At 61.1% G+C, this 56,790-nt stretch carries 52 protein-coding genes; 13 read left to right on the top strand and 39 right to left on the bottom strand.

What is annotated here, in order from left to right; translation table 11 throughout:
* Positions 1-40: 40 nt before the first annotated feature.
* The 14 genes from AC0JZ8_RS08890 to AC0JZ8_RS08825 all read right to left on the bottom strand — a co-directional run bounded on the left by AC0JZ8_RS08890 (position 41) and on the right by AC0JZ8_RS08825 (position 15,780).
* Positions 41-1,096 (bottom strand): sugar phosphate isomerase/epimerase family protein, encoded by a 1,056-nt coding sequence (locus tag AC0JZ8_RS08890; RefSeq protein WP_471892314.1) that lies wholly within the window; start codon positions 1,094-1,096, stop codon positions 41-43.
* A gap of 229 nt (positions 1,097-1,325) precedes the next feature.
* Positions 1,326-2,291 (bottom strand): substrate-binding domain-containing protein, encoded by a 966-nt coding sequence (locus tag AC0JZ8_RS08885; RefSeq protein WP_471892313.1) that lies wholly within the window; start codon positions 2,289-2,291, stop codon positions 1,326-1,328.
* 234 nt (positions 2,292-2,525) lie between these two features.
* Positions 2,526-3,524: an ABC transporter permease gene (locus tag AC0JZ8_RS08880; RefSeq protein WP_062461179.1), complete on the bottom strand. Its 999-nt coding sequence runs from the start codon at positions 3,522-3,524 to the stop codon at positions 2,526-2,528.
* Positions 3,521-5,050 carry a sugar ABC transporter ATP-binding protein gene (locus AC0JZ8_RS08875; protein WP_471892312.1) on the bottom strand — a complete coding sequence of 510 codons (1,530 nt, stop codon included), beginning with the start codon at positions 5,048-5,050 and terminating at the stop codon, positions 3,521-3,523. Before AC0JZ8_RS08875 ends, AC0JZ8_RS08880 begins: the two co-directional genes overlap by 4 nt.
* Before the next feature lie 191 nt (positions 5,051-5,241).
* Positions 5,242-6,333: a pyrroloquinoline quinone biosynthesis protein PqqE gene (gene pqqE / locus AC0JZ8_RS08870; RefSeq protein WP_471893343.1), complete on the bottom strand. Its 1,092-nt coding sequence runs from the start codon at positions 6,331-6,333 to the stop codon at positions 5,242-5,244.
* Positions 6,334-6,407: 74 nt separating this feature from the next.
* Positions 6,408-6,707: a pyrroloquinoline quinone biosynthesis peptide chaperone PqqD gene (gene pqqD, locus AC0JZ8_RS08865; protein WP_062461184.1), complete on the bottom strand. Its 300-nt coding sequence runs from the start codon at positions 6,705-6,707 to the stop codon at positions 6,408-6,410.
* A complete protein-coding gene (pqqC, locus tag AC0JZ8_RS08860) occupies positions 6,704-7,528 on the bottom strand; it encodes a pyrroloquinoline-quinone synthase PqqC (RefSeq protein WP_471892311.1) in 825 nt (274 codons plus the stop codon). The genes pqqD and pqqC overlap by 4 nt, the downstream gene beginning before the upstream one ends.
* Entirely contained in the window at positions 7,500-8,432 is a 933-nt protein-coding gene (gene pqqB / locus AC0JZ8_RS08855; RefSeq protein WP_471892310.1) for a pyrroloquinoline quinone biosynthesis protein PqqB, read from the bottom strand. Before pqqB ends, pqqC begins: the two co-directional genes overlap by 29 nt.
* Before the next feature lie 2 nt (positions 8,433-8,434).
* Entirely contained in the window at positions 8,435-8,530 is a 96-nt protein-coding gene (gene pqqA / locus AC0JZ8_RS08850) for a pyrroloquinoline quinone precursor peptide PqqA (RefSeq protein ID WP_062461193.1), read from the bottom strand.
* Positions 8,531-8,745: 215 nt separating this feature from the next.
* Entirely contained in the window at positions 8,746-10,056 is a 1,311-nt protein-coding gene (xylA, locus tag AC0JZ8_RS08845; RefSeq protein WP_062461195.1) for a xylose isomerase, read from the bottom strand.
* A gap of 132 nt (positions 10,057-10,188) precedes the next feature.
* A complete protein-coding gene (xylB, locus tag AC0JZ8_RS08840; protein WP_471893342.1) occupies positions 10,189-11,643 on the bottom strand; it encodes a xylulokinase in 1,455 nt (484 codons plus the stop codon).
* A gap of 98 nt (positions 11,644-11,741) precedes the next feature.
* The gene (locus AC0JZ8_RS08835) at positions 11,742-12,767 is read right to left on the bottom strand and encodes a LacI family DNA-binding transcriptional regulator (RefSeq protein ID WP_471892309.1); all 1,026 of its coding nucleotides are present in this window, start codon (positions 12,765-12,767) and stop codon (positions 11,742-11,744) included.
* A 156-nt stretch (positions 12,768-12,923) separates the two neighbouring features.
* Positions 12,924-14,537 carry a DHA2 family efflux MFS transporter permease subunit gene (locus AC0JZ8_RS08830; RefSeq protein WP_430254972.1) on the bottom strand — a complete coding sequence of 538 codons (1,614 nt, stop codon included), beginning with the start codon at positions 14,535-14,537 and terminating at the stop codon, positions 12,924-12,926.
* A 43-nt stretch (positions 14,538-14,580) separates the two neighbouring features.
* Complete coding sequence (locus AC0JZ8_RS08825) at positions 14,581-15,780, bottom strand: HlyD family secretion protein (RefSeq protein WP_471892308.1); 1,200 nt, start codon at positions 15,778-15,780, stop codon at positions 14,581-14,583.
* A gap of 134 nt (positions 15,781-15,914) precedes the next feature.
* Between AC0JZ8_RS08825 and AC0JZ8_RS08820 the strand changes: the two genes are divergently transcribed.
* Together AC0JZ8_RS08820 and AC0JZ8_RS08815 are read left to right on the top strand one after the other, a co-directional pair.
* Complete coding sequence (locus AC0JZ8_RS08820) at positions 15,915-16,619, top strand: TetR/AcrR family transcriptional regulator (RefSeq protein WP_062461212.1); 705 nt, start codon at positions 15,915-15,917, stop codon at positions 16,617-16,619.
* Between the two features lie 98 nt (positions 16,620-16,717).
* The gene (locus AC0JZ8_RS08815; RefSeq protein WP_062461215.1) at positions 16,718-17,479 is read left to right on the top strand and encodes a TerC family protein; all 762 of its coding nucleotides are present in this window, start codon (positions 16,718-16,720) and stop codon (positions 17,477-17,479) included.
* Between the two features lie 81 nt (positions 17,480-17,560).
* On the opposite strand, the gene AC0JZ8_RS08810 is transcribed toward AC0JZ8_RS08815, so the two are convergent.
* Positions 17,561-18,103 (bottom strand): glutathione peroxidase, encoded by a 543-nt coding sequence (locus tag AC0JZ8_RS08810; RefSeq protein WP_092659694.1) that lies wholly within the window; start codon positions 18,101-18,103, stop codon positions 17,561-17,563.
* Positions 18,104-18,343: 240 nt separating this feature from the next.
* Here AC0JZ8_RS08810 and AC0JZ8_RS08805 point away from each other — a divergent pair, with 240 nt between their 5' ends.
* From AC0JZ8_RS08805 to lysS, 3 genes are all read left to right on the top strand, one after another.
* A complete protein-coding gene (locus AC0JZ8_RS08805; RefSeq protein WP_471892307.1) occupies positions 18,344-20,116 on the top strand; it encodes an SLC13 family permease in 1,773 nt (590 codons plus the stop codon).
* A 177-nt stretch (positions 20,117-20,293) separates the two neighbouring features.
* The gene (gene gltX, locus AC0JZ8_RS08800; protein ID WP_471892306.1) at positions 20,294-21,751 is read left to right on the top strand and encodes a glutamate--tRNA ligase; all 1,458 of its coding nucleotides are present in this window, start codon (positions 20,294-20,296) and stop codon (positions 21,749-21,751) included.
* A gap of 206 nt (positions 21,752-21,957) precedes the next feature.
* Complete coding sequence (gene lysS, locus AC0JZ8_RS08795) at positions 21,958-23,457, top strand: lysine--tRNA ligase (RefSeq protein WP_471892305.1); 1,500 nt, start codon at positions 21,958-21,960, stop codon at positions 23,455-23,457.
* Between the two features lie 442 nt (positions 23,458-23,899).
* On the opposite strand, the gene AC0JZ8_RS08790 is transcribed toward lysS, so the two are convergent.
* The 3 genes from AC0JZ8_RS08790 to tal all read right to left on the bottom strand — a co-directional run bounded on the left by AC0JZ8_RS08790 (position 23,900) and on the right by tal (position 28,421).
* Entirely contained in the window at positions 23,900-25,348 is a 1,449-nt protein-coding gene (locus AC0JZ8_RS08790) for a hypothetical protein (protein ID WP_471892304.1), read from the bottom strand.
* 248 nt (positions 25,349-25,596) lie between these two features.
* Positions 25,597-27,303: a methyl-accepting chemotaxis protein gene (locus tag AC0JZ8_RS08785; protein WP_471892303.1), complete on the bottom strand. Its 1,707-nt coding sequence runs from the start codon at positions 27,301-27,303 to the stop codon at positions 25,597-25,599.
* 152 nt (positions 27,304-27,455) lie between these two features.
* Positions 27,456-28,421, bottom strand: a complete 966-nt coding sequence (gene tal / locus AC0JZ8_RS08780; protein ID WP_113111915.1) for a transaldolase — start codon at positions 28,419-28,421, stop codon at positions 27,456-27,458.
* A gap of 173 nt (positions 28,422-28,594) precedes the next feature.
* Between tal and AC0JZ8_RS08775 the strand changes: the two genes are divergently transcribed.
* Positions 28,595-29,578 (top strand): sugar-binding transcriptional regulator, encoded by a 984-nt coding sequence (locus AC0JZ8_RS08775; protein WP_092659685.1) that lies wholly within the window; start codon positions 28,595-28,597, stop codon positions 29,576-29,578.
* 304 nt (positions 29,579-29,882) lie between these two features.
* Here AC0JZ8_RS08775 and AC0JZ8_RS08770 read toward each other — a convergent pair whose 3' ends face one another.
* The 4 genes from AC0JZ8_RS08770 to AC0JZ8_RS08755 form a co-directional block, all read right to left on the bottom strand.
* Entirely contained in the window at positions 29,883-30,041 is a 159-nt protein-coding gene (locus AC0JZ8_RS08770; RefSeq protein ID WP_471893341.1) for a ribbon-helix-helix domain-containing protein, read from the bottom strand.
* A gap of 90 nt (positions 30,042-30,131) precedes the next feature.
* Positions 30,132-30,740: a dual specificity protein phosphatase family protein gene (locus AC0JZ8_RS08765; RefSeq protein WP_244476232.1), complete on the bottom strand. Its 609-nt coding sequence runs from the start codon at positions 30,738-30,740 to the stop codon at positions 30,132-30,134.
* A gap of 94 nt (positions 30,741-30,834) precedes the next feature.
* Positions 30,835-31,731, bottom strand: a complete 897-nt coding sequence (locus AC0JZ8_RS08760) for a methylated-DNA--[protein]-cysteine S-methyltransferase (protein ID WP_471892302.1) — start codon at positions 31,729-31,731, stop codon at positions 30,835-30,837.
* A 66-nt stretch (positions 31,732-31,797) separates the two neighbouring features.
* Positions 31,798-32,295: a DUF2244 domain-containing protein gene (locus tag AC0JZ8_RS08755; protein ID WP_113167014.1), complete on the bottom strand. Its 498-nt coding sequence runs from the start codon at positions 32,293-32,295 to the stop codon at positions 31,798-31,800.
* Positions 32,296-32,316: 21 nt separating this feature from the next.
* On the opposite strand from AC0JZ8_RS08755, the gene nth reads away from it, so the two are divergent.
* Positions 32,317-33,087, top strand: coding sequence for an endonuclease III (gene nth / locus AC0JZ8_RS08750; protein WP_471892301.1), 771 nt, complete (start codon positions 32,317-32,319; stop codon positions 33,085-33,087).
* Here nth and AC0JZ8_RS08745 read toward each other — a convergent pair.
* Complete coding sequence (locus tag AC0JZ8_RS08745; RefSeq protein WP_471892300.1) at positions 33,069-33,797, bottom strand: sulfate transporter family protein; 729 nt, start codon at positions 33,795-33,797, stop codon at positions 33,069-33,071. The genes nth and AC0JZ8_RS08745 overlap by 19 nt on opposite strands.
* Positions 33,798-33,938: 141 nt before the next feature.
* Between AC0JZ8_RS08745 and AC0JZ8_RS08740 the strand changes: the two genes are divergently transcribed.
* The gene (locus tag AC0JZ8_RS08740) at positions 33,939-34,589 is read left to right on the top strand and encodes an NAD(P)H-binding protein (RefSeq protein WP_471892299.1); all 651 of its coding nucleotides are present in this window, start codon (positions 33,939-33,941) and stop codon (positions 34,587-34,589) included.
* Positions 34,590-34,597: 8 nt separating this feature from the next.
* Here AC0JZ8_RS08740 and AC0JZ8_RS08735 read toward each other — a convergent pair whose 3' ends face one another.
* The 12 genes from AC0JZ8_RS08735 to AC0JZ8_RS08680 form a co-directional block, all read right to left on the bottom strand.
* Positions 34,598-36,190, bottom strand: a complete 1,593-nt coding sequence (locus tag AC0JZ8_RS08735) for an FGGY-family carbohydrate kinase (RefSeq protein ID WP_471892298.1) — start codon at positions 36,188-36,190, stop codon at positions 34,598-34,600.
* Between the two features lie 73 nt (positions 36,191-36,263).
* The gene (locus AC0JZ8_RS08730) at positions 36,264-36,974 is read right to left on the bottom strand and encodes an HAD-IA family hydrolase (RefSeq protein ID WP_174196854.1); all 711 of its coding nucleotides are present in this window, start codon (positions 36,972-36,974) and stop codon (positions 36,264-36,266) included.
* Between the two features lie 19 nt (positions 36,975-36,993).
* Complete coding sequence (locus AC0JZ8_RS08725) at positions 36,994-38,478, bottom strand: mannitol dehydrogenase family protein (RefSeq protein WP_113167283.1); 1,485 nt, start codon at positions 38,476-38,478, stop codon at positions 36,994-36,996.
* Positions 38,479-38,523: 45 nt separating this feature from the next.
* Positions 38,524-39,528: an ABC transporter ATP-binding protein gene (locus AC0JZ8_RS08720; protein WP_062461262.1), complete on the bottom strand. Its 1,005-nt coding sequence runs from the start codon at positions 39,526-39,528 to the stop codon at positions 38,524-38,526.
* 11 nt (positions 39,529-39,539) lie between these two features.
* Complete coding sequence (locus AC0JZ8_RS08715) at positions 39,540-40,364, bottom strand: carbohydrate ABC transporter permease (protein WP_062461266.1); 825 nt, start codon at positions 40,362-40,364, stop codon at positions 39,540-39,542.
* An 11-nt stretch (positions 40,365-40,375) separates the two neighbouring features.
* Complete coding sequence (locus tag AC0JZ8_RS08710; protein ID WP_062461269.1) at positions 40,376-41,248, bottom strand: carbohydrate ABC transporter permease; 873 nt, start codon at positions 41,246-41,248, stop codon at positions 40,376-40,378.
* A gap of 177 nt (positions 41,249-41,425) precedes the next feature.
* Positions 41,426-42,742 (bottom strand): ABC transporter substrate-binding protein, encoded by a 1,317-nt coding sequence (locus AC0JZ8_RS08705; RefSeq protein ID WP_113111925.1) that lies wholly within the window; start codon positions 42,740-42,742, stop codon positions 41,426-41,428.
* A gap of 153 nt (positions 42,743-42,895) precedes the next feature.
* Positions 42,896-43,849 carry a sugar-binding transcriptional regulator gene (locus AC0JZ8_RS08700; protein WP_471892297.1) on the bottom strand — a complete coding sequence of 318 codons (954 nt, stop codon included), beginning with the start codon at positions 43,847-43,849 and terminating at the stop codon, positions 42,896-42,898.
* A gap of 77 nt (positions 43,850-43,926) precedes the next feature.
* A complete protein-coding gene (locus AC0JZ8_RS08695; protein ID WP_471892296.1) occupies positions 43,927-44,502 on the bottom strand; it encodes a Fic/DOC family protein in 576 nt (191 codons plus the stop codon).
* A gap of 12 nt (positions 44,503-44,514) precedes the next feature.
* Entirely contained in the window at positions 44,515-44,733 is a 219-nt protein-coding gene (locus AC0JZ8_RS08690) for a hypothetical protein (protein ID WP_113111927.1), read from the bottom strand.
* A 99-nt stretch (positions 44,734-44,832) separates the two neighbouring features.
* Entirely contained in the window at positions 44,833-46,680 is a 1,848-nt protein-coding gene (locus AC0JZ8_RS08685; protein WP_471892295.1) for an ABC transporter ATP-binding protein, read from the bottom strand.
* Positions 46,681-46,756: 76 nt separating this feature from the next.
* Complete coding sequence (locus tag AC0JZ8_RS08680) at positions 46,757-47,920, bottom strand: M20 aminoacylase family protein (protein WP_113111928.1); 1,164 nt, start codon at positions 47,918-47,920, stop codon at positions 46,757-46,759.
* A 321-nt stretch (positions 47,921-48,241) separates the two neighbouring features.
* Between AC0JZ8_RS08680 and AC0JZ8_RS08675 the strand changes: the two genes are divergently transcribed.
* The 3 genes from AC0JZ8_RS08675 (at position 48,242) to AC0JZ8_RS08665 (ending at position 52,051) form a co-directional block, all read left to right on the top strand.
* Positions 48,242-49,951, top strand: a complete 1,710-nt coding sequence (locus AC0JZ8_RS08675; protein ID WP_092660974.1) for a peptide ABC transporter substrate-binding protein — start codon at positions 48,242-48,244, stop codon at positions 49,949-49,951.
* 170 nt (positions 49,952-50,121) lie between these two features.
* Positions 50,122-51,132 (top strand): ABC transporter permease, encoded by a 1,011-nt coding sequence (locus AC0JZ8_RS08670; protein ID WP_471892294.1) that lies wholly within the window; start codon positions 50,122-50,124, stop codon positions 51,130-51,132.
* On the top strand, positions 51,125-52,051 hold the full coding sequence (locus tag AC0JZ8_RS08665) for an ABC transporter permease (RefSeq protein WP_471892293.1): 927 nt from the start codon (positions 51,125-51,127) through the stop codon (positions 52,049-52,051). Before AC0JZ8_RS08670 ends, AC0JZ8_RS08665 begins: the two co-directional genes overlap by 8 nt.
* A gap of 414 nt (positions 52,052-52,465) precedes the next feature.
* Here the strand turns inward: AC0JZ8_RS08665 and AC0JZ8_RS08660 are convergent, their stop codons facing one another.
* Positions 52,466-53,407 (bottom strand): HWE histidine kinase domain-containing protein, encoded by a 942-nt coding sequence (locus AC0JZ8_RS08660; protein ID WP_244474087.1) that lies wholly within the window; start codon positions 53,405-53,407, stop codon positions 52,466-52,468.
* Between the two features lie 381 nt (positions 53,408-53,788).
* Entirely contained in the window at positions 53,789-54,583 is a 795-nt protein-coding gene (locus AC0JZ8_RS08655) for a response regulator (protein ID WP_062461304.1), read from the bottom strand.
* Positions 54,584-54,751: 168 nt separating this feature from the next.
* Between AC0JZ8_RS08655 and AC0JZ8_RS08650 the strand changes: the two genes are divergently transcribed.
* Together AC0JZ8_RS08650 and AC0JZ8_RS08645 are read left to right on the top strand one after the other, a co-directional pair.
* Positions 54,752-54,934: a NepR family anti-sigma factor gene (locus tag AC0JZ8_RS08650; RefSeq protein WP_062461941.1), complete on the top strand. Its 183-nt coding sequence runs from the start codon at positions 54,752-54,754 to the stop codon at positions 54,932-54,934.
* On the top strand, positions 54,931-55,497 hold the full coding sequence (locus AC0JZ8_RS08645; protein ID WP_062461307.1) for an RNA polymerase sigma factor: 567 nt from the start codon (positions 54,931-54,933) through the stop codon (positions 55,495-55,497). The genes AC0JZ8_RS08650 and AC0JZ8_RS08645 overlap by 4 nt, the downstream gene beginning before the upstream one ends.
* A gap of 237 nt (positions 55,498-55,734) precedes the next feature.
* Here the strand turns inward: AC0JZ8_RS08645 and AC0JZ8_RS08640 are convergent, their stop codons facing one another.
* Entirely contained in the window at positions 55,735-56,184 is a 450-nt protein-coding gene (locus AC0JZ8_RS08640) for a hypothetical protein (protein ID WP_062461309.1), read from the bottom strand.
* 2 nt (positions 56,185-56,186) lie between these two features.
* Complete coding sequence (locus AC0JZ8_RS08635) at positions 56,187-56,537, bottom strand: ElaB/YgaM/YqjD family protein (RefSeq protein ID WP_062461311.1); 351 nt, start codon at positions 56,535-56,537, stop codon at positions 56,187-56,189.
* Positions 56,538-56,790: the final 253 nt, after the last annotated feature.

Raw genomic sequence — 56,790 nt, 5'->3', positions numbered from 1 at the left:
GTTAAGCCCTCCCCCTTGTGGGGAGGGTGGGGAGGGGTTTCTATGAAAGCCCCAGCATCCGCCGGTTGGCCGCGTCGTCCGTTCCACCCGCCGCAAAGTCGTCGAACGCATGTTCCGTCACGCGGATGATGTGGTGTTTCACGAATTCCGCGCCCTCGCGGGCTCCGTCTTCCGGGTGCTTCAGCGCGCATTCCCATTCGACCACGGCCCAGCCGTCGAAATCGTTGGCTGCCATCTTGGAGAAGATCGCCCCGAAATCCACCTGGCCGTCACCCGGCGAACGGAACCGTCCGGCCCGGTTCACCCAGCTCTGGAAGCCGCCATAGACGCCTTGGCGCCCGGTCGGATTGAACTCCGCATCCTTGACATGGAACATCTTGATCCGGTCTTTGTAGATGTCGATGTTGTCGAGATAATCCAGGCATTGCAGCACGTAATGCGAGGGGTCGTAGAGCATGTTGGCGCGCGGATGGTTCTTTACCCGCTCTAGAAACATCTCGAACGTGACGCCGTCATGCAGGTCCTCGCCGGGGTGGATTTCGTAGCAGACGTCGACGCCGTTTTCGTCCGCATGGTCGAGGATCGGCGTCCAGCGGCGGGCAAGCTCGTCGAAGGCGGTCTCGACCAGACCGGCCGGGCGCTGCGGCCAGGGATAGATGTAGGGCCAGGCGAGCGCGCCGGAAAAGGTGGCATGCGCCGTGATGCCGAGATGCTTCGAGGCTGTGATCGCCATCTTCACCTGCTCGACCGCCCATTCCTGACGTGCCTTCGGATTGCCGCGCACTTCCGGCGCCGCGAAGCCGTCGAAGGCGTCATCGTAGGCCGGATGCACGGCGACCAGCTGGCCCTGCAGATGGGTGGACAATTCGGTCACTTCGACACCGTTCTGGCGGGCGACACCGGCGAACTCGTCGCAGTAATCCTTCGACGAGGCAGCTTGTCTGAGGTCGATCAGCTGGCTCGCCCAGGTCGGCACCTGCACACCGAGATAACCCTTGTCGGCCGCCCATTTGGTGATGCCGTCCCAGCTGTCGAACGGCGCCTTGTCTCCGGCAAACTGACCGAGAAAAATGCCCGGACCCTTGATCGTCTTCATGGTGTTTCCTTTCCGATATGCCGCCCTCGATGTCGGGCTCGGTGCGTTCCGCAAACTCTCCGGCATTCCTGTGCTTGTCACAGGAATCCAGTGACCCGATTTCCGTCGGGTCAGTGAAACTTTCTTCAGCCCAGCGACTTGGGCTGGCTTAAATCCCTGGCACGAGCACAGGGATGACGCGAGGAAAGAGGGCGTCTTGCGACAAACGCCCTCTCTCGCCTTGTCGATCTCAGAACGGCGAGTCGGCGAAGTAGAAGTTCTGCGCATTCTCCTTCGTCACCAGCGTGGCGTCGAGGATATAGTTGCCGCTGACCGGGACCTGATCGTAGAAGTTGGCCGCCGTCAGCTGCATGGCCGTTGCCACCATCGCCGGCGGATAGAGCACGTCGACCGGCATCATCTTGTCGCCGTCCATGACGCGCTTGATCATGTCCTTGGAGCCGGCACCACCAACGACATACTGAATGTCGGTGCGCTTCGCCTGCTCGATCGCCTCCAGCACGCCGACGGCCATGTCGTCGTCCTGGCACCAGACCACATCGATCTTCTGATGCTTGGTCAGAAAATCCTGCATCACCTTGAAGGCGTCGTCGCGGCTCCAGTTGCCGTATTGGCGCTCAAGAACCTTCACCTTGGAACCGGCGATCCCCTTGTCGAAACCGTCCTGGCGCTGCTGGTCGATCGGGATCGGCAGGCCGCGGATCACGACGACCTGCGCTTCCGGCGTCTTCTCGGCGATAAACTTTCCGGCTACTTCGCCAAGCGCCGGGTTGTTGCCGGCCACGTAGAGATTGCGGATCGTGTTGTCGTTGACCGATGGTGCACGGTCGACCAGCGCCACGAACTTGCCGTCGTCCTTCACCTGCTGGATCGCGGTGACCAGCTGATCCGGATCGCTCGGCAGGATGACGAGCGCATCGATGCCCTGCACCGCCAGATCCTGCACCGCGTTTGCCTGGCTCGCCGGATCCGCCGAGGTCTTCACGATGACATTGAGGCCCTTGTGCTCGGCCATCAGAAGTTTCGCGACGCGTTCGGCATGGAACACCACGCCCGCCGTCCAGCCATGGTCGGCTGCCGGAATGGACACGCCGATCGTGACCTTCTTCGCCTCCTGTGCAAGCCCGAGACTTGGTGCGGCGGCAACCGACGCTGCAAGACCTGCAACGCCGAGACCGAATGTTCTTCTATGCATGTTCTCTCTCCCAGAGTTTAAGGGGTCATCCTCCCGAAACCGGACCCGCCCCAGAGGCCCGGCCAAACCATTGGTCTCCGCGACCCGAAACCCCTCCCCGCCCTGCCCACAAGGGGGCGGGCTCAACCCGGCAGCTATCGCCAACACTCGATCGAGGCAGGCGATTGCGTCAAGTCTTCTCCCCCCCTTGTGGGGGAGATGGCCGGCAGGCCGGAGGGGTCCCGTAACAACCTCTTACTTTCGCATCAGCGACCTCTGCACCAGCATGGCGATGATGATGATCGCGCCCTGGATCGCTCCGATCAGATATTCCGACACGAAGTTCGACAGGATCATGATGTTGCCGACGATTTCCAGAATGAAGGCACCGCAGATCGTGCCCCAGATGCGACCCACCCCGCCCCGAAGTGCCGTCCCGCCGACGACGACGGCGGTGATCGCCTGCAGCTCCCACAGGATGCCTGTCGTCGCGGACGTCGATCCCAGCCGCGGCACGTAGATCATGACAGCAACAGCCACGCAGAGCCCCTGCACCACATAGGCGATGGTACGCACCTTGTTGACCGAGATGCCCGAATAGCGCGCCACTTCCTCGTTCGACCCGACGGCGATCACGTGCCGGCCGTAGCGGGTGCGGTAGAGCACGAAGGCCGCGAGTGCCGCCGTCACGAAGATCACGATGATCGGGATCGGCACGCCGAACACGTCGCCGAAATAGACCGGCCGGTATAGCTGCTGCAGCTGCCGGTCCTTGAGCGTGATCGCGCCGCCCTGGGAAAGCCAGGTCGTCAGGCCGCGATAGATGCCCATCGTGCCGAGCGTCGCGATAAACGGCTCGATCCGCCCGAGCGTGGTGATCAGGCCGTTCGCCAGCCCGCAGGCAGCCCCCAGAACCAGCGCCACCGCCATGCCGGCCATCAGCATCAGCATCGGATCGGCAATCACGCCGGAATTCATGAACAGGATCATCAGGCTCGCGACAAAGGCAACCATCGCCCCGACCGAGAGATCCAGCCCTCCCGCCGAAATCACATAGGTCGCCCCAAGCGCGATCACCGCGATAAAGGCGCTGCGGGTGATGACGTTGGTGAGGTTGGCGAGCGACACAAAATTCGGGTTGGCGAAATAGCCGAGCACCAGAAGCAGCGCCAGCGCAACAAACGGCGCGATGGCCGCCATGTCCCAGTCGCGCGAAGTCTTCGGCGCCTTCGTCTCGGTTACGACCGCACTCATGCCGCCTCCCCCGCGCCGACATTGACACCGGTTGCAAGCTGGACGATCTCGTTTTCCGTCATGTGGTCTCCCTGAACTTCGCCGACGATCCGGCCGCCGCGCATCACCAGAATGCGGTCGCAGATGCCGATCAGCTCCGGCATTTCGGAAGAGACGACGATGATCGAGCGCCCTTCCGCAGCCAGAGCGGCGATGAATTTGTAGATCTGTTCCTTGTTGCCGATATCGATGCCGCGCGTCGGCTCGTCGATGATGACAACCTGCGGATCGAGCAGCATCATCTTGGCAAGCAGCAGCTTCTGCTGGTTGCCGCCGGAAAGCTGTCCCGCGAGGATCGTCTTCGTGCCGGTGCGAATGTCGAAATCCTCGATCGCCTTGTCGAGCGCCTGCGCTTCCCGCTTGCGATCGATCTGCAGGCCGCGGATGAACTTGCCGAGCGAGGCGAGCGTCAGGTTTACGGTGAGGTCCTTGGTCAAGAGCAAGCCCTTGCCCTTGCGATCCTCGGAGAGATAGGCGACGCCCGCCTTGAGGCTCGAATGTACGTCGGTAAACTGAACCGGCCGGCCCCGCAGCGTCACCTTGCCCTTGGCCGGTCGAAGCCCGACAAGCCCTTCCATGAGCTCCGTGCGACCGGCGCCGATCAGTCCGGCAAAGCCGAGGATTTCGCCCTTGTGCAGGGTGAAACCGGCATTGCGGGCATAGCCCGGCACGTCGAAGCCTTTAACCTCGAGCACCGTTTCGGGCGCGATGGCCGCCTGCCGGTCCGGATAGAGCTTTGCCACGTCGCGACCCACCATCAGCCGCGCCATGTCGGCCGGTTCCAGCTCGCTTGTCGGGTGCGAAGCGACCAGCCGCCCGTCGCGCAGCACCGTCACGCGGTCGGCGATCTCCTTTACCTCCGGCAGCCGGTGCGAGATGTAGAGCACGCCGACGCCCTTGGCGCGGATATCGGTGATGACCTTCAGCAGGGCTTCGGTTTCATGCGGGGTCAGCGACGCCGTGGGTTCGTCGAAGATGACGATGCGATGCGGCACCAGCAGGACCCGCGCGATCTGCACCAGCTGGCGCTGCGCGATCGAAAGTCGCGAGACGATGGTCTCGGGATCGATGTCGGCGCCCAGATCGCGGATCGCCTCTGCGGCGCCCGCGTTCATCGCCCGGTCGTCCAGCGCGATGCCCTTTCGAACCTCGCGTCCGAGATAGATGTTCTGCGCCACCGTCAGATCCGGTGCGAGAAGGATTTCCTGGTGCACCAGCACGATGCCATGCTTTTCCGCATCGACCGGCCCCGAAAAGCTGACGACCTGCCCGTCGATCGCAAGTTCGCCGCTTGTCGGCTGATGGTTGCCGGCAAGGATCTTCATCAAGGTGGATTTGCCGGCGCCGTTCTCGCCGATGATGGCGTGGACCTCTCCGGCACGAACAGTGAGCGCGATATCCTTGAGGACTTCGACAATGCCGAACGTCTTTGAAAGGCCGCGTGCGTCGAGCAGAGGCGCAGCCGTGTGCGCGGGCGCATCAACCATGCACCGGCCTCAAAATCAGAAGCGTCGTGAAGCAGCCGCAACGCGGCACGCCCACAACACCTGCCTCCTCGCAAGTGGTGTGATGCACTGAAATTCCTCCCTGAATTTCAGGCTATCGAAGAATTTGAGGTACGTAAAGCAGTTTCAGCTCATGAGCTTCGTTCACATTCGCGACACCACCGGAAGTGGCGTTAGCGGCCGCGATAGACGAATTCAGGGGGCTCGGCGCGGCTGTCGATTTCCGCCTGCTCGACCAGAAGGCCCCGCAGCGGCGACAGGATGCAGACCGGGTCGGTGGTGGCGGCATCGCCGGCGAGAGCCATCGCCTGGCAGCGGCAACCGCCGAAATCGACGCCCTTGCGATCGCAGGACCGGCAGAGGTCCGGCATCCAGCTATCGCCCCTGTAGGCGTTGAAGGCCTGGCTGTCATACCAGATGTCGGTCAGCGACATGTCGCGCACAGTCTCGAAGTTGAGCGACGGAATGCTTTCGGCCGCATGGCAGGGCAGAACCTTGCCCGATGGTGTCACATTGAGGCCCGTCCGTCCCCAGCCGCCCATGCAGGCCTTCGGAAAGGTCGAATGGTGATCGGCCGGCACGTAATCGATGACGATGATGCCTTCCAGCCGCTTGCGCGCTTCCTCAACAAAGGCGTTGGCGTGAAGCACCTGTTCCTTGGTCGGCATCAGCGCCTTGCGGTTCTTCTCGGCCCAGCCGTGAAACTGCACGGTGGCGATCTCGATGCGGCGCGCACCGAGTTCGACGGCAAGATCCAGCATGGCGCCCAGCTCGTCCATGTTCTGCTTGTGGCAGACGGCGTTGACGGTGAGCGGAATGCCGGCCGCATGCGTCCACTCGGCCACCGCGATCTTGCGATCGTAACCGCCTCTGTAACCACCCACCTTGTCCGCCAGAACAGGCGTCGCGCCCTGGATCGAAAGCTGCAGATGGTCGAGCCCGGCTGCGGACAGCTCGGCGATGCGCTTCTCGTTGAGGCCGATGCCCGACGTGATCAGGTTGGTATAAAGCCCGGCCTTGGCGGCAGCCGCCGTCAGCTCCACCAGATCGCGCCGCGACGCCGGTTCGCCGCCCGAGAGATGCAGGTGCAGCACGCCAAGCGCTGCTGCTTCCTGAAACACCCGGATCCATTCCTGCGTGGAAAGCTCGGTGCTGATGCCTTCCAGCTCCAGCGGATTGGAGCAATAGGGGCAGGCCAGCGGACAGCGATGCGTCAGCTCCGCGAGCATGGCGATCGGTGCCGGGATGCGGATACGACCCGTCACGCCGTCCCGGTCGGTCCATTCGCTCGTTCTGTCGGTAGTCTTGGCACTTGTCCGCGCAATGCTGACATGCTCATTCACGATTTCAACTCCAGCATGCGCCGCTTGGAAAACTCGTCGACGAAGGCAATCACGTCGACCAGGATCTGCTCCTTGGGCGCTTCGAATTTTACGGAGAATTCCTGCGCGATCGCGTCCAGATCACGCACACCGTCGAGCGCGTTGACGATCATCACGGCGATCTCATCGAGCGCCAGCGCCCGTTCCGGCGCAAGCAGCACCGTCTGGCCGCGCACCGGGTCCTCCCGAAGCCGCACGCCGCGGGCAAGTTTGGCGACCGTCTGCGCGGTCACGGTGACTGCGGAAGGTTCGCTCATCCCGCCGCTCCCCGCGCAGGTTCTCTCAGAGCCGGCTGATCGAGAGCGCCAATCACGCCCTCCTTGCCGTCCCATCCACCCGGCGGCAGAAGTGCCGGCGATACATAAGCGCTCTGCAACGCATCAAGCTGCGCCCACAAAACGTCCGTCTTGAAGGTCAGCGCAGCCGCGGCCGCATCCTGCTTTTCCAACGTGTCCGCATGGTCGAGAACGTAGTTGAGCCCGAAGGCGACATCGACCGGCGCCTCATCGAGCCGCTTGCGGAAATAGGAGAGCGCGTCCTCATTGGCAAACGCGTAATGCTCGAGCAGTCCGGCAATGCGGCTCTTGTGGATCGTCGGCGCAAAAAGCTCGGTCAGCGAAGCGGCAACCGCATCGAGCATCGGCATGTCGCGCACGAAACGCACATAGGCGTCGCAGGCAAACCGCGTGCCCGGCAGAACGCCCCGGGTTGATTCGACGTAATCCGGATCAAGCCCGACCGCTTCGGCAAGCTTCAGCCAGCGCCGGATACCGCCGCCCTCTTCCCGGCCGCCGTCATGATCCTCGATCCGCTTGCGCCAGGCCCGCCGGATCGAGATGTCCTCGCAGCGAGACATGAAAGCGGCATCCTTCAGCGGAATGCGGCTCTGGTAGTAGAAGCGGTTGATCACCCAGGCGCGCACCTGCGTCATCGAGCAACCGCCACCATGCAGCATGCCGTGAAACGGATGCTTGTCGTGATAGCGCGCAGCACCGATGGCGCGCAGCCGGGCTTCAAAATCGGTTCTGTTCAGGGCAAGCTTCAGGGCGTCAGGCAAGTTCGATCTCCATGCCGTCATGGCCGACTTCGAAGCCGGCATCTGTGACCGCGTCCCGCTCCGGGCCTTGGCGCCAGATCGGGTTCGTATTGTTGATATGGACATAGACCATGCGGCCTATGCCAAGTTTCGACAGCGCTTCGAGGCTGCCGCCCCCGGCGTCGTCGCCAGTAATCGGCATGTGCCCCATGCGCTGCCCGGTCTTGATGCCGGTACCGACGCGGATCATCTCGTCATCGGTAAACACGGTGCCGTCGAAGAACACGAGGTCGGCGCCGCGGATGCGGTCGCAAAGCCAGTCCGGCAGCGTCGCACAGCCCGGAATATAGTAGGCTCGCTTGCCGTTTGCCACGAACTCGACGCCGATTGTCTGCTCGCCTTCGAGACCAAGCTCGGGCTCGCCCTCCTCGAGAAACAACGCGACCTTGCCGGGCACAGCGAAGATGCGCGTCTCAAGCCCGTCGAGCGGTGAGAAATCTTCGTCGAGACGGATCGTCTTGCGCGCCACGAAATCCGGATCGAGCACCCGAAACACGGGGCTGGCGTCGAGCACCGAGCCAATCGCGGCGGTCGAGAAAAGCGAAAACGCTTGCTTCTCGCGGATCGTCAGGAGACCGCCGATATGGTCCACATCGGCATTGGTGATGACGACGCTTGCGATCGGGCTGTGGCGGAGTGCTCTGGGATGAAGCTGCGGCGTCTGCTGGATTTGCTGGCGAATATCCGGCGAGGCGTTGAAGATCGCCCAGGTCTCTCCGTCAACACTGACGGCCAGCGACGACTGCGTCTGCGGCTGAAGTCCCGAAGACGGATCGCGGGCGGCGGCGCAGTTGGAACAATTGCAGTTCCACTGCGGTAATCCGCCGCCGGCTGCAGAGCCGAGCACCAGAAACCGGAGACCGGTCGTGGGTCCCGTGCTCTTCATGATTAAAACAGAACCGGCTCGCTGCCGTCTGCAGGTGCGTAACGGTTGATTTCCATGCCGCAGCTTACTTCGACAAACTTAGGTGCAGTCCACTTCATGTCATTCTCCTTCGTGTCGTTGGAGGCCTTTGCCGACCGCTTTCGCGACCGAGGCCTCGGCAGAACTCACGTTTGAAAGGGTCGCAGGATGATCCCGTTCGCCAAGCCTTAACATAAGCACGGGATCAAACGTTTCCAGCCCCGAAATGTTGCGCTGAAGGTCAGCATTTCGGGGCCGTTCACAGCTTTGTCACAGCACGATGGGGTAGCGTTGATCAGACGTAGCGGTTTATCACGTTTTCGAGATATTCCTGGCGTCCGGACTTCGGCTCGGGATTGATCCCTTCCTTCTCGACGCGGGCGGCTATTTCGTCGAGCTTGTACTCGCCGCGCAGCATCTTTTGCGCCTCCGGGCTGTCCCACTTTTCGTAGCGCGCATCGAGCGGCGTCTTCAGTGCGCCGTCATCGATCATCTTCGCCGCAGCCTTCAGGCCACGGGCGCAGCAATCCATACCGCCGATATGACCGATCAGCAGATCTGCCGGATCGAGCGACTGGCGGCGCAGCTTGGAATCGAAGTTGGTGCCGCCGTTCTTGAACCCGCCGCCGGCGAGCACGTGGTAATAGGCCAGCGCCATTTCCGGCACGTTGTTCGGGAACTGGTCCGTATCCCAGCCCGACTGGTAGTCGTTGCGGTTCATGTCGATCGAGCCGAAAATGCCGAACGTGTTCGCCATGGCGATTTCGTGCTCGAAGGAATGGCCGGCAAGAACCGCGTGGCCCTGCTCGATATTGACCTTCACCTCCTTGTCTAGCCCGTGTTTCTGCAGGAAGGCATACACGGTGGAAACGTCGTAGTCGTACTGATGCTTGGTCGGCTCCTGCGGCTTCGGCTCGATCAGGATCGTGCCCTCAAAGCCGATCTTGTACTTGTATTCGACGACGAGGTTGAGGAAGCGGCCCATCTGGTCGAGTTCGCGGGTGAAGTCGGTGTTGAGGATCGTCTCATAACCCTCGCGACCGCCCCACAGGACATAGTTCGCACCGCCGAGACGCTTGGTGGCGTCCAGGCAGGTTTTGACGGTCGCCGCCGAAAAGGCAAACACATCAGGATCGGGATTGGTGGCAGCGCCGGACATATAGCGGCGATGCGAAAACAGGTTCGCCGTGCCCCACAGAAGCTTGACGCCGGTGTCGGCCTGCTTCTTTTCGAAGTAGTCGACGATCTCGTTGAGGTTCTTCGTGTTTTCCGCAAAGTTTGCGCCTTCAGGACGCACATCCGCGTCGTGGAAGCAGTAGTAAGGCGAACCGAGCAGATCGAAGAATTCGAACGCGACATCCGCCTTCAGCTTGGCCGCCTGCATGCTGTCGTCGAACCACGGACGCTCGAATGTCTGGCCGCCGAAGGGATCGCCGCCCGGCCATGTGAACGTGTGCCAATAGGCAACGGCAAACCGCAGATGCTCTTCCATCCGCTTGCCGCCAACCATCTCGTCCGGGTTGTAGTGCCGGAATGCCAGCGGATTGGTGCTGTCAGGACCTTCGTACTTGATCTTGGTGATATCGCCGAAAAAGCCTGTGCTCATGGTGGTTTCCTCCTTGGTAGAAACTTGGTTCTGGTAAGTGCGTCAAGGTGAGGTACGTACCTCACTGTAGCCGGTAAAGCGTGGTTCGAGTTGCCCGACTTGGGGGAGGAGATGTCTCCTCCCCTTTGCCGGTTAGTTCAGCAAGCCGCGAATTGCTGGATAGGCAGCCCGGTAGCGCTGGTATGCAGCCTCATAGGCATCGTGAAGCCCAGCCTCCGGCTCGATCACCGCTTCCGTTTTGGGAGCGGAGCAAACTGCAACCGGATCGGCACCGGTCGCCGCGATCAGTCCGAGCCGGGCCGCGCCGAAGGCCGCACCGAAATCGCCGTCGGCCGGAATATCCACGGGAACGCCGAGCGAAGTGGCAATCGACGACAGCCAGTAACGCGAGCGCGAACCGCCGCCGATTGCAGTGACGCGGGAGATCGAGGTTCCCGCCGATTTCAGCGCTTCGAGATTGTCGCGGATCGCAAAGGTCACGCCTTCCAGCACCGCCTGGGTCAGCACCGCACGGCTGCTCTCATGTTCGAGCCCGAGAAAGGCACCGCGAATGACGGCATCGTTATGCGGCGTGCGCTCGCCGGAAAGGTAGGGCAAGAAGGTGACGCCGGTCGGGGCCTTTAGGCCTTCGCCGAGTTCGGCGACCAGATCGGCGGCAGGCTTGCCGGACACTTTCGAATGCCAGTTGAGCGCATCCGTCGCCGACAGGATGACGCCCATCTGGTGCCAGGTCTTCGGCAGCGCGTGGCAGAACGCATGCACGGCACTTTCCGGCTTCGGCAGATAGGAGGCGTTGGCGGCAAACAGCACGCCGGATGTGCCAAGCGAGACGAACGCATGCCCTTCGGCGACGGTGCCCATGCCGCAGGCAGACGCCGCATTGTCGCCGGCACCGCCGGCAACGACGACATCGCCGGCAATTCCCCATTTCGACTTCAGCTCGCCCCGCAGGCGCCCGGCTTCCTCGGTGCCCTCGACCAGCGTCGGCATCTGATCCTCGGTAAGATCGGTCGCCGCCAGGAGTTCCGATGACCACTTGCGCGCGCCCGTATCGAGCCAGGACGTGCCGGCCGAATCGGACATTTCGGAAATGTGCTCACCCGTCAGCCACAGCCGCAGGTAATCCTTGGGCAGCAGAACCTTGGCGACCTTCGCAAAAATCTCGGGCTCGTTGTTCTTCACCCAGGCAAGCTTCGGCGCAGTAAAGCCCGGAAACACGATATTGCCGGTGATGGCACGGAACCGCGGATCCGCATCGAGCGCCGCTGCCTCCTTAAAGGAGCGGGTGTCGTTCCAGAGAATGCAGGGCCGCAGCACCTTGTCGTCGGCATCAAGCAGCGTCGCGCCATGCATCTGGCCGGAAAGGCCGATGCCCTTGACTGCGGCAAGCTCCTTGGGAAACTTCGCCTTCAGCCCGTCGATCGCCTCTTCGCAGGCGCGGATCCAGTGAGCCGGCTCCTGTTCCGACCAACCCGAATGCGGGCGCGATACGTCGAGCGACCCGTTCCCCGAGCCGATGATCGCCTGATCGCCGTCGATCAGCATCGCCTTGACGCCGGAAGTGCCCAGATCGAGACCGAGATACATGCTTGCCTTCTCCTGTTGCTGCCGCGTTTCGGCAGATCTTTGTTTCGCCACGCGTCGTGTCCGAGCTGCTTAACACGTTCCGGAGCGCGATTTGCCCGTCAGGGCAGGTTATCCTTCAAGAATATGTCGATACGAATGCGCTCCTGCGCGGCGATCACGGGAAGCCCGTCCGCCTTCGCCTTCAGCACCCTTATGGCGCTGCGCACTTCATGGCCCGCATCCTGGTTCAGCACCGCATCGACGACACCGTCGGCAAGCGCTACCCGCGTCGATCGCGTCAGCTCATGCGCGATAATCACAGGTCTGCGTGCTTCCGGCAGGCTGCGCACAGCCTTGAGGATCCCGCGATTGCCGGCGCCGAGGCTGTAGAGCCCGATCACATCCGGATAGCGGCGAAACAGGCCCGTCACCAATTCCTCGGCAATTGCAGGATCGTCGCGCGCTTCGATCACGGGAAGGATGGCAAGTCGCGGAAAATCCTCCGAGAGCACGGACAGAAACACCTCCAGCCGCTCGCGGTGATCGCGCACCAGCATGGATCCGGCAACCATCGCCACCCGCCCGTCGCGACCGCTGAGAAACCTTCCGAGGAGATTGGCAGCGGTGCGCCCGGCCGCGTGGTTGTCGATCCCGGCAAAATGGTGCCGCTGCGAGCCCGGCAGGTCCGACACCAGCGTCACGACGGCAATGCCCGCCTCCCGCAACCGTGCGACTGCTGCCTGCACGTCGCTGCTTTCGACCGCCACGAACGCGACACCGTCAGGCCTGTCGGCAAGCACGCCGTCCAGCATGGTCGACAAGGCCTGCCCGTCGAAAGGCGGCACGTCGACGACGCGGATACGGGTTCGTTCGGCGCCGGAGCGACCAACCGCCTGCTCCACCTCTTCGCGCAAGCCGATCATAAACGAGTTGTCGTTCTCAGGCAGCACGAAGGTGAAGGCGTAAGTCCGTCCCTTGGCAAGGTTCGCAGCCGCCACGTCCCGCACGTAGCCGAGGACGGCGATCGCCTCCTCGACCTTCTCCTGGGTGATGCGCCGCACGCCCGGCCGACCGTTCAGCACACGGTCGACGGTCGCCAGGCTGACGCCGGCGCTACGCGCGATATCGTGTACGGTTGGCTTCATGCGGTCCTCCGCCGATCTTCGTAACGGAGAATTTGAGGTACGTAAATCAAATTTATTCGAACAACGCGCTGGATGAATCGCAAAGGGGCCGCCGCGGTTTGCGACGACCCCTCTGCAGGCGGTGGTTCTTAGAAATCTTCAGCGCGAAGTCCGCGATCAGTGGCCGCTGCCACCCCCACCGCCCTGGGGTGCTGGCTTTTCGATGGCGGCAACGCCGAGGATCATCATCGCAAACAGCACGGTCAGGATCAGGAAAACGTCCGAGAACGACATCACCACGGCCTGCTTGGTCACCAGCTGCACCATCTGCCGGATCGCGCCGGTCGCGCCATCTAGACCGTAGGTGTTCAGATTGGACGCCATCGAGTCGAGCTGGTCGGAAGCGATCCGGTTGCCCCAGTCGAGATGCTCGCGCAGCCGCTCGTAATGCACGTCCTGGCGGTTGGACAAAAGCGTGCTGATGATCGCAAGCCCCACCGCGCCACCAAGGTTGCGGGTCAGGTTGAACAGGCCGGACGCCCCCCGGATGCGGGCCGGAGACAAAGTGCCAAGCGCGATATTATTGATCGGCACCATGCACATCATCAGGCCAAAACCGCGCAGGATCTGCGGGATCAGAAGCTCGTAGAAGTCCCAATCGGCGGTGATGCCGGTCATGATATAGGTGCCGGAGGCAAAGCTGATGAAACCGATCACCATCATCGCTCTCAGGTCCATCTTGGTCGACAGCTTGCCTGCGATCGGCGCCGTGACGAACATGGCAAGACCCGAGACGAACATCGTCTCGCCGATCATCTGGCTGTCGTAACCGCGGATGCGGCTGAGATAGACCGGGTAGATATAGGTGAGCCCGTAGAGCCCGATACCCATCACGAAGGAGAAGATCGAGCCGAACGCGAAGTTCCGGTTCGTAAACGCCGTCAGGTCCACGACGGGAAATTCCGAGGTAAAGGCGCGATAGAAGAAGACCAGGCAGCCAAGCCCCGATGCGATGGCACCGATGACGATCATATGGTCGTTGAACCAATCGTTGGAATTGCCCTCTTCCAGCACATACTCAAGACCGCCGAGGAACACGCCCATCGCGGCAAGACCCCACCAGTCAAACTTCTTGAACAGCGACAGTTCCGGCTTGTCGAAGTCGATGAACCGCCAAGTCAGGATCGTCACGAAGATGCCGGGAATGATGTTGACCAGAAACAGCCAGTGCCACGAAAACGCATTCGAGAGATAGCCGCCGACCGTCGGCCCGATGGTTGGCGCAAGCGTCGCGATCAGCCCGATGATTGGGGAGACGAACGCCCGCTTCGACGGCGGGAAAATGGTGAAGGCTGCCGCAAACACAGACGGAATCATGCCGCCGCCGATAAAACCCTGGATCGCGCGGTAGACGATCATCTGGTCGATATTGGATGCCGTCGCCGCAAGCGCGCTCGCAGCCGTAAAGCCGGCAGCCGAGAACGCAAACAGATAGCGCGTCGAGACGATACGCGCCAAGGTGCCAGAAAGCGGGATCATGATGACTTCGGCGATCAGATACGACGTCTGCACCCAGCCGATCTCGTCGGAACCTGCCGAAAGGCCCGCCTGGATTTCAGACAGCGAGGCAGACACGATCTGGATGTCGAGGATCGACATGAACATGCCGACGACCATCGCGAAAAACGCGATCAGCCGGCCGGTCGGCATCTTCTCGTCCACTTTTGGCGCAGCCGATGCCGGCGCAGCAGACGATATCGATCCTGCAGTTGTCGTTGCGCTCCCAGCCATGGGACCACCTCCGCCCCGATGGGGCTGTTAGGCCAAAGCCCAGTTACGTCTTGGGTGCGGTGCGGATGTCCACGTCGACGACAACGCTCAGACCCGCCCTGAGACGACCGCTGTCGAGCGCATCCTGCGGCAGGGCGATCCTGACCGGAACGCGCTGGATGATCTTGGTAAAGTTGCCCGTCGCGTTTTCCGGCGGCAGCAGCGAGAATACCGAGCCGGAAGCCGGCGCAAGCGATTCTACCGTCCCGATGATCGGCTCCTCGCTATAGGCATCTACATGCACTTCCACCTTGGAGCCGATCTCCAGATGCTGGATCTGCGTTTCCTTGAAATTGGCGTCGATATAGAGCTGGCGCGTCGGCACCAGCGCCATCAGCCGCTGTCCCGGCGAAACGAGATCGCCTTCCTGCACCGAGCGATTGCCGACAATCCCGTCATAGGGCGCCTTCAGAACGGTAAAGGACAAGTCGCGGGCCGCTTTGTCGCGCTGCAGTTCCAGCGTCCGGACCTGGCCTTCGGCTTCCTTGCGCTGCGCTTCAAGAATGGTGATGTTGGCTTCTGCCGACTTGATCGACGCATCGCCGCCGACAAGGTTGGCCTTGGCCTGATCGAGCGCAATCGTGGCGCTGTCGAGATCGGCGGTCGTGCCGACCGACTTGGCGGCAAGCTCGGTCTGGCGCTTGAGCGTGATCTCGGCACCGCGGACCGCTGCCTGCAGTGCAACCTTGGAGGCCTGCGCCTGGGCAAGGGTTGCCTGCGCACCTTCGACCTGTGCGTCGATGCGGGTCAGCGACAGCTTGCCGGTTTCGATGGCGGCATTGGCCTGATCAAGCGCGTTCTGGTAATCGCCATTGTCGAGCGTCGCCAGCACATCGCCGGCCTTGACCTGCTGGTTGGCGGCGACATTCACTTTCGAAACGAAAGCCGTGACCTTTGGGGAAATCGTGGCAATATCGCCTTCGATATAGGCATCGTCCGTCGACACCATGAACCGGCCCGTCGTCCACCACTGATATCCATACCAGCCGCCACCGGCGAGCAGCGCCAGCACGATGATCGGCAGGATAAGGCCACGCTTGCCCTTCTTTGCCGGTGCGTCGGCCTTGGCTTCGGGCGATGGCGTTGCAACAGGTGCCGCAGGTTTCTCGGCAGCCGGCGACGCGTCGTCGCGCGCCGTGTCATGGGCATTCACATCTTCGTTTTTTACGGTGCGCAGCGCGCCGGCATTCTTGGAGGCCGTCATTGTCGTAACCATCTTTGAAAAGCGAAAACCGATCGAACCGATCAGTTCGGAGCGTTGACATAAAGCCTTCGATCACACATATCAAGACCACATCGAACCAATCGGTTCGAAAAAAACCGGAATGCTGAATTATAATGCCGAAACCGTTAAAGAGATCCGCGCCGCGAGACACGTCCCCCCGCACTGCAGGGCGTTTTGCTGCGGGCGAGGATCCAGCCAAGCGCAGCCAGATTATGGAAGGCGCGACGCGGGTTTTCATGAAGCTTGGTTTCGAAGCCGCAAGCATGAACGACATCACGCGCGAGGCCGGCGTTTCGAAGGGAACGATCTACGTCTACTTCCAGAACAAGGAAGATTTGTTCGTCGCCATGGTGGAACAGGAGCGCGCCGCCTTCCTCGCCACTGTTCGGTCCGTTCTGTCGACCAACGGCAATGTGGAAAAGAGCCTCTACGATTTTGGCGTCTCGTTCCTCAGCCACATGACGGAAGAGAAAATCATCACCGCGATGCGCACCGTGCTTGGCGTCCGCGAGCGTATGCCGGACCTGTGTCGGCGCTTTTTCCGCGGACCCGAAAATCTGCGCACCGTGATGCGCGACTTTCTCGCCCTCCACGTCGAGGCCGGCAGGCTGAATATCGACGATATCGAGCTTGCCGCAGGCCAGTATATCGACCTCGTCAGCGGCGGCTATTTCAAGGTTCGTCTGTTCGGGTCCATGGAAGACGCCCCGTCAGACGAGGAAATCCACCGGACCATCCAAGGTGCAGTCCGCGTTTTCATGGCGGCCTATGGTTGTCATAACAAACCCGTGATCGATAATGGGGCTGATTCCGCCTGATTCTGGTCGGTCCATATTCAACCTACTCTTGTTTTTAATGGGTCGATCCCCAAATGCGGCGGGAAATTGCGCCCTTTGATTGAAAACAGGAGAGATGGATGGACATTGCAGCGCTGGTAGCAGACCCGACGGCCTGGGTAGCGCTCGTTACACTTGTGGTCATGGAAGTGGTGCTTGGCATCGACAACCTGATCTTCATCTCCATCCTCACCAACAAGCTGCCACCGGAGCATCGGGAAAAGGCACGCAAGATCGGTATCGGCCTGGCGCTGGTCATGCGTCTTGGTCTGCTCGGCACCGTTGCCTGGATCGTTCAGCTTACCAATCCGGTCTTTGAAGCCTTCGGTCACCCCTTCTCCTGGAAGGACATGATCCTGATCGCCGGTGGTCTGTTCCTCGTTTACAAGGCGACCAAGGAAATCCACCATTCCGTGGATGTGGTCGACAACAAGGAAGACATGGTCGGCGCCGGCAAGGAAGTCGTGCAGATGAGCTTCAGCGCCGCCATCGTGCAGATCCTGATCCTCGACCTGGTTTTCTCGATCGACAGCATCATCACCGCAGTCGGCATGACGCCGCATCTGCCGATCATGATCGTGGCCGTCGTCGCCGCTGTCACCGTGATGCTTCTGGCAGCAACCCCGCTTGCCAACTTCATCGAGAGAAACCCGACCATCGTCATGCTGGCTCTCGCCTTCCTGCTGATGATCGGCGGCACCTTGATCGTCGAAGGCTTCGGCGTGCACGTTCCGAAGGGCTATATCTACGCCGCCATGGCCTTCTCGGCCGGCGTCGAGGCCCTCAACATGTTCGCGAAGGGCGCCCGCGCCAAGAAAAAGGCCTCCGGCACGCTGCATTGACGTTGCTACAAACATCGACACGCAAAGGGCGCCCGCGAGGCGCCCTTTTTGTGTTCAGTCCAAACGCCTGGTCCCGGCGGATCACCGCTCGGACAGTTCCCGGTCCAGCGCTTCGAGCAGCCGGTTATCGTCTGCGGTCACGTCAGGCGCGAAGCGTGCCTTGATCCGACCATCGCGTCCGATCAGAAACTTTTCGAAATTCCAGACGATCTCGCCATCCTTGACCTCCATGCCGCGGCCGCGCAGGCGCGCCTTCATCGGACCGTCGCCGGTGGTGGGCACCGGATCTGCGGTCAGCGCCTTGTAGAGCGGATGCTTGGCATCGCCCTTGACGGAAATCTTTGAGAAGATCGGAAACTTCACGTCATAGGTCAGCTGGCAGAATTCGACGATTTCCGTATCCGAGCCGGGCTCCTGCCCCATGAAGTCGTTGGCCGGAAAGGCTGCGATGACAAAGCCCCTGTCCCGCTTTTGCTCGTAGAGTTTTTCCAACCCTTCATACTGCGTGGTCAGGCCGCATTTGGACGCGACGTTGACCACCAGCATGACTTTTCCACGGTATTCGGCAAGCGTCGTGTTCCGGCCGTCGGCAAGCTTGACGGGGATGGCAAGGATATCGGTCATGACGGCTCCGGGGGTTTTGGCGCAGGGGAATTGGCGCAAACAACTGCAGTTGATATCGTCTACTTATGCGTCCACCACGGTTTGTCCAGCAGAAACGCCCTGAGCGGCGATAGACGCCTTTTGCGAAACGTCATCAGACTTTGCAACATTTGTGGCACTGGGGCATTCTAGGGCACGATCTTATCACCACGCCGATCATCGCCTCTCGCTGCATCCCATTCCCAGCGCCCCCGGAGCCACATGACAACCCAGCAGATCCTTGCCTTTTCCGTCATCGCCGTGATGATGGCCGTCTTCATCTGGGATCGCTTCCGCTACGATGTGGTCGCCTGCTGTGCGCTCGTCGTGGCGGTGACGGTGGGGATTGTTCCGGTCGACCAGGCGTTTTCCGGCTTCTCGGATGATATCGTCATCATCGTCGGCAGCGCGCTGGTCGTTTCGGCAGGCGTTGCCCGCTCCGGCATCGTCGACATGGCGATCAAGAAATTCTTCCCCAACCTCAACACGCTGCATACCCAGCTGGCACTGCTGATGATCGTCGTCGCCGTGCTGTCGGCCTTCATCAAGAATATCGGCGCGCTTGCCATCATGATGCCGGTGGCGTTCCAGTTCGCCCGCAAATCCGGCGCCTCGCCGTCGAAATACCTGATGCCGATGGCCTTTGCCGCTTTGCTCGGCGGCCTGATGACGCAGATCGGCACCTCGCCCAATATCGTCGTGTCGCGGATCCGCCAGGAACTGACCGGCGAATCCTTCACGATGTTCGACTTTACCCCGATGGGTGCGATTCTCGCCTTTGTCGGCATCACCTTTCTTCTGTTCTTCCACTGGCTGGTGCCCAGCCGCACAAAGCAGAACGATTCCCTCGAGGAAGCAGTCGAGATCACCAACTATACGTCCGAGGTGATGATTACCCCGCTGTCGACTGTTCTTGAAAAAACGGTCGCCGAGCTGTTGAAGATCGGCGACGGCGAGGTGATTGCCAATGCCGTCCTGCGCGGTCCATCGCGCATGGCACCGTTCCCGGACCTCATCCTGCGTGAAAACGATGTGGTGCTGCTCGAAGGCCCGTCAAAGGCGCTCGACCGGATGGTCTCCGGCGGCAGGCTGCAGCTCTCCGGCAAGCCGCTGATGGAAAACGGACAGGCCCAGGCCGATGTCATCTCCATCGAGGCGATCATCACCCAGGATTCGCCGCTCAAGGGGCTTTCCGCCAAGGAACTGGCGCTCTCCTACACCCGTGGCGTCAATCTTCTAGCAATCAGCCGGCATGGCGAACGCCTCAAGCAGCGTCTTGGCACCATCACCCTGATGGCGGGCGACGTGATCGTGTTGCAGGGCAGCCGCAAGAACATGCCGACGGTGATGCAGGACTTCTCGCTTTTGCCGCTCGCTCAGCGCGAAGTGCTGCTCGGCACGCGGAGGCAGGCCTTCATTCCACTGATCATCCTGGCACTGGCGATGGGCACGACTGCCGTCGGGCTTGCCCCTGTGCCGGTCGCTTTCTTCGCGGCCGCTCTCGGCATGGTGGTTTTCCGCGCCATTCCGTTGACCGATTTCTACAAATCCGTCGATGGCCCGATCCTCGTCATGCTAGCGGCGCTCATCCCGGTTTCGGATTCTCTGCGAACCTCCGGTGGCAGTGAACTGATCGCCGGATGGCTCGGCCAGGCCGCGGCGACCTTGCCTGCCTGGGGCGCGATCGGTCTGATCCTCATCACCGCCATGGCCGTCACGCCCTTCCTCAACAACGCCGCCACCGTGCTGGTCATGGGGCCGATCGCCGCAAGCTTCGCCACCAATCTCGGCTTTCGCCCCGAGTCCTTCCTGATGGCGGTGGCAATCGGCGCAGGCTGCGATTTCCTCACGCCGGTCGGCCATCAGTGCAACACACTGGTGTTCGGCCCGGGCGGCTACAAGTTTTCCGATTATCCGCGGCTTGGCCTGCCTTTGTCGTTCCTGATCATCGTCGTCAGCGTCCCGGCCCTCCTCTATATCTGGCCGGTAAATTAGTCCTCCCCGCGCTCAACGGACCCAGGCTTACCCCGCCCCTCAATGAGGGACGGGGTATCGGCCGTTTTCGCCAAAAACCTTGACGCTCTCGCCTGAATATGGCCTAAGCCTGCGCCAATCCCTATTCAAAGGCACAGGCTTAGCGCAGCCATGCGCGCCGTGGAAAGAGCAGCATCCATGATCAATCCGACCCCTCGCGTCCGCATCGCTCCATCGCCCACCGGCGAGCCCCATGTCGGCACCGCTTACATCGCCCTCTTCAACTACCTCTTCGCGAAAAAGCACGGCGGCGAATTCATCCTGCGCATCGAAGATACCGACGCGACCCGCTCGACGCTCGAATACGAGCAGAAGGTGCTGGACGCGCTGAAATGGACCGGGCTTACCTGGGCGGAAGGTCCAGATATCGGCGGTCCCTACGGCCCCTACCGCCAGTCGGACCGCAAGGACATGTACTGGCCGCACGCCCAGAACCTGCTCGACAAGGGCCACGCCTTCCGCTGCTTCTGCACGCCGGAGCGTCTGGAGCAGATGCGCGAAGGCCAGCGCGCCGCCGGCAAGCCGCCGAAGTATGACGGTCTCTGCCTGAAATACTCGGCCGAGGAAGTCACCGAAAAGATGGCGGCCGGCGAACAGTCCGTCGTGCGTATGAAGATCCCGACCGAAGGTTCGTGCGATTTCACCGACGGCGTCTATGGCGATGTCTCGATCCCGTGGGATTCGGTCGACATGCAGGTCCTGATCAAGGGCGACGGCATGCCAACCTATCACATGGCCAACGTCATCGACGACCATCTGATGAAGATCACCCACGTCGCTCGCGGCGAAGAGTGGCTGGCATCGGTGCCCAAGCACATTCTTCTCTATCGCTATTTCGGCTGGGAAGCGCCTGTCTTCATGCATCTCTCCCTCATGAGAAATGCCGACAAGTCGAAACTGTCCAAGCGCAAGAACCCGACCTCGATCAGCTATTACTCGGCGCTCGGCTACCTGCCGGAAGCCCTGATGAACTTCCTCGGCCTGTTCTTCGTGCAGATCGCCGAAGGCGAAGAGCTTCTGACCATGGATGAGATGATCAGCAGCTTCGATCCGGAAGCCCTGTCCAAGGCCGGCGCCATCTTCGACCTGCAGAAGCTGGACTGGGTGAACGGCCGCTGGCTGCGCGAAAAGCTGTCGCCGGAAGAGTTCGTGTCACGCACGCTGGAATGGGCGATGGAAAATCAGCGCCTGATCGAGGGGCTGAAGCACTCGCAGAGCCGCGTTTCCAAGCTCGGCGACCTGCCGAACCTCGCAGGCTTCCTGCTCGCCGCCGACGTCAACCTGACACCGGCCTCGTTTGCCGGTCTGAAGACCTCACCGGAAGACACGCTCGCGATAATCACCATGGTCCAGGCCGACATCGAGAAGATGATCGAGTGGAACGTCGAGGCGATCGATGCCGAACTGCGCGCCGTTGCCGACAAGCTCGAAAAGAAGCTGCGCGTCGTCACCCCGCCGCTGTTCATCGCCATGTCCGGCTCGCAGCGCTCGCTACCGCTGTTCGACAGCATGGCAATCCTCGGCCGCTCGGTCGTGCGCCAGCGCCTGAAGATCGCCGCCGCCGTGGTGTCATCCATGGTGGGTGCGCAGAAGTAATAACTGCGGAGGCGAGGTCTCACCTTCGCCTCCCTCATTCCTGTGCTTGTCACAGGAATCCAGCCACGGCGCGTCTGCGCCGTGAAAGAATGAAAAGAGTATTCCGCGCCCAAATACTTGGCCGCACTGGATTGCTGTGACAAGCACAGGAATGAGGGATACGGAAGCGAAGCTCGCCGCGGCAGCGCCGTTACAGGAATAAAACCATGACCGAGAACACCAAGACCGAAACCGCCCTCTCCTCCGACGCGACCGAAGTGCGCGCCCAGAAACTGGCAAAGCTGCGCGAAACCGTCGGCGACGTCTATCCGGCGCATTTCCACCGCACCATGACCAATGCGGAACTGGCGGAAAAGTACAAGGATCTCGAGGCCGACGTCGAAACCACCGATGTCGTCAAGGTTGCCGGCCGCGTCTTTTCCTCGCGCAATTCCGGCATGTTCATGGATATCCATGACGCCGGCGGCAAGATCCAGATCTTCTCCCACAAGGACGTGACGCCCGAGGAAGCCCGGGCGATGCTGTCGATGATCGATCTTGGCGACATCATCGGCGTCACCGGCATCGTGCGCCGCACCAAGCGCGGCGAACTGTCGATCAGCGCCCGCGAAATCACCATGCTGACCAAGTCGCTTTTGCCGATGCCGGAAAAGTGGAACGGCATTGCCGATGTCGAGATCCGCTACCGCAAGCGCCACCTCGACATCCTCAGCAACGAGGAAAGCAAGCTCCGCTTCCAGCAGCGCTCGAAGATCGTCTCCGGCATCCGCCGCTTCATGGAAGACGACGGCTTCATGGAAGTCGAAACGCCGATGCTGCACTCAGTCTATGGCGGTGCCACGGCCGAACCCTTCAAGACCCACCACAACACGCTGAAGCTCGACATGTACCTGCGCATCGCGCCGGAACTGTTCTTGAAGCGCACGCTGGTGTCGGGTCTCACCGACAAGGTGTTCGAGATCAACCGCAACTTCCGCAACGAAGGCGTCTCCACCCGGCACAATCCTGAATTCACCATGATGGAATGCTACTGGGCTTACGCCGACTACGAGGACATCATGGACCTCGTCGAACGCCTGTTCGCCGAGCTCGCCATGAAGATCCACGGCTCCACCGAATTCGCCTATGGCGACAAGGAACTGTCGTTCAAGGGCCCGTTCAAGCGCGTGCCCATGCCAGACGCCGTCAAGGAAGTCACCGGCATCGACTTCCTCGCCATGAAGACCGACGAGGAAGCCCGCACTGCAGCCAAGGCCGCCGGCTTCGAAGTCGAGAAGGACTGGACCTGGGGCGAATGCCTCGCCTTCATCTTCGAGGAAAAGGTCGAGGCCACGCTGATCCAGCCGAGCCACGTCACCCATTTCCCGAAGGACATCTCGCCCTTTGCCAAGGAAGTCCCGGGCGAACCGCGCCTCGTTGAACGTTTCGAGACCTATTGCAACGCCTGGGAACTGGGCAATGCCTTCTCGGAACTGAACGACCCTGAAGAGCAGCGCAAGCGCATGGTCGAGCAGCTCGAGCAGGCCCATGCCCGCGGCGAGAAGGACAAGCAGCTCGACGACGAATTCCTCGACGCCATCGACCAGGGCATGCCCCCCGCCGGCGGCCTCGGCATCGGCGTCGACCGCCTGATCATGCTGCTCACCAACGCCCCGTCCATCCGCGACGTCATCCTCTTCCCGGCCCGCCGCGCCAAGGCGGATTGATCAGACAGACCTGCTCCTCTCCCCTGAAACAGGGAGAGGGTCAGACTGCCGACAAACGCTGAAGAAGCTTGCTTGACGAGAGCGACACCCCACGCTCCCTCATCCTCGCCCTTGTGGCGGGGATCCAGCGACACGACGTCCGTCGGGTCAAAGACTCTCTCAGCTCAAGGACTTGAGCTGACGGGATCCCCGCCAAAAGGGCGAGGATGAGAGGAGGTTGCGAACCGGATCGGTTCCAAAGTGACATCAAGAGTTGTTTGACAAGACCTTTGTCAGCAGCCTGACTCCTCTCACTGAAACGGGGAGAGGATCAGTGGATCTTCTCGCAGGTTCCGACCATACGCAGCAACAGCCAACATGCTGTCCCCGCCCCGCCGCGCCAACGGGGCTCGATGGCAAGGGCCTCTCTGGACGATGGAGCAACCGATAGGTTGTTTTTTGACTAGGGCTTGCTGGCCGAACCAGCCTGTTGCGCCCGCAGCTTCTCAAGCCACGCGGCACCGGCCGCATCCGCGGCATTGGACCCGCCTGCTGCCGCGCTCGGCTGATCCGACGCGACCGTAGCGGCTGGCTCGGCGGCCTTGTCGTCATGCACGGCGTCGGCAACCGAAGGCCCGCCGGAACGGATCTCGTCGTTGCCATCCTGCTTCGACCAGCGCTTGCCGCCCTCGGCAGAGGTGCGTGGCTCTGGCGCGGGCTCGGTCTTTGGGGAAGCCGGCTCTGCCGAGGCTTCGTCATGTGTGGCATCCGGCGCCGCGTCCGGAGCCTTGTCACTGGAACCGAAGAGCATCTCCTTCATGGAAGAGACAAAACTCTTCTGTTCGGTCGGTGCAGGTGTTTCTGCCGGCGCAGAGATAGGCTCAACCTTTGCTGCATGCTCTTTCGAACCGTCGGTTGTGTCATCCGCCGCTGCGGCTGGAGCTGGTGCATGACCATCCTGCTTCGCGTCGATTGGATGCTCGCCGCCTTGCGGTGCAGCGTGCCCCTCGCCGTCCGGCGCATGCGCGGCGGCGGCAGGCGCTGCTTCCTCTGTCGAACCGAAGATCAGGCCGGTCACCGAACTCAGGAGACCGCCGCTTTCCTTGGCGGCAGGTTCCCCGCCCTCGCCATGGCCCGAAGCCGCTGCCTCGCCATGTCCTTCGGCAGGCGCGCTGCCGTGCTCGGCTGCCGGCGCCTCTCCTTCAGCTGCAGGTGCGTCATGCCCACCGGAGGCTTCGCCATGTCCGGCAGGTTCATGCCCCTTGGCAGGCTTCTTGTCATGCCCCGTGGCCGCGCCGTGTCCTCCCGCAGCTGCAGCCTCGGCCGCGGCGATCGCCACCGGGTCGATACAGTCGGTTTTGTCGGTGAGACTTGCTTCGAGATGCTCGATATCGGCGAGCGGCATGTCGATGCGCTGGCCGTAATACTCGCCCTTGGATGTCGCAGCGCCTTCGACATAGAATGCGGAATAGCGTTCCCGCGCCGCGCCATCAGGTGCCTTGGAAACATCTGGAATGTAGACGACCTGCGCGCCGATCATGCGGCCGCGCATTTCGGCGCGGTCCTTCGGACCCGCCTTGTCGACCATCGCCACCTGCACGATGTCGGCCTTTTCCTTTTCCTGGATGGATTTTGCCACGCGCAACGCGGTGCGGATGCGTGCCATGCCGTCACCAACGCCATCCGCCGAGGCAACCTCGTCGGCATTCACATAGCGGCGCACCCAGGTGCGTCCGTCGCGCTTGGTCGTGAACGTCTGCAACACAGAACAGGTCAGGCCGTTGAGATCCGCGTAAGACGGGCCGAAAAACTTTTCCTTGCCCACGAACACGGCCGCCGCGCCGCTGCCGGCGCAGAGCACGGAAACACCGCCGACGACCGCGAGCAGCTTCTTCGATAGCCGGATCTTCACGCGCCGAACTCCGGCATCTTCACCCCATCACGCACAACAAGACATGGAATACTCAAGCCGCAGTCTGCGCTACTCTGATTGAAGAAGCTTTAAACCTGGGCTTTTCCTTCGCCCAACGCCTGTCCCGGAATGAGGCTCCCGAAGCGCATCCGCGCTCCGGCCGGCCCATCGCCCATCATGCCTGACCTTCAGACGACAAAAGGCCCGCATGACGCGGGCCTCTCCACCGGTCGTCGCTCGCTGTTGCGTCAAGCGGCCCTGCGGCCGCCGCCGGCACGCGGTGAACCCGTTTCGCGCATTTCGCCGCGCCTGTTGAGCTTGAAATGTCCGACCAGTTCCGACAACAGAGCCGCGCCGCTTGCAAGCTGGCGGCTGATGCCGGTCGTGTGCTCCACCATCGCCGCGTTCTGCTGCGTCATCCGGTCCAGCTGCGAAACCGTCTGGTTGATGTCGGACAGGCCACCCGACTGTTCCTGCGCCGCAGTGGCCAGCGACTGGACATTCTGGTCGATCGAGGCGACAAAACGTTCGATTTCGTGCAGCGCGGCGCCCGTCGCGTCGACAAGGCGCACGCCCTCCGTGACCTGCCGGCCGGAATTCTCGATCAGTCCCTTGATCTCCTTGGCGGCTTTGGCGGAACGCTGCGCCAGTTCACGCACCTCCTGTGCCACAACCGCAAAGCCCTTGCCCGCCTCGCCCGCACGGGCCGCCTCGACGCCAGCATTGAGCGCCAGAAGATTGGTCTGGAACGCGATCTCGTCGATCACGCTGATGATCTTGGTAATCTCGGACGATGCACCTTCGATCCGCTTCATCGCCGTGATGGTTTCCTGCACCACGCAGGAGGACGTGGTCGCAGATTGCAGCGCGCCCTTGACCAGCTTGCGGGTTTCCTCCGCATTGGTGTTGGAGGACCTTACCGTCTCCGTCACCTGCTCCAGCGCCGCCGTCGTTTCTCGAAGCGACGCTGCCTGCTCCTTGGTGCGGGCGGACAGCTGGTCGGCCGCCACCTGCATGTCCTGGCTGCTGTCGTTGAGGCTGGAAGTCTGCTGCAGGACCCCCATCAGCGTCTGTTGGAACGCCCCGATCGAGGCGTTGAAGTCCCGGCGCAGCGGCTCGAATTCCACGATGAACGGCGTATCCAGCGTCTGCTGGATATTGCAATCGGCGAGACGTGCAAGTCCGGTGCCGAGATCGTTGACCACCCTTACCCGTTCGCTCACATCCGTTGCGAACTTGACGACCTTGAACACCCGTCCGCTGTCGTCGATGATCGGGTTGTAGGATGCCTGGATATAGATCTTCTCGCCGGTCTTGGTGATGCGGGTGAACTGATCGGCCGAAAAGGTGCCACGTCCGAGCTTCTTCCAGAACTCCTGATAGTCCGGCGAGCGCGCATAGTCGGGTTCGCAGAAGATAGAATGGTGCTTGCCGACGATCTCATCGAGACGGTAGCCGACGGCGGCACAGAAATTGTCGTTGGCGTTGAGGATCTCGCCTGTCGGCGAAAATTCGATGATCGCCTGCGCCCGCGACAGTGCCTCAAGCTTGCCCCGGTCCTCGAGCGCCCGCTTGCGCGCTTCCGTGATGTCGGTCGCAAACTTCACGACCTTGTAAGGCTTGCCGCCTTTCAGAATCGGATTGTAGGTGGCTTCGATCCAGATCTCGCGGCCGCCTTTGCCCACGCGTTTGTATTTGCCCTGATCGAACGCGCCTGTGGAAAGCCGTGCCCAGAACGCCGCGTAATCCGAGGAAGCTGCATCGGCCGGATCGACGAACATGCTGTGATGCCTGCCGACGATCTCGTCCAGGCGGTAGCCGAGCGCATTGCAGAAGTTTTCGTTGGCATCGAGTATGATGCCCTTCAGGTCGAATTCGATGATTGCCTGCGACCGATTGAGGGCCTTGATCACGGCGGCGTTGGACAAGATACGGCCAAAAGAAATCCCAGCCATCGATGCGCTCCAGCTTCAAAGTGATTTGTAGGCTGAAAGATCTAGGAGTTCCGGCTAAACGTTCGGTTAACCCTGTGCCTCGGCCGTGCACATTAGGAAAACGAAAAAGACCCGCACGAGGCGGGCCTTCTCATTGGAAAACGTTGAGGAAATCAGGCCGCGGCGCGGACCAGTTCCTTCTTCACGAGCTCGCGGAGCGCGCCGAGATCCTTGTTGAACGCCCGGATACCGTCCGAAAGCTTTTCGGTCGCCATCTGGTCTTCGTTGAGCATCCAGCGGAAGGTCTTTTCGTCCATCTTGATCGGCGCGGCCGGCTCGAACTTTTCAGGCGAAAGCTTGCGCTCCAGCGTGCCTTCCGCCTTGTCGAGCTCGTCGAGCAGGTTCGGCGAAATCGTCAGGCGGTCGCAACCGGCAAGAGCTTCGATCTCGCCGACATTGCGGAACGAGGCGCCCATGACGATCGTCGAGATGCCGTTCGCCTTGTAGTAATTGTAGATCGAACGCACCGAGACGACGCCCGGATCGGTCTCGGACGTGTAGTCTTCACCGGTCGACTTCTTGTACCAGTCGAGAATGCGCCCGACAAAGGGCGAGATCAGGAACGCCTTGGCGTCCGCGCAGGCAACGGCCTGGGCGTGGCTGAACAGAAGCGTCAGGTTGCAGTCGATCCCTTCGGCCTGCAGAACTTCGGCGGCCTTGATGCCTTCCCAGGTCGATGCCAGCTTGATCAGGATGCGTTCGCGCTCGATGCCGCGATCCTTGTAGGCTGCGATGATCTTGTGCGCCTTGGTGATCGAACCTTCGGTGTCGAAGGAAAGGTCGGCGTCGACTTCGGTCGAAACACGGCCGGGGACAATCCCCGCAAGTGCCGCGCCCACGTCGATCGCCAGCTTGTCAGCCACGGCAACCGTGATCGCGTCGTCGCTGCCGCCCTGTTTGCGGCCCCAGGCTACCGTTTCCTGGAACGTGTCGGCAAATGCCGGCGAACCGATCGCCTTCAGAACGATCGACGGGTTGGTGGTGCAATCGACCGGCTTGAGGCGGGTCACCGCCTCGATGTCGCCCGTGTCGGCGACGACCGTTGTCATGGAACGAAGCTGCTCTAGTTTCGACGTCATCCGAATAAATCCTTGTTAAGCGAATACAAACGCTCGGGGCGTCGTATGGTTTCTGGATCGCTGTTGACCGGATAACAACCCTTCAGGGTAAAGAAGTCAAGACATTTGTCCTTCACAATTGACATATGTTTCACGTCAGCCCTATGGTCCTGAATGAAAAAGGACATCAGAATTTGGCCAAGCTGAGACGCGATACCCACACCGCATATTCGGAAGCGTCCTCCCTGCGGCTTCGCGCTGCCTGGCTCTACTACAACCAGGGCCTGACGCAGAAGGAGGTAGCCGAGCGGCTCGGCATCAGTCGCTCGACCGTCATCCGCCTTCTCGACGAGGCAATGAAACGCTCCGAAGTGCAGATCTGGATCTCGGAAGGCATCGACACCTGCGTCGAGCTGGCGACCAAGCTGGAACGCGCCTACGGACTGGATGAGGCGGTCGTGGTGCCCGCCCCGCGCGACAACAGCGCCGATGCACTGGCCGGCGCCGTCGGTCTGGCGCTCGGCCAGTTCCTGTCGGAAGCAATCCAGAACGACATGACGATCGGCGTCGGCTGGGGCCGCACGATGACGGCAGCGCTTTCGAGCTTCCGCCCGCCCCGTCGCGAACGCTGCAAGGTCGTCTCGCTGCTCGGCGGCATTGTCGCTGTCCACCAGACCAACCCGATCGACTTCACCTGGCGCTTTGCCGGCCAGCTGGGCGCCGAATGCTTCATGTTCCTCGCCCCGCTTCTGGTCGACAGCGTCGCCACCAAACGGGCTCTGATCGACAAATGCGGCCTCGATGCCGTCTATGACCTCGCCGAGAACCTCGATCTCGCGGTCGTCAGCTGCGGTGATATCGGCCCGCATTCGACCTCGCTGTCGGAGGGGTTCATTTCAGCCACCGAACTCGAGCGGCTGATCGCCGCCGGCTGTGTCTGCGACACGATGTTCAATTTCCTCGACGAGGAAGGCCGGTCCGTCGATCAGAAGCTCAACGAGCGGGTCATGTCCGTCGACCTCGATACGCTCGCCAAGGCAAAACACATCGTCCTCTCCTCCGGCGGCACACACCGCGCCATCGCCATCCGCGCCACCATCCGACGCATCGGCTGCAACACCCTCATCACCGACGAAACCGCCGCAGTGGAACTGCTGCGGCTGGCGGAGGTGGATTAGGACCGCCCGCTTTCATCGCCGAATGCTGTCGGGAGGTGCCTTTCGAGATCGACAGCGTCATGAAGCACGCGACCGATCCCGATAAGCGACGGTTCAAGATACCGGTAGAGAATGAAGTGGCGAGGCTGCACGACCAGTCCGCTTGCGTGCTTCGCCCTCGTCCGGCTACGCCTGAGATGGAAGCTGCGTATGCCTGCCCCAAGCTCCGCCCTATCGATTGAACCCGGTCGGGTCTTGCGACAAATCGCGAAAGGCAGTCACGAGAAGCTGTACGTCACGGCGCCTTGCGCCGCGTCCGAAGTTCTCATCCGTATAGGCAATGATCTTGGTGATGTCGGCCTGGGCAGATAAGCCGCAGTGCATCGCCCACGATTTCGCTGGCGTTCTGATAGCGTCCCGTTTCCAGAAGCCGCGCGATCACCTGCCGGTGGTGCTCTGTCAGAACGACGTTGCATGTTGGCATGATGGCTCCTTGGAACTGGCCGAGATCCCAGCGCATTGGGCACGACCCGCCAACTGCCGGCAGAGTTTCCCAGCCTCGGCCGCAACGACGTCAGAGATCGATATCCGTTGTCAGCAATGCAATCCTGTCGCGCCAGGAATGGTGCTCGAGCCGCTCCCATGTCCTATCCATGGCATAGGCCGACGAGATGACCGGAATACCGATATGGCCGAAGTAGAGGGAAAGCTGGCGCTCGGCGATCTCTTCGGACATGCCGGCAATCTCGCTGCTGTAAAGTCCGGCGGCAAGGCCGGTGCGGTCGGAACCCGAGCGGCAATGGATCAGGATCGGCTTCGGTGCGTCCCGCATCATCGTGACAAGCCGGTCCGCCTCCGCTTCGCTCAACTGCCTGGAAGCCGACATCCGGAAATCCAGATGCGTCAGGCCAAGCCTTTTTGCGGCGGAGACCTCCTCGGCATACCATCCGGCCTTGTCGTCCTCACCGCGCAAGTTGACGATGGTGCGGATGCCGTAGGTCTTTGCATAGGTCTCGATATCGGCGGCACCCGGCTGGGCAGACCGGTAGAGCTCGCCGTCGATCACCGTATGGAAATTGCCGCTGAGCTGCAGATACCCGAGATAGGCCCCCAAACCCAGAGCGGCAGCGAAAATCGCCGAGGCTCCCATGCGAAACCAGCTTCTGACGCGTGACTGTTCCATGCTGCCGTCCGTTGAAGTGCAGGATGGCAATCATTTCGGCCTGTTTGCTGACACGCACCTGAAGGACGGCAAGTTGTCGGGCGGACTGTGCGGCTCAGGCGTTGCCTGTCTCCCAGCCCAGGATCGCCCGTTTGCGGGTCAGACCCCAGTGATACCCGGTCAAAGCCCCGTTCTTCGCCACGGCCCGGTGGCAGGGCACGACGAAGGAGATCGGGTTGGCGCCGATGGCCGCTCCCACCGCCCGGCTTGCCGTCGGCTGGCCGATATCGGAGGCGACGGCGGAATAGGTGACCGCCTTGCCGAACGGGATCTTCAACAGGCTCTGCCACACCTTGAGCTGAAAATCGGTCCCGATCAGAACGACATTGAGTGGCCGGTCCGCCGACCATTGGCCCCGGTCGAAGATGCGGCCGATATAAGGCGCCGTCGCTTCTTTGTCCTCGACATAGGCGGCATTCGGCCAGCGCCGCACCATGTCCTCGAAGGCCGGTTTTTCACCGCCGAGATCGGAAAACGCCAGGCCCGAAAGCCCACGCTCCGTCGCCATGACCAGCGCCATGCCGAATGGCGACGGGTGGAACCCGTAGCGGATCGTCAGACCCGCGCCCCTTCCCTTCCATTCGCCCGGCGACATCGCCTCATGGGTCACGAACAGATCGTGCAGGCGGCCGGGTCCCGAGAGACCGAGTTCATAGGACGTCTCCAGAAGCGGCAGACCTTCCTGGCCGAGCAGCCGCTTGGCATGATCGAGCGTCACCGCCTGCAGAAAGGCCTTGGGCGACAGACCCGCCCAGCGGGTGAACACCTTTTGCAACTGTGTCGGCGACTGGCCAAGTTCGGCAGCGATCGTTTCGAGCGAAGGCTGCGCGCGATAATCGAGCGTCAGCATCTCGATGACACGCCGCACCGTCTCGTAGTCGGAGCCATCAGGCGTCACGTCGATGCCGGGTGCGGACATGTCGGGCCTGGAAAGCGAAGCAAGAGCGTTCATGGCAATCTCCCTGTGCCCTATAGATGCACGCTCGATCCCATCAGAGCCACCCGTTTCTTGACAGGATCACAACCGTCTCGTGACGGTCGCAAGCGCTCCGCGAAATGCCCTCGCAAAGCTCTCACGATCGTCCGGGTTCAGAAACGAACCGATTTCGGTCTGCCGTCCCTCACCCGAGACCTGCATCGCCGTAATCCCGAATTCCTCGTGCCTGCTGACATTGAATCGCGCCCAAAACGGGTTGTAGCGATGCTCCACCATCCGCCCCGTTGGTGAAAATTTCCGGATCGAAAGATTGGTCCTCGACACCGTGACTTCCTCGCGCTGCCGGCCGGAACGGTAGCTGAGTTTCAGCGCGCCATAGAGAAGCAGGAAATCAAAACCGAGGAACAGCCCGATCGGCCAGGCGCCGGTCGCCAGGAAGAAAAGGCCGTAGAACAGGCAGACGGCACCCGATATCGACAGCACGACAAAAAACCCGCGTCGGCCGAGCGACCGATAGGGCGTCAGTTCGGCCGCAAAGACCGGTTTCTCATCGATCGGCTGCGCGTTGATTTCCGTCATGGGGCGAGACTATACAGTGTCATGGCCCTTGCGAAAATCAAATCCACGAAAACCCCGGCGACAAAAAGCAGCACCACCAAAGGGCGCAAGCCGAAGCGCTTCAAGCCCGCCTATACGCCTGACGAAATGGTGGAGATCTTCCGCCGCTTCTCGGTGCAGCGGCCGGAGCCGAAGGGAGAGCTCGAGCACGTCAATCCGTTCACGCTCGTGGTCGCCGTGGCGCTGTCGGCGCAGGCAACCGATATCGGCGTTAACCGGGCGACACGCGAGCTGTTCAAGATCGCCGACACGCCGGAAAAGATGCTGGAGCTCGGCGAGGACGGCGTCATCGCCCATATCAGGACGATCGGCCTCTACCGCAACAAGGCCAAGAACGTCATCGCGCTCTGTCGCATGCTGATCGACGAGTTCGGATCCGAGGTGCCAAGCACGCGCGAGGACCTGGTGCGCCTGCCGGGCGTCGGCCGCAAGACGGCCAATGTGGTGATGTCCATGGCCTTCGGCATTCCGACGCTTGCCGTCGATACCCATGTGTTTCGCATCGGCAACCGCTGCCTGATGGCGCCCGGTAAAACGCCGGATGAGGTCGAGGAGCAGTTCCTGAAGGTCATTCCCGACCAGTATCTGTTCCACGCCCATCACTGGCTGATCCTGCACGGCCGCTATACCTGCAAGGCCCGCAAGCCCGAATGCGAGCACTGCGTCATCGCCGACCTCTGTCGGTCGCCCGAAAAGACCTGTCCCATCCCAGCACCGCTGGTCGAGCTACCGCCTCAGGTGATCGGCGTCTGAAGCCGGAAGGACGGGTCGCGCTTCGATACCTTCTTGTGCAGATGCACCATCAGCCCGGCCGCAAACAGCGGCGTCAGCAGGTTGACGAAGGGGATCGCCAGGAAGCCGGCGATCAGCAGGCCCGCCATGAACACGGTGGAGGAATGCTTCGAGCGGAACGCCCGCGCCTCGGCGGGAGGGCGGAACCGCATCGCGGCGAACTCGAAGAATTCCCGTCCCAGCAGATACCCGTTCACCAGGAAGAACGCAATCAGGTTGACGCCGGGAATGAACAGCAAAAGCAGCGCGATCATATTGCCGATGATCACGATGCCGAGAAACTGGATCGACCCCAGGATCGCCTGACCGAGCGGCATTTCCCGGCCCGGCACGTCATCGGGATAGTCGCGCTTTTCGATCACCGCCGCCACATCGTCGAGAAAGAGACCCGCGATCAGTGCGGTGATCGGCGCAATCAGCAAGGCCAGCACCAGCGCCAGCCCGATGCCGGCCGCAATCGCCGCAAACAGCGTCAGCCATCCCGTCCAATCCGGCACATCCGGAAAGAAGGCGGCAAACCAGGGCCAGAGGTAGATCGCAAAGAGCTCCCGCAAGCCAAACCACAACCCGATCAGGATCAGGAATGTCAGCCCCAGCGTCTTCCAGAAGGCCGATCTTGTTTCGGGCGCAAACAGGTTGATCAGCGATAGGCGTGCGGCGTCGAGGATCATCGGCGTCTCCAGGTTAAGCCCGCAGCATGTAGGTCAACCATCGCCCTGGAACAAGCGCCGGTGGATATAGGAATCCCGCCGCGAGAATCGTATACTCACCGGCAGACACCCGCACCGGGCGTGGTAGTGACGGAGATCCGCATGACAAGCCTGCTGCTCCTTGGCGCGACCGGATTGGTCGGCGGCCACGTCCTCGAACTGGCGCTCAAGGACGACCGGGTCACCCGCGTCGTCGCGCCCACCCGCCGGCCGCTGCCTCCGACCGCCTTGCCGGCCCATCCGAAGCTCGAAAATCCCATCACCGATCTCAGCAGCGGTCTGCCCGAGGCGGATTGGTGGACTGTCGACGCGGTCATTTCGGCGCTCGGCACCACGCGGGCAAAGGCGGGATCGGACGAGGCCTTCCGTCTGGTGGATTACGCCACGCCGCTCGGTGCGGCCCGGCGCGCGCATGAACGAGGTGCAACCCGTTTCTCGCTCGTCTCGTCCACCGGCGCCAATTCGAAGTCCAGCCTGCTTTACCTGCGCACCAAGGGCGAGCTTGAAGATGCCATCCGCGCCATCGGCTTTCTCACGCTCACGATCGTCAGGCCCGGCCTTCTGGGTGGCGATCGCAGCGAATTCCGGCTCGGCGAACGGCTTGCCAGCATCGCGCTGAAGATCGCCCATCCCATCCTGCCGCGACGGCTGCGCATCAGCCCGGCCCATGTGGTGGCAAAAGTTCTGCTGGATGCAGCGATCGGCGGTGAAAAGGGCGAGCGCATCGTCGAGGCGGATCAGCTTTCGGGCTGAGTTGCAGCTTAGTCCAGCGACCGCAGCTCTTCGCGGTGACGGATCATCGCGAGGAACCGCCGGTAGTCGAGCTCATAAAGGTCTCGTCCCGTGCTGGGTAGCCGCTCGCTGCCGCCGCTGTTCATCGCATGTCCGGCATCACGCAACGAGCCGTGCAGACCGCCCGCGACCGCGGCAGCCATGGCCGTTCCGAGCAGAACCGCATCGCGGTTGTGCGGGATGACCACCTTGCAGCCCGTGACATCCGCATAGAGTTCCACCAGCAGCGGGTTGTTCACATGCCCGCCGGTCACGTGCAGCGTCTCGAACCGGTACCCAAAGTCAGCCATCGCATCGAGAATATGACGGATGCCGAGCGCGATCGACACGCAGGTCCGCCAATAGCGGCGGCAAAGCCCGTCGAAGGACGTATCGAGCGTCAGCCCGCTGATGACGCCAGTCGCATGCGGGTCCGCAAGCGGCGACCGGTTGCCGTGAAAGTCGGGCAGAATGTGCAGATCCGGCGCAATCTCGTCATCGCCTGCTGCCGCCCGCATCTCGCCGACACGGGCAATGATCCGCTCATGCAGCTCGGTGGTCGGCTCGCCGCCGGCTGCGTGCATCATGACGATATGATCGAGCAGAGCGCCCGCCGCCGACTGCCCGCCTTCGACCAGCCAATGGCCGGGCAGTACCGCCTCGTAATACGGGCCCCAAAGGCTGCGACCGGGTTTCGGCTCTCTGGTGAAGGCGACAATGCAGCTCGATGTACCTCCGATCAGCGCAACGCTCGTCTCCAGCGACGAGCCTGGAAAGCTTTTCGCCCCAACACCGCCAAGCACGCCATAGGCACCCGCGTAAGCGTCGATCATTCCCGGCGCGACCTGAACGCTGGTATCGAGGCCAAGTTCGGCCGCCGCCGTTTCGCTGAGCGGTCCGATCGAGCCGCCGACACCGATCGTATCGTCCGGCAGACCGCCCTTCTCAATAAGGTCGTCGAGCCCGGCAAGCGCCAGATAATCCGCGCTCCAGCCCGGCGTCTCATGCGCCAGGTAATTCCATTTGGCCGTCAGCGTGCAGCGCGAACGCGACGCGGAACCTGAGGCTTTCCAGGTCAGGAAATCGGCAAGATCGAAGAAATAACCGGCCCGGCTCCAGCTGTCTGGAAGGTTCTGCTTCAGCCACATCAGCTTGGGCATTTCCATTTCCGGCGAGATCGATCCCCCAGCGAAATCGAGCACCGCATGGCCGCTTCCAGACAGCGTTTCCGCCTCGGCGATTGCCCGGTGGTCGTGCCAGACGATCGTATCCTGATGCGCGTTGCCGCTGACCGAAACGCTCAGCGGTGCGCCGTCGCGGTCCCGCGCCACAAGCGAGCAAGTCGCGTCAAAGCCGATGGCCGCCACCTGGGATGCAGAAATCCCAGCCTCGGCCAACGCCGCTTTCACGGCGATGCAGGTTGCGGACCAGATGTCTTCGGAGGAATGTTCGGCGTGCTTATCCCGCGGGCGGAACATCAGGATCGGATGTTTGGATTTCGCAATCAGCGTTCCGTCGCGGCCGAACACGCCGGCACGGGCGCTTGCCGTGCCGATATCGACCGCAACGAGAAAATCACGCATCCCGATTTGTTTCCTGTCCCTGTAAGTCGCGCAGACTGTCCCCGTCGCGTCCCGCCAGCCTGAAAGCCGAGCTTCAGGTGTTCGCGGAAACCGAACCGTTGCGATCCTCGATATATTTTTGGACAAGGTGGAGCAAATCCGGCATCGCGTCAAACACGACGTCGGGCGATAGCGCCTCGATCCGGTCACGGTATCCGGAAGTGTGGGTGTGCGATCCGCCGGTAAAGGCGAATGACGCCATGCCCGCCCGCTGGGCCGCCTCGATGCCCGCGGGGCTGTCTTCAATGACGATGCAATCTTCCGGCGCGAACCCCATTTCGCTTGCTGCCAGCAGGAAGAGGTCCGGCGCGGGCTTGCCGTTCTTCACCATTGTGGCGCTAAAGATATGGGGATCGAGCTTGTCGATCAGGCCGGTGATCGTCAGCGACAGCCGGATGCGGTCGGGATTGCTGGAGGATGCGACGCAGGCTTGAAGCCCGAGCGCCTCGAGCGTTTCGGCGATGCCGGGGATCGGCTTCAGCTCGGCCTTGAACAGGCTGTAGAGATCGGTGCGCATACCCTCGAGAAATTCCGGCCCGGTGTGGAAACCGTATTCCTCGTCCATGACCTGGCGCATTGTCGCCAGGCTGCGACCGAGGAAGCGCTCATAGGCTTCCTCCTCGGCCATTTCGATACCGTGGCGGTTGAGCGCAGCCACCAGAACCCGCACCGACAGCGGCTCGCTGTCGACGAGGACGCCGTCGCAATCGAAGATCACGAGATGGCGTGGTTTGATTGCACTAATTCCCGTCACGGTGTTCACCTCAATCCTTGACGAGCTGGTCGTCGAGATAGAGCTGCAGCGTCTTGGCCGTGCCCTCCGTCCAGAGTGTCTTCAGCGCATGCGCAAACCGCTTGCGGAACAGCTCAGACGTCGAGACTTCGCCGAAGATCTCGTCGAACACCAGGAACGCATCCGGGTCGTCCTTGGCCTTGATCGCGGCCGCCTGCAGCTTCTCGGCACTCGTATCGTTGAACACGATCTGGCGACCGCTGTCCGACGTGCCCGCAAAATAACGGCACCACAGCGCCGATACAAGCGACAGGCCAACGATATCGAGACCCTGGTCCAGCCGGTCGCGGGTCGATGGCAGGATGAACTTCGGCTGGCGGTTGGAACCGTCCTGCGCCAGGCGCGGAATGGTGTCGCCGATCTTCGGGTTGAGGAAACGGTGCTCGATCAGGTCGAAATAGTCGTCGAGGCTGGTATCTGGAACCGGCGGCACGATCGGGATGATCTCTTCCTTCTCGAGCTTTGCAAGGAAGGCCCGGATCAGCGGATGCTCCATTGCCTCGTGCACGAAATGGATGTCCAGCAACTCGCCGGGATAAGCGATCGTCGCATGGCCGCCGTTGAGGATGCGCAGCTTCATCAGCTCGTAGGGCGCGACGTCGGGCACGAACTGAACGCCGACTTCTTCAAGCGCCGGACGGCCGAGCGGGAAATGATCTTCCATCACCCACTGCTTGAACTCTTCGCAGAATACCGGCCAGTTATCGTCGATATTGTAGTCATTCTTGAGGATATCGACTTCGCGCGGACCGGTGGCCGGCGTGATGCGGTCGACCATCGAATTCGGGAAGGCGACATTGTCGTGGATCCAGGTCGCAAAATCCGGATCCGACAGCTTGGCGAGACCAACGACGGTGTTTTCCGTCACGTGGCCGTTGCCCGGAATGTTGTCGCAGGACATGATCGTGAACGGCGCAAGGCCGCGCGAACGGCGAAGCTTGAGGCCGGCAAGGATCAGCCCGAACACCGACTTCGGCGCATCCGGGTTGCTGCCGTCTTCGACCATAGCCGGATGGGCCGGGTTGAAATGGCCGGACGCGTCGATGAAATAGCCGCCCTCGGTGATCGTCATGGAGACGATGCGGATGGTCGGATCGGCCAGCTTCTCGATCAGCGCCTGCTTGTCGTCAGGCGCAATGATGTCGATCATCGGCGCGGTCACACGGGCACCGGTCTTGTTGTTGTCCTGCTCCACGACGGTGGTGAGGAAATCCTGCGCCTTCAGCTTGTCGCGCATGGCCGCATCGGACGGCATCACGCCGGCACCGATGATGGCCCAGTCATGGCCCTTGCCGATGTTGAACAGGTCGTCCAGGTAGATCGCCTGGTGGGCGCGGTGGAAGTTGCCGACGCCGAAATGCACGATGCCGGGGGAGAGCGTCTTCGGATCGTAGGCGGGCACGCCAGCGGTCGCTGCGGCATCCTTGAGAGTTGCCAACGAAAGCTTCACAGTCATTTTCTCATACTCCGATTGGCCTGCTGTTCAGGCCTTTGGGATCATTCAGGCCCGGATCGCAAGACCCTTGTCGTCGAAGCGATGCAGTTTAGTTTCATCCGGCGTCAGGTAGACCGTGTCGCCGTAGCTCGCGCCGAACTCGCCGCCGGCACGCGCCGTGATCGGGCCGATACCGTCGACGTCGAGATGCAGGAAGGTGTCGGCGCCCAGATGTTCGGCAACTGAAACCCGGCCTTTCCACAGACCGCTGTCCTTGGAAAGCCCGATATGTTCAGGACGCACGCCAACGGTCTTGCCGTTTTTCGCCTTGGCGTAATCGCCTTCGAGCAGGTTCATCTTCGGCGAACCGATAAAGCCTGCGACAAACAGATTGCGCGGCGACTTGTAGAGCTCGAGCGGCGAACCGACCTGCTCGATATTGCCGCGGTTGAGCACCACGATCTTGTCGGCCATGGTCATGGCTTCGATCTGGTCGTGGGTAACGTAGACCATCGTGGTCTTCAGCTGGTTGTGCAGGTCGCTGATCTCCAGACGCATCGTGCCGCGCAGCGCCGCATCGAGGTTGGAGAGCGGCTCGTCGAACAGGAAGGCCGAAGGTTCGCGCACGATCGCACGGCCGATCGCCACGCGCTGGCGCTGGCCGCCCGAAAGCTGGCCGGGGCGACGTTCGAGATAATCGGTGAGGTTGAGGATGTGCGCCGCATCGGCGACCTTCTTGTCGATCGCCGACTGTTCCATCTTCGCCATCTTGAGCGGGAAGGCGATGTTCTTGCGCACGCTCATATGCGGATAGAGCGCATAGGACTGGAACACCATCGCAAGCCCGCGTTCGGCCGGAGCGGCGTCCGTCACGTCGCGACCGTCGATCTTGATCTGGCCGCCGGTCACGTCTTCAAGCCCCGCAATGAGACGCAGAAGCGTGGACTTGCCGCAACCCGAAGGTCCGACGAACACGACGAACTCGCCGTCGTTGATTTCGAGATCGATCGACGGAATGACCTTGGCTTCGCCGAACGTCTTCGAGACTTTGGAAAGAGTAATGCTGCCCATAAGAGTGATCCTTACTTAACCGCGCCAAACGTGAGGCCGCGAACGAGTTGCTTCTGGCTGAACCAGCCGAGGATGAGGATCGGCGCGATGGCCATGGTCGAGGCCGCCGAAAGCTTTGCCCAGAACAGACCCTGCGGCGAGGAGAAAGAGGCGATGAAGGCCGTCAGCGGAGCCGCGTTTGTCGTGGTCAGCTGGATCGTCCAGAACGCTTCGTTCCAGGCAAGGATGATGTTGAGGAGCAGCGTCGAGGCGATGCCGGGAACCGCCATCGGCGTCAGCACGTAGACGATTTCCTTCCACAGGTTGGCGCCGTCCATCCGTGCCGCTTCCAGGATTTCGCCCGGAATTTCGCGGAAGTATGTGTAGAGCATCCACACCACGATCGGCAGGTTGATCAGCGTCAGCATGATGGTGAGGCCGATGCGGCTGTCGAGCAGGCCGAAGTTGCGGAACAGGATGAAGATCGGCAGCAGCACCGCCACGGCCGGCATCATCTTGGTCGACAGCATCCACATCAGGATGTCCTTGGTACGCTTGCCGGGCGCAAACGCCATCGCCCAGGCCCCGGGGATCGCGATGATCAGCGCGAGGATGGTGGAGCCGACCGACAGGATCACCGAGTTCATGAACGGCTTGAAATAGTCGCGCTGCGTCTGCACCGTGATGTAGTTCTCAAGCGTGCCCGATGGGATCAGGCTGAAGCCGGCGATCGCTTCCTGCTCCGTCTTCAGGCTGGTGATCAGCGCGTAGAGGATGGGGAAGAAGATCAGGAGTGCGACGACCCAGGCCAGGATTGTCCAGCCGATCTTCGCTCCGGTTGTTACTTTGCGAGCCATGATCGTTCCTCCTACTTGTCCAGGTTCTTGCCGACGGCGCGCATCAGGAAGAACGCGACGATGTTGGCAAGCACGACGGCGATGATACCACCCGCTGCACCCCCGCCGACGTCATAGCCGAGACGTGCGGTGCGGTAGATCAGGAAGGTGAGGTTGGTGGACGCATAGCCCGGACCGCCATTGGTGGTGACCAGAATTTCAGCGTAGATTCCGAGCAGGAAGATCGTCTGGATCAGGATGACGACCGTGATCGCGCGCGAAAGATGCGGCAGCGTCAGGTAGATGAACCGGTTGAAGAAATTGGCGCCATCCATTTCGGCGGCTTCCCGCTGCTCGCTGTCGAGCGACTGAAGCGCCGTCAGAAGGATGAGCGTCGCAAACGGCAACCATTGCCAGGCGACGATGATGATCACCGCAAACAGCGGATACTGGGCAAACCAGTCGATCGGCTGAACCCCGAAGAACCGCGCGAGATCCGCCAGCACGCCGTAGCCCGGATGCATGATCATGTTCTTCCAGATCAGCGCGGCCACCGGCGGCATCACGAAGAACGGCGAGATCACCAGAATGCGCACGATACCCTGGCCGAAGATCGGCTGGTCGAGCAGAAGCGCGATCGCGACACCGCCGATGACGGTAATGCCGAGCACGCCGAGCACCAGCAGCATCGTGTTCCAGATCGACTGGAAGAAGGCCGGATCGGTGTAGAAATACTGGTAATTGAAGAAGCCTGCGAAGCTCACGTTCTGCGGCGTCAGCAGGTTGTAGTTCTGGAACGAGTAGTACAGCGTCATTGCGAGCGGTACGGCCATCCAGACCAAAAGAACGATGACGGAGGGCGCCATCATCAGGCGTGCCAACGTCTTGGTATTTTGCGTTGCCATCTTTGAGGCCCCTCCCCGGAGGTAAGCGCGCCGCACGCGGCCAGAGGAGGACGCGAAGGCATGATCTTGTTTTTATAGGGTAGCGTGCTGGAACAGCGAGATGCAGTTCAGCATCCAATCGTCATCCTGTGATCTGCTGCCCGGCACGGATGCCGGACAGCAGTGTCTTGACCAAGCTTACTTGATGTAACCGGCGCGGGTCATGTCGCGGGTTGCCGTTGCCTGAGCGGCGGCAAGCGCGTCATCGACCGTGGACTGGCCGGCGACAACAGCCGAGAACAACTGACCGACCGTGGTGCCGAGAGCCTGGAATTCAGGGATCGCGACGAACTGGCCACCGGTATAAGGAACCGGCTTGACCGTTGGCTTGGTGATGTCGGCAGCGTCCATGGCAGCAAGCGTCGGAGCTGCGAAGGCAGCGGCCTTCTGATAGTCCGCGTTCTTGTAGAGCGAGGTGCGCGTGCCCGGAGGAACGTTGGCCCAGCCTTCCTTGGCAGCAACAAGCGTCGTGTATTCCTTGCTGGTTGCCCAGGAGATGAACTTCTGAGCCGATTCAGCCTTCTTGGACGATGCCGGAACGGCAAGGTTCCAGGACCACAGCCAGTTGCCGTGGTTGGCGACGCCTTCCTTGCTTGGGAAGAGCGCGTAACCGACCTTGTCGGCAACCTTGGAGTCCTTCGGGTTCGATACGAACGATGCAGCGACGGTCGCGTCGATCCACATGCCGCACTTGCCCTGCTGGAACAGCGTCAGGTTTTCGTTGAAGCCGTTGGACGAAGCGCCTGACGGGCCGGAATTCTTCATCATGTCGGCGTAGAAGGTAAGTGCTGCCTTCCATTCCGGCTGATCGAACTGCGGCTTCCAGTTTTCGTCGAACCAGCGTCCGCCGAACGAGTTGGTCAGCGCCGAAACGAAGGCCATGTTCTCGCCCCAGCCGGCCTTGCCACGAAGGCACATGCCGCTGATGTCGGCCTTGCGGTCGGTCATCTTCTTGGCAGCGTCAGCGATGAATTCCCAGGTCGGGGTTTCCGGCATTTTCAGGCCGGCTTTTTCGAACAGGTCCTTGCGGTACATGATCATGGCGGATTCGCCGTAGAACGGTGCCGCATAGAGCTTGTTTTCAACCGAAAGACCGCCGCGGATCGCTGGCAGCAGGTCGTCCATGTCGTACTTGTCGCCGAGACCTTCGAGCGGCAGAAGCCACTTCTGCTTGGCCCAGATCGGAACTTCGTAGTTGCCGATCGTGACGATGTCGTACTGGCCGCCACCAGCCGCGATATCGGTCGTCACGCGTTCGCGCAGGACGTTTTCTTCGAGCGTGACCCACTCGACCTGGATGTCCGGGTTCGCCTTGGTGAACTCGGACGTCAGGCCCTGCATGCGGACCATGTCGCCGTTGTTGACTGTCGCAATGGTGAGGGTTTCGGCAGATGCAGTCGTGGCCACAAAGGCCAGAGCTGAGCAGGCGCCCAGCAGAATAGTTTTCATGGTCATATCTTCCTCCCGAGAAGATGGAATGCGAGCATTCGCTTTGCTCATGGGCAATTACCCACATAAAGCTAGCGCAAGTCAATGGGAATTCATCGCTGCGATGCAACCGAAAGCGACAATTCACTGAAATTTCAGGCAGAATTCTATCTGCCGCGCTTAAGCAGTAAGCAGATACCGCGCTGCGGCCTCGTCGGTGATGACGCCGTTGAGCAGTCCGCCTTTCAGGGCTGCGCGCATGGCGACCCATTTCTTCTTGCCTTGGGCAATGCCAATGACACAGCATGTCTCGCGCGACGGGATCGGCACGGAGGCCACCCGGCCGTTGACGGCACTGTCGAGCAACTCACCCTGCTGATCGTAGATCCAGCCGCAAATTTCGCCCGCGGCACCGCGATCGACCAGCGACACCATTTCGTCGCGCTCCAGAAATCCGTCGACGCAGAGCGGCGCATCGACGCCGAGTTCGCCGATCCCGACAAAGGTGACGTCGGCTTGTGCCCCGAGCGCAAGTGTCGAGCGCACGAGCGCCTGGTCATGCAGCGTGTCGCGCTCCTCGATGGAGGCACAAAGGACCGGCAGCGGCATCGGAAAGTGCCGCGCCTTGATGGCATCGGCCATCGAGAAAATGACGTTGTAATAGGCGGCCGACCCGTCCGGCCCGATATTGCCGGTCAGCGATACGATGCGGTGCTGCGGGCATTCCATCGGCGGCAGCTGATCGACAGCGGCTTTCAGCGTCCGACCTGTCCCGACGGCGATGATGATCGGATCCGGCCGTTTCAGCCAGCGCTCGATCTCGCCCGCCCCCGCTTCGGCGATACCGACCGTGGATGAACTGCCGCCCGGATCGCTCGGCACAATTTCCGCATGCTTGAGATCGTATTTCTTGCGCAGCCCTTCAGCGAGTTCGAGACAAGCGGAGATCGGATGGTCGAGCCGGACCTTGATCAACCGCTCGGCAACCGCAAGCGACACGAGCCGCTGGGCCGACTGGCGGGAAATGCCCATGGCATTGGCGATCTCGTCCTGGGTCCTCCCCGCGACGTAATAGAGCCAGCCCGCGCGCGCAGCATCGTCGAGCCGGCCTTGGGTGTCACTCCGCTTAGCCATGGCAGTAAATCTCCTCTGGTCGATTTGCTGACATGTTTTTTGAGGGGCTGTCAAATGGCGATGGTGCAACGACGCCCTCAAAGAGAGCTTTTGCTCAGCGCCTCGGAGAGGACGGTCTCCATCATTTGATAATTGCTAATTTGCGCCTGTTTCGAAGCCTCGATCCAACCTGCGGGATCGATTTTCGTCAGATCGAGCCAATGTCCGGCCTGTCCGCAAAGCTGTTTCAGATAATGTGCCTGCGTGCGGCCATTGTCCTCGCGGAACGGATGGACATAGTTCACATCACCAATGATCGGCGCGACTTTTGCGGCAAATTCCGATCTCTGGAGACCACGCAGATAATTGCCCGCCGTGATGCGTCGATGCACATCGGCCATGCCGGTCTCGATATACTGCCGGAACTGGAACTGGCTCGACCCTTTGGAAATCTCCACCGTCCGGATCTCGCCCGCCCAGTCGTAGACGTCCTGGAAGAGATGACGGTGGATGGTCCGCAGATGCTTCAGGTCGAAATCACCCGTGGGGATTTTCTGGATGCTGCGGATGGTGGAATATCGACGTTCCGCAAGGTCCAGCACGGCTGCATCGCGAATATCGAACTTGTTTCGTAACAGTCTGGTCCCCGGATAGACGTAAGGATCGTCACTCATCGGGTGTTCGGATCATCGGCTGGACGCCGCCGAAGCCTGCTCCTTCCCGTCCAGACCTGCTCGCCGCCTCAAGTCTCGACGCACGTAATCGAGCTGCTGTTCGACCGAAAAACCCTCCCGATCGAACATTTCGAACATGGCTAAGTCGTCAGCATCGAGGGGGTTACCCTCGATCATCTGCAGGTGCGCTGCTTCCAGTGTCCGCTGGCGGATATCATCCCTGTCGCTCATGCAGCCATCATACTGCAGATCGCGAAATCCGGCAAATGATAGATGCGAGGCGGCGCCCCAGTTGGCGCCGCCTTCGCGTTCGTTCCGGGCCGTCCGCCGTCAGGCCACCTGCACGACGTGGCCTGCGCCGACTTCGCGATATTCCCGCACCGGCGGCACGAAATCGACCGATCTGATCGGGCTCTTGATCTCTTCGGTGGAAAGGTTGCGCTTGATCCGGCGCCGCGAGGGATCGGGCACCGGCACCGCCGACATCAACTTCTTCGTATAGGGATGCTGCGGGTTTTCAAACACCGCCGCCCGCGGGCCGATCTCGACGATTTCGCCCAGATACATCACCGCTACCCGGTGGCTTACCCGTTCCACGACGGCCATGTCGTGGGAGATAAACAGGAAGGCGAGGTTGAGAGACTGCTGCAGGTCGAGCAGCAGGTTGCAGACCTGCGCCTTGATCGACACGTCGAGCGCCGACACCGCTTCGTCGGCAACGATCACCTTCGGATCGAGCATCAAAGCCCTGGCGATCGCGATGCGCTGCCGCTGGCCGCCGGAGAATTCGTGCGGGAAGCGCCGCATCATGTCGGCCGAAAGCCCCACCTTTTCCAGAAGGTTCGCCGCCTTCTCGCGCGCCTGCGCCTTGGTGCCGAGCTTGTGTTCGATAAACGGTTCGGCGACGGCAGACCCCACGCTCATGCGGGGGTTGAGCGAGGCGAACGGATCCTGGAACACCATCTGGATCGACCGGCGCATGGTTCGAAGCGCATGCTGATCGAGGCTCATCACGTCATAGCCGTCCACCTGCACGGTACCGCTGGTCGGCGTGATCAGCCGCGTCACGGACCGTCCGGTGGTCGACTTGCCGCAGCCGGATTCACCCACCAGTGCAAGCGTTTCGCCGGCATAGAGATCGAACGAGACCTTTTCCACCGCATGCACGGCCCCAGACTTGCGTCCGAGAAGGCCGGAATGGATGTCGAACCGCGTCGTCAGGTCCTTCACGTCGAGGATCGGCGTCTTGCCCTTGGCGACCGTGTCGAACACTTCGCCCAGAACCTGCTGTTCGCCGGTGTTGACGTCGATCAGCGGAAACCGCATCGGCAGCTTGCTCTGCCCCATCGACCCAAGCCGCGGCACGGCGGACAGAAGCGCTCGCGTATAGGCATGCTGGCCGCGATGGAAGATATCGCCGGTCTGCCCGGTTTCCACCGCGTCGCCACGGAACATCACGATCGTCCGGTCGGCCACTTCCGCCACCACGCCCATGTCATGGGTGATGAACAGGACCGACATGCCCTCCTCTTCCTGCAGCATCTTTATGAGGTCAAGGATCTGCCCCTGGATCGTCACGTCGAGCGCCGTCGTCGGCTCGTCGGCGATCAGAAGCTTCGGCTTGGCCGCAAGTGCCATGGCGATCATCACGCGCTGGCGCATGCCGCCGGAAAATTGGTGCGGGTATTCGTCGAAACGGCTCTTGGCGTTGGGGATGCGAACCTTCTCGAGAAGCCGTATCACCTCCGCCTTTGCCTCGGCCTTGGAGATGTTGGTGTGAACCGTCAGCGCCTCGGCGATCTGCTTTCCGATCGGGAAGATCGGATTGAGCGAGGTCATCGGCTCCTGGAAGATCATCGAGATGTCGTTGCCGCGCACCCGCCGCATCTCCGCCTCCGGCAGGGCCAGAAGCTCCTTGCCCTGAAGAAAGACCTGCCCCTCGATCCGGCTCGAATTCTTCTGCAACAGCCGCATGATCGACAGCGACGTCACCGATTTGCCGGAGCCGCTTTCGCCCACGATCGCAACCGTCTCGCGCGGTGCCACATCAAACGAGATGTTGCGCACAACCGTCTTCCATTCGTCGTTCACCTTGAACGACGTCGTCAGGTTCTTCACAGACAGGACCGGAGTGACCGATCCGCCAGACTGTTCCATCGCAGGTCCGGAAAGCAGCATGCATGTTTCCTTGATTTGGGCGGCCCCGTCGCGACTGGTGGCGGCATCGCGAGGGGCCGGTCGGAAGAGGATACGATCAGGCGGCGAGCGCCGTTTCGGCAAGCGAAACCCAGTAGCTCACGCCGTAGGGAATGGCCTCGTCGTTGAAGTCGTAGGCCGCATTGTGAAGATTGGCGGTATCGCCATTGCCGAGGAAGATGAAGGCACCCGGCCGCTGCTCCAGCATGTAGGAGAAGTCTTCAGCGCCCATATGCGGTGCCGCATTGGCGTCGACCTTGCCCTGACCTGCCACTTTCGAGGCGATCCCGACGGCAAAATCGGTCTCGTTGTCATGGTTGAAGGTGACCGGATAGCCGCGATTGTAGACGACCTTGGCCGTCGCACCATGCGCGATCGCCGTCGCTTCGGCCACTTCCTTGAGGCGCTTTTCGGCAAAGTCGCGCGTTTCCGGCAGCAGCGTGCGCACGGTGCCGGCCAGCGTCACGAAGGCCGGAATGACGTTGCTTGCCTGGCCGCCATGGATCGATGCGACCGTGACCACCAGCGATTTGAGAGGATCCGTCTCGCGCGACACGACCGATTGCAGCGCGATCACCACATGCGATGCGGTCAGCACCGGGTCGATCGAAAGATGCGGCTGGGCGGCATGGCTGCCACGGCCGGAAATGGTGATCTCGAAAGTATCGGCCGCCGCCATGATGCCGCCCTTGCGGATCGAGAAACTGCCGACCGGGAGCGCCGGTGCATTGTGCATGCCGTAGACTTCCTTGATGGAAAACTTGTCCATCATGCCGTCCTCGATCATGGCAAGCGCGCCCGCGCCGCCTTCTTCGGCGGGCTGGAAGATGACAGCAACCGACCCTTTGAAATTGCGGGTTTCGGAAAGATACTGCGCAGCACCCAGAAGCATTGCGGTATGTCCGTCATGGCCGCAGGAATGCGCCTTGCCCGGTGTTTTCGAAGCCCACGGCACGCCCGATGTCTCAAGAATCGGCAGCGCATCCATGTCGGCGCGGAAGCCGATAACCGGGCCATCGCCCTGGCTGCCCTTGATGATGCCGACGACGCCCGTCTTGCCGATGCCGCTCTCAACCACGTCGCAACCAAAGGCTTTCAGCTTCTCGGCAACGAAGGCGGATGTGTAGTGAACGTCGTAGAGAAGCTCCGGATTCTCGTGCAGATGGCGTCTCCATTCTGCAACCTGATCCTGCATTTCGGCGACGCGATTGATGACAGGCATTTGGGCAATCCTCTAGATTTATTAGTATTTCCGGTCTCGAAGGCTGCGATATTGCGACGGCTTCGTTTGAATTTGCAAGCGTCAATTTTCGCCCTTGAACACAAAATAGGCCTATGCTTAGATGGCTCAAATTTTGATCACCTCGGCATATTGCGGGTATCAAATGTCATATACGACATACTTTTCAGGAGGATGCGGGAATTCTAATCTGCGACGCGCCAGGGAAGACAGGGCGCCATGCAGCTCGACGGCATCGACACCGGCAAACGGGCGATCCGGGCACTAAAATCGAGACAAATCAACATCAAGGGGAATAGCAGCATGAAGAAGTTGAAGCACCTATTGGTCGGCACGGTGGCCGTGCTCGCCCTGGGTGGCACCGCAGCCCACGCCGAGCGCGGCACTGACGGAGACCTGAAGGCCCTGTTCTGGCAGGCGGTTTCCACGCTGAATCCGTATCTTTCCGCCGGCACGAAGGAAGTCTATGCGTCCTCGATCGTGATTGAGCCCCTTGCCCGCTACGACGAGAAGGGTGAACTGGTTCCGTGGCTCGTGACCGAGATCCCGACCGTCGAAAACGGCGGCGTGGCAAAAGACCTTCTCAGCATGACCTGGAAGATCAAGCCGGGCGTCAAATGGTCCGACGGAACGGCGTTTACCGCTGAAGACGTGATCTTCACCTGGAAATACTGCACGGCGCCGGATGGCGGCTGCGCCCAGGCGGCTCAGTACGAAGGCGTCAAGAACGTCGAGGCGATCGACCCGAACACCGTCAAGATCACCTTTACCGAGCCGAAGCCCTACCCCTATTCGGCTTTTGTGGGCGCCCAGTCGCCGGTCATCCAGGCCAAGCAGTTCAAGGATTGCGTCGGCGCCAAGGCTCCCGGCTGCACGGCCGCCAACTTCGGTCCGATCGGCACCGGCGCCTTCATGGTCGCCGATTTCAAGCCGAACGACGTCATCACCTTCAAGGCCAACCCGAACTACCGTGATCCGGCAAAGCCTGCCTTCGCATCGATCACCCTGAAGGGTGGCGGCGATGCGGCATCGGCTGCCCGTGCCGTGCTTGAAACCGGCGAATACGACTATGCCTGGAACGCCCAGGTCGAGCCTGAAGTGCTGCAGACCATGCTCGCTGCCGGCAAGGGCCGTCTTGAAATCTCGTTCGGCACCCAGGTCGAGCGTATCAACCTCAACCACTTCAATGCCGATCCTTCGCTGGGCGCCAAGCGCTCCACCAAGGAAGCCGGCCCGCATCCGTCGCTCAAGGATCCGGCCGTTCGGCGTGCACTGTCGCTTGCCATCGACCGCGACATCATCGTCGAGGCCGGCTACGGTCAGTCCGGCAGGGCCACCTGCAACATCCTGCCCGCTCCGGAAGTCGTTGCTTCCACCAAGAACGACAGCTGGTGCCTGAAGCAGGATATCGAGGGCGCCAACAAGCTGCTCGAAGATGCCGGCTGGAAGAAGGGTTCCGATGGCATCCGCGCCAAGGATGGCGTGCGCCTTTCCTACCTTTACTCCACCTCGACCAACTCGGTTCGCCAGGCGACCCAGGAACTGGTCAAGGCGATGTGGGCGGAAATCGGCGTTGATGCGGAACTCCGCAACGCGTCTGCCTCCGTCTTCTTCGGTGGCGACCCGGCAAGCCCGGACACGTTCCAGAAGTTCTATGCCGACGTTGAAATGTACACCAACAACTTCGATGGCACCGATCCTGAAAAGTACATGGCGGAATGGCTGTGCGACAAGATCCCCGGCCCGGCAAACGGCTGGCAGGGGCAGAACATCCCGCGCTACTGCAACCCTGACTACGACAAGCTGGTCAGCGAACTGTCCAGAACCGCAGATCTCGACAAGCGCGCAGCAATCGCCAAGCAGCTCAACGACATGCTGACCGAGGAAGGCGCACATATCGCGCTCGTCCACCGCGGTGACCAGTCGTCCTTCGCGCTCACGCTCGACGGCATCAAGATGAACTCCTGGGACAGCCAGGTGTGGAACATCGCAGACTGGTCGCGCAAGAAGTAAGGAGACAGCCGGCAGCCCTCAGCGGTTGCCGGCGCTCTGTCTCACGCTTCGTATGGCATGATCTTCCCGGGGCTCATCGGCCCGGGAAAATCTGATGCGGCACATCAGGACTTCGCGCCCTATCACCGCATTCTGCGGCATGATCCGGCGTCGTCTGGAGAAATTCGTACATGTTCACATACACGTTGCGACGATTGTTCTTCGCAATACCGACCCTGCTGATCATCAGCTTCGTCATCTTCGCGCTGCTCGATCTGGCACCAAACGATCCGACTGGCGACCTGCCCCTGACGATCCCGCCGGAAGTCCGCGCACATATCCGTGCCTCGCTCGGCATGGATCAGCCCTTCCTCCTGCGCTATCTCTACTGGCTGCAGCAGTTCTTCATCAACGAGCCGCTGAATATTCTCGAACGTCTGACAGGCTGGCAGTTCGGCGATGGTCAGCGCATGCGTGTCCTGTCCTGGGCAACCCGGAGCCCTGTCGTCGACCTCATTGTGCAGCGCCTGCCGCAGACGCTCTGGGTCGTTGGCCTCGCATATCTGTTCGGCATTCTGATCGCCGTTCCGATCGGCGTCATCTCCGCCTACAAGCAGTATTCGATCTTCGACCAGGTCGGCACGTTCGTATCGATGGTTGGCTATTCTGTGCCCACATTCTTCACCGGTGTGCTGTTGATCGTTATCTTCTCGTCCTACCTGCAATGGTTCCCATCGGTCTACGACACCAATCTGCAGGTCACGAACTTTGCCACCTTCGTCGCGCAGGCAAAGCAGATGGCAATGCCGGTGGCGGTTCTGGCGCTTTACAACGCGTCGCAGATCACCCGGTTCGTGCGCGCATCCATGCTCGACAACCTGCATCAGGATTATGTCCGCACCGCCCGCGCCAAGGGCGTCAAGGAAAACGTCGTGCTGCTCGTCCACGTTCTGCGCAACAGCCTGATCCCGGTCGTGACGGTGATTGCGCTCGGCGTACCCACCATCTTCTCCGGCGCCATCATCACCGAACAGATCTTCCGCGTGAACGGGCTGGGGCAGTTGCTGATCGTCGCCGTCCAGGGCGCCGATATTCCTCTCGTTCAGACACTGACCTTCATCTTCGCGGTGCTGATCGTACTCTTCAACCTGATCGCCGACGTTCTCTACGGCATTCTTGACCCGAGGATCCGGTATGACTGACGCGACAATCGCAAACCCCGCACCCGCCAGGGCGTCATCCCCAACACGCTCCGCGATGGCCGACATGTGGCGGCAGTTCCGAGCGCATAAGGGCGGCGTCGCCGGCCTCATCGTCTTCACCTTCATCGTTCTGGCTGTCTATGTCGGCCCCTATATCCACAGGGTCGCGCCCAACCAGCTGAACATCCGCGAGAAGAACCAGTGGCCGTCGCTGGCGCATCCGTTCGGAACCGATAACCTCGGCAAGGACATGCTTGCCCAGGTTCTGGCCGGCGGCCGCATCTCGCTTGCGGTCGGCATCACCGCCATGCTGCTCGCGCTCTTCCTCGGCACGCTGGTGGGGGTCCTCTCGGGCTACTTCCGCAGGCTGGATGGGCCGTTGATGCGGTTCACGGACCTGTTCCTGGCCCTGCCGCTTCTGCCGCTTCTTCTCGTCATCCTGCTTCTGTTCCGCGATACGCTGCGCGCAGCCTTCGGACCGGAGACCGGCATCTTCATCCTGATCGTGGTCGTCATCGGCGTCACGAGCTGGATGCACACGGCACGTATCGTGCGTGGCGATGTGCTTGCGGTGAAAAGCCAGGAATTCATCCTGGCCGCGAAATCGAGCGGCATGCGGGAATACCGGATCGTGCTGCGGCATATCCTGCCGAACGTCCTGTCCTCGATCATGGTGTCTGCGACGCTCGGGATTGCCTCGGCCATCATCACGGAATCGTCGCTGTCCTTCCTCGGCTTGGGCTTTCCGTCGGATTTTCCGACCTGGGGACGATTGCTGTTTGACGGCGCCAACTTCTTGCAGCTGACGCCATCACGCGTGCTGTGGCCAGGCCTTGCGATTTCTGCAACGGTTCTGAGCGTCAACTACATGGGCGATGCAATCCGCGATGCGCTCGATCCAAGAACCCTGAAGCGCTGATTTCAGCGCTCCAGATACGACCCGGAACGGCGGCGAAAGCCGCCGTTTTCCGTTGCGTCGTCCGTTCTCATTTTTTCTTCGATTTTTTGAAAATCTGCCGGAACCTAATTCCCGGGCGTCCGTTCTACTGATGTCTGAAGGCGCCCCCCCGTCCCCCGCCCTACAAAGAGCCTTCGGACATACTCTTCAATCCCCCTCGAAGAGAAGAACTGGCTCGGCTCCCTAGTGGAACCGAGCCAGCTCCGTTTTGGGCAGCCGCTGTCGCCGGCACGACTTATTCCCTTGTGATGTGAAAACATTGCGCCGAGCAACGAGCCCCGCATGGGGCTATCCCGGTGGCTCGACGTTCGCGAACAGCCCGATGCTTCGATCATCGGGCCTTCGCGTCATGTGAGGAATTGGTAGGCCCGACCTTCAGTCGCTGGCGCCCTCGAGCGGAAAGCTCAGGCGGTACTGTATGCGATCGTTGGAGATCACATATCGTGCCTTTCCGTTGACGGACGCAGGTACCACCCGTTCGAGAACCGTGCTGCCGAAATGCGATCGCATCCCATCCTCGCTGACGTCGACGCTGTCGTTTTCTATCAACGCCTCGTCCCAGACGATCTCAAGAACGTCATGCCCATCCACGTGCACCCGGTTGGCCGCCACTTCGATCGGCAGGCGGCTGCGCATGACGGAGCCGTGACTGACGGCGTTGACCACCAGCTCGTGCAGCGCCAGCCCCACATGCAGCGATGCATTGGGCGTCAGCAGGACGTTGTCACCGCCCATGCGGACGAGATGCTTGTTGTCGGGAAGATACTTTTCGGTCTGTTGTTGAACCAGATCGAACAGATAGGCGCCGCGCCAACTCGAATCGGTGATCAGGTCCTGACTCTGCGACAGCGAATAGAGCCGCCCCCGGAACTTGTGCAGGAAAAGATCGAGCGACCCTGAATAGCGCGCCGTCTGCAGCGCGATGCTCTGGATGATCGCAAGCAGGTTCTTGGAGCGGTGACTGACTTCGCGCAGCAAGGCCCGGAGCAACCGCTCACGATGCCGCTCTTCCGACCGGTCATTGATCGTGGTGACCAGATGCAGGTTCCCGCCTTCGACGCCGACGGCCTGGACGCGGAATTCGAAGACCTGGTCCGAACCCGCCGTGACCTCGATATGGCCTTTGCGGCCAAGCTCGGTCATTTCCGATTTCAGCGTGTGGAGTTTCGCAGCCACGTCGTCGCCGAACAGGCTTGCATCGCTTGGCGCATCCACGCCTTGAAGCGACCAGACCTGAGGCAGGTTGGCAACGAGAAGGTAATTCTGCTGGGTGTCCTGGATAATGATGCATGCGCCGAGATCAATCAGCGCTGGCATGAAAAACTCACGCAACTTGTCATCACTCTGACCAGCTTGCTGCCATGTCAGCGGATGCGTCACTTGGTAAACTCCGTTGCGACTTCCAGGCGAACGGAAGTCTGAATATAGACTTCCGCAACTCATTCAAGTTCAAAATCTTATAAAGTGTCGGTCTTGTCGAAACAACCCAACCCTTTGGTAATCCTTAGCTCTAACGAGACGTACCAACCAGGCCAAATCTCTTTTTCAATATCCGAAGGTAAGTATCCCACGGACGCTTTAAATCAAGGGAAGACATCGCTCGGCATCATAACGGGAAAGCAAGCGGGGCGTTCCGATATCCCAGAACGCCTCTCTTTGGGGTTTGTTCCTGCCTAAAATCGATCGATGGCAGATAGATCAGGCAGCAGCCTTAACCGCGTCATTGAAGAACAAGGCCTGGCTGATCAGAGCCTTCACCATATCCGGATTGAAAGGCTTGGTGACGAGGAAAGCAGGCTCAGGCCGCTCGCCGGTCAGCAGACGCTCCGGGAATGCCGTGATGAAGATCACAGGGACATTGGAGGACTTCAGGATCTCGTTGACCGCGTCGATGCCGGAGCTTCCGTCCGCCAGCTGGATATCGGCGAGAACCATCTTCGGCTGCGATGTCTGGAACAGCGATACCGCTTCCTTGTGGGTACGGGCGATACCCGTGACGCGGTGACCAAGGTCCTGTACCATCTGCTCGATGTCGAGCGCGATCAGCGGCTCGTCTTCGATGATCATGATATCGGTCGCGACCTGGCGGGAGATTTCGCGCGAGGCTTCGTCGAGAAGCTTGTTCACTTCACCAACGCTGATATCGAGAACTTCAGCCGCTTCCTCAATCGTGAAGCCTTCGACCGAAATCAGAAGGAAGGCATGACGGGACTGCGACGGAAGGTTCGAAAGGTTAGCCGCTGCGCGCTGTTCCCAAGCAAACGGCGAGTCGATCGGCCGGATCTCGATTGAAGTGGAACCAAAAATTGCGACAAACAGTTTGTAAAGCGATACACGATCCTTAGACGACTCCGGAAAGATGGAGACGTCCGCGATCAGGGCCTCGAGGACCGCCGCGACATAGGCGTCTCCCGATGTCTGCGATCCGGTAACGGCCCGCGCATAGCGGCGCAGATATGGAAGATGAGACGCAACGCGTGAGGTCAGTGACATAAAAAAATACTCCCCGGGACCCAATGAGGGCAATTGACGGACTAATAACGTGGGTACTTAAAAAAAGTTCCGCAAGGGTGGAACTTTTTTTCGATCCGCGAATTGTGAGGTGACGATATCGAACAGGCCATTTGAGTGATGAGTGACGACAACACAAAAAAAGATGACATGACAACAAGCCAATCTCAAGAAGCAAGGCCTGGGTCAGTGTCTCCCAACGCCTCGATCTCTCGCAAACTGCGTGAATTTTATGACGCAGTCCAGGAGGAGGGTATCCCCGATCGCTTCCTCGATCTGCTCGAACGGCTCGACCATGCCGAGCGCAACGCCAAGTCGGTGGATGCGAAATGAGCAAGGAAGAAGACAACGACGATCGCATTTTTAAGCGCGACCTTTTGGCATCGCTGCCGAACCTGCGCGCTTTTGCCGTCTCGCTGACCGGTCGTCACGACAAGGCCGATGACCTTGTCCAGGACACGATCATGAAGGCGTGGGCGAACCAGAAGAGCTTTACGGCCGGCACCAACATGCGGGCCTGGCTGTTCACGATCCTGCGCAACGAATTCTACAGCCAGATGCGCAAGCGTGGCCGCGAAGTGCAAGACAGCGACGGCCTGTTCTCCGAACGATTTTCCGTGCACCCCGAACAGTATGGTCGCCTCGACCTGCAGGACTTTCGTGCAGCGCTCGACAAGCTTCCGGACGATCAGCGCGAAGCGATTGTTCTCGTCGGCGCAGCAGGCTTTGCCTATGAGGAAGCGGCGGAGATCTGCGGTTGCGCTGTCGGCACGATCAAGAGCCGTGTCTCGCGCGCTCGTACCCGCTTGCAGGAGCTGCTTGGCGTATCCGGCGAGGTCGATTATGGCCCGGATGCCGGTGACGCAGCCATCACGTCCCGCGCCTTCGGCGGCTGAGGGTTCGGCGAACTGCATGTAAACTCATAGACGCCGCCTTCACGGGCGGCGTTTTTGTGTGTTTCGCGTAGCGCCAGACAACTGCCCTCCCCCGTGTTTGCAGAATTCTGAATAGCACGCATCCCTTCGCTCCGCGCGAGCGTCGACCAGAGCCTCATGACAATCCGACAAGACACAAAAAAAGCTGCCGGAATTTGTCCGGCAGCTCGATGATCGAAAGACGAGTAACGGCTGGTGTTACTCTCCAGGATTTGTAAAGCGACGACGCGTCCTGCCACCGCTCAGGGCGAGGAAGCCGAGGCCCCCCGCGATCGATGCAAACATCAGGGGCTTCGACTTCAGAAGAAGCGGAACCGCTGTGAGTGCTGCCGTCAAAGCCAGCGTCTTGCCGCTATTGGCGGCCACTGCCTGCTTCTTGCGCTTGACTTCCGCTCTCGCCGTGAGCGTCACCGAAAGGTAGAAAATCACGGCCAGCAGCAATGCGCCGCCTGCAACCACCAGAAGCGCTATGGGAAGGCCCCAGAACTGCGACAGATGAACGGCAAGTGCCGCAACGCCCAGCACATAGGCCGTCAGCACGAAAAGTGCAGCGAGCCCATACAGCATGATGTTGCGCTTCAGCCGCTCCGTAAATGCCGCGATATCCATCGCGGCAAACGAAGCGATAAGGGGACCAAGGCCCATCATCTTTAGCGACGCGACAGAAGAGCGAAGACGAAGCCAACGCCGGCTGCGATCGCGATCGACTGGATCGGTGCCTTGCGGATCTTCGCTTCCAGGTCGCGCTCGAACGAGATCGCCTGCTCGCGGGCAGCTTCAACCATCTGCATGGACGCATCGGTCGCATCGGATGCGGCGCGACGGGCCTTGCCCTTCACTTCACTCGCCGTGCTGCTGCCGACGGCGCCGACGGTCTTGGCAAGCGACGAGATATCTTCGCGGAGCTGCTGCAGCTGCGCTTCGATGTCAGACGTCGTAGCAGCACCGGCGGCGGTGCGAGCGCGGGCAATTTCGGCATTCGTGGAAGTAGCTGCGGCCATGGAGATCTCCTGTTTCTACGGATCTTGGCGCCGCGCGGAAGGCGCGGGCTTTGCGGAAAGGTTCAAACGACATGCAAACTGTGAGGCTTGGCGAAGATCGGGATATCAGGCCCGGTCATGTTCGAAAGGTTGCCTCTCGCACATCATACTCCACCAGACGCAAAGTGCACGCATTCGTCTGCCAAAATGAAACGCGGCGAAACCGTGAAGGTTCCATCGCCGATTTTTGCGCTCGGACCGTCACTCGATGCGC

The sequence above is a fragment of the Velazquezella soli genome, from assembly GCF_977018685.1.
This window is presented reverse-complemented; position numbering and strand designations above follow the sequence as displayed.

Bases quoted from the DNA above. Each gene is read 5' to 3' on its own strand.
- AC0JZ8_RS08890 (WP_471892314.1), bottom strand. From the start codon at position 1,096: ATGAAGACGATCAAGGGTCCGGGCATTTTTCTCGGTCAGTTTGCCGGA.
- AC0JZ8_RS08885 (WP_471892313.1), bottom strand. From the start codon at position 2,291: ATGCATAGAAGAACATTCGGTCTCGGCGTTGCAGGTCTTGCAGCGTCG.
- AC0JZ8_RS08880 (WP_062461179.1), bottom strand. From the start codon at position 3,524: ATGAGTGCGGTCGTAACCGAGACGAAGGCGCCGAAGACTTCGCGCGAC.
- AC0JZ8_RS08875 (WP_471892312.1), bottom strand. From the start codon at position 5,050: ATGGTTGATGCGCCCGCGCACACGGCTGCGCCTCTGCTCGACGCACGC.
- pqqD (WP_062461184.1), bottom strand. From the start codon at position 6,707: ATGAGCGAACCTTCCGCAGTCACCGTGACCGCGCAGACGGTCGCCAAA.
- pqqC (WP_471892311.1), bottom strand. From the start codon at position 7,528: ATGACGGCATGGAGATCGAACTTGCCTGACGCCCTGAAGCTTGCCCTG.
- pqqB (WP_471892310.1), bottom strand. From the start codon at position 8,432: ATGAAGAGCACGGGACCCACGACCGGTCTCCGGTTTCTGGTGCTCGGC.
- pqqA (WP_062461193.1), bottom strand. From the start codon at position 8,530: ATGAAGTGGACTGCACCTAAGTTTGTCGAAGTAAGCTGCGGCATGGAA.
- xylA (WP_062461195.1), bottom strand. From the start codon at position 10,056: ATGAGCACAGGCTTTTTCGGCGATATCACCAAGATCAAGTACGAAGGT.
- xylB (WP_471893342.1), bottom strand. From the start codon at position 11,643: ATGTATCTCGGTCTCGATCTGGGCACTTCCGGCGTCAAGGCGATGCTG.
- AC0JZ8_RS08835 (WP_471892309.1), bottom strand. From the start codon at position 12,767: ATGAAGCCAACCGTACACGATATCGCGCGTAGCGCCGGCGTCAGCCTG.
- AC0JZ8_RS08830 (WP_430254972.1), bottom strand. From the start codon at position 14,537: ATGGCTGGGAGCGCAACGACAACTGCAGGATCGATATCGTCTGCTGCG.
- AC0JZ8_RS08825 (WP_471892308.1), bottom strand. From the start codon at position 15,780: ATGACGGCCTCCAAGAATGCCGGCGCGCTGCGCACCGTAAAAAACGAA.
- AC0JZ8_RS08820 (WP_062461212.1), top strand. From the start codon at position 15,915: ATGCCGAAACCGTTAAAGAGATCCGCGCCGCGAGACACGTCCCCCCGC.
- AC0JZ8_RS08815 (WP_062461215.1), top strand. From the start codon at position 16,718: ATGGACATTGCAGCGCTGGTAGCAGACCCGACGGCCTGGGTAGCGCTC.
- AC0JZ8_RS08810 (WP_092659694.1), bottom strand. From the start codon at position 18,103: ATGACCGATATCCTTGCCATCCCCGTCAAGCTTGCCGACGGCCGGAAC.
- AC0JZ8_RS08805 (WP_471892307.1), top strand. From the start codon at position 18,344: ATGACAACCCAGCAGATCCTTGCCTTTTCCGTCATCGCCGTGATGATG.
- gltX (WP_471892306.1), top strand. From the start codon at position 20,294: ATGATCAATCCGACCCCTCGCGTCCGCATCGCTCCATCGCCCACCGGC.
- lysS (WP_471892305.1), top strand. From the start codon at position 21,958: ATGACCGAGAACACCAAGACCGAAACCGCCCTCTCCTCCGACGCGACC.
- AC0JZ8_RS08785 (WP_471892303.1), bottom strand. From the start codon at position 27,303: ATGGCTGGGATTTCTTTTGGCCGTATCTTGTCCAACGCCGCCGTGATC.
- tal (WP_113111915.1), bottom strand. From the start codon at position 28,421: ATGACGTCGAAACTAGAGCAGCTTCGTTCCATGACAACGGTCGTCGCC.
- AC0JZ8_RS08770 (WP_471893341.1), bottom strand. From the start codon at position 30,041: ATGCCAACATGCAACGTCGTTCTGACAGAGCACCACCGGCAGGTGATC.
- AC0JZ8_RS08765 (WP_244476232.1), bottom strand. From the start codon at position 30,740: ATGGAACAGTCACGCGTCAGAAGCTGGTTTCGCATGGGAGCCTCGGCG.
- AC0JZ8_RS08760 (WP_471892302.1), bottom strand. From the start codon at position 31,731: ATGAACGCTCTTGCTTCGCTTTCCAGGCCCGACATGTCCGCACCCGGC.
- AC0JZ8_RS08755 (WP_113167014.1), bottom strand. From the start codon at position 32,295: ATGACGGAAATCAACGCGCAGCCGATCGATGAGAAACCGGTCTTTGCG.
- nth (WP_471892301.1), top strand. From the start codon at position 32,317: ATGGCCCTTGCGAAAATCAAATCCACGAAAACCCCGGCGACAAAAAGC.
- AC0JZ8_RS08745 (WP_471892300.1), bottom strand. From the start codon at position 33,797: ATGATCCTCGACGCCGCACGCCTATCGCTGATCAACCTGTTTGCGCCC.
- AC0JZ8_RS08740 (WP_471892299.1), top strand. From the start codon at position 33,939: ATGACAAGCCTGCTGCTCCTTGGCGCGACCGGATTGGTCGGCGGCCAC.
- AC0JZ8_RS08735 (WP_471892298.1), bottom strand. From the start codon at position 36,190: ATGCGTGATTTTCTCGTTGCGGTCGATATCGGCACGGCAAGCGCCCGT.
- AC0JZ8_RS08725 (WP_113167283.1), bottom strand. From the start codon at position 38,478: ATGACTGTGAAGCTTTCGTTGGCAACTCTCAAGGATGCCGCAGCGACC.
- AC0JZ8_RS08720 (WP_062461262.1), bottom strand. From the start codon at position 39,528: ATGGGCAGCATTACTCTTTCCAAAGTCTCGAAGACGTTCGGCGAAGCC.
- AC0JZ8_RS08715 (WP_062461266.1), bottom strand. From the start codon at position 40,364: ATGGCTCGCAAAGTAACAACCGGAGCGAAGATCGGCTGGACAATCCTG.
- AC0JZ8_RS08710 (WP_062461269.1), bottom strand. From the start codon at position 41,248: ATGGCAACGCAAAATACCAAGACGTTGGCACGCCTGATGATGGCGCCC.
- AC0JZ8_RS08705 (WP_113111925.1), bottom strand. From the start codon at position 42,742: ATGACCATGAAAACTATTCTGCTGGGCGCCTGCTCAGCTCTGGCCTTT.
- AC0JZ8_RS08700 (WP_471892297.1), bottom strand. From the start codon at position 43,849: ATGGCTAAGCGGAGTGACACCCAAGGCCGGCTCGACGATGCTGCGCGC.
- AC0JZ8_RS08695 (WP_471892296.1), bottom strand. From the start codon at position 44,502: ATGAGTGACGATCCTTACGTCTATCCGGGGACCAGACTGTTACGAAAC.
- AC0JZ8_RS08690 (WP_113111927.1), bottom strand. From the start codon at position 44,733: ATGAGCGACAGGGATGATATCCGCCAGCGGACACTGGAAGCAGCGCAC.
- AC0JZ8_RS08685 (WP_471892295.1), bottom strand. From the start codon at position 46,680: ATGCTGCTTTCCGGACCTGCGATGGAACAGTCTGGCGGATCGGTCACT.
- AC0JZ8_RS08680 (WP_113111928.1), bottom strand. From the start codon at position 47,920: ATGCCTGTCATCAATCGCGTCGCCGAAATGCAGGATCAGGTTGCAGAA.
- AC0JZ8_RS08675 (WP_092660974.1), top strand. From the start codon at position 48,242: ATGAAGAAGTTGAAGCACCTATTGGTCGGCACGGTGGCCGTGCTCGCC.
- AC0JZ8_RS08670 (WP_471892294.1), top strand. From the start codon at position 50,122: ATGTTCACATACACGTTGCGACGATTGTTCTTCGCAATACCGACCCTG.
- AC0JZ8_RS08665 (WP_471892293.1), top strand. From the start codon at position 51,125: ATGACTGACGCGACAATCGCAAACCCCGCACCCGCCAGGGCGTCATCC.
- AC0JZ8_RS08660 (WP_244474087.1), bottom strand. From the start codon at position 53,407: ATGCCAGCGCTGATTGATCTCGGCGCATGCATCATTATCCAGGACACC.
- AC0JZ8_RS08655 (WP_062461304.1), bottom strand. From the start codon at position 54,583: ATGTCACTGACCTCACGCGTTGCGTCTCATCTTCCATATCTGCGCCGC.
- AC0JZ8_RS08650 (WP_062461941.1), top strand. From the start codon at position 54,752: ATGACAACAAGCCAATCTCAAGAAGCAAGGCCTGGGTCAGTGTCTCCC.
- AC0JZ8_RS08645 (WP_062461307.1), top strand. From the start codon at position 54,931: ATGAGCAAGGAAGAAGACAACGACGATCGCATTTTTAAGCGCGACCTT.
- AC0JZ8_RS08640 (WP_062461309.1), bottom strand. From the start codon at position 56,184: ATGATGGGCCTTGGTCCCCTTATCGCTTCGTTTGCCGCGATGGATATC.
- AC0JZ8_RS08635 (WP_062461311.1), bottom strand. From the start codon at position 56,537: ATGGCCGCAGCTACTTCCACGAATGCCGAAATTGCCCGCGCTCGCACC.